Annotated in this window: 38 protein-coding genes and 1 pseudogene; 19 read left to right on the top strand and 20 right to left on the bottom strand. The window is 41.3% G+C overall.

Annotated features, from left to right (window positions below):
* The coding region (locus tag F7734_RS34455) for a VWA domain-containing protein (protein ID WP_207714283.1) at nucleotides 1-844 on the top strand (844 nt) is incomplete at its 5' end.
* 91 nt (nucleotides 845-935) lie between these two features.
* On the opposite strand, the gene F7734_RS34460 is transcribed toward F7734_RS34455, so the two are convergent.
* Complete coding sequence (locus F7734_RS34460) at nucleotides 936-1,928, bottom strand: M48 family metalloprotease (RefSeq protein ID WP_155749019.1); 993 nt, start codon at nucleotides 1,926-1,928, stop codon at nucleotides 936-938.
* 434 nt (nucleotides 1,929-2,362) lie between these two features.
* On the opposite strand from F7734_RS34460, the gene F7734_RS34465 reads away from it, so the two are divergent.
* Nucleotides 2,363-2,683 (top strand): hypothetical protein, encoded by a 321-nt coding sequence (locus tag F7734_RS34465; RefSeq protein WP_155749020.1) that lies wholly within the window; start codon nucleotides 2,363-2,365, stop codon nucleotides 2,681-2,683.
* Between the two features lie 110 nt (nucleotides 2,684-2,793).
* Here the strand turns inward: F7734_RS34465 and F7734_RS34470 are convergent, their stop codons facing one another.
* Both F7734_RS34470 and clpS read right to left on the bottom strand, forming a co-directional pair.
* A complete protein-coding gene (locus F7734_RS34470) occupies nucleotides 2,794-3,087 on the bottom strand; it encodes a DUF2103 domain-containing protein (RefSeq protein ID WP_155749021.1) in 294 nt (97 codons plus the stop codon).
* An 11-nt stretch (nucleotides 3,088-3,098) separates the two neighbouring features.
* The gene (gene clpS / locus F7734_RS34475; RefSeq protein ID WP_155749022.1) at nucleotides 3,099-3,413 is read right to left on the bottom strand and encodes an ATP-dependent Clp protease adapter ClpS; all 315 of its coding nucleotides are present in this window, start codon (nucleotides 3,411-3,413) and stop codon (nucleotides 3,099-3,101) included.
* Between the two features lie 264 nt (nucleotides 3,414-3,677).
* On the opposite strand from clpS, the gene F7734_RS34480 reads away from it, so the two are divergent.
* Nucleotides 3,678-4,421 (top strand): PEP-CTERM sorting domain-containing protein, encoded by a 744-nt coding sequence (locus F7734_RS34480; RefSeq protein WP_155749023.1) that lies wholly within the window; start codon nucleotides 3,678-3,680, stop codon nucleotides 4,419-4,421.
* A gap of 10 nt (nucleotides 4,422-4,431) precedes the next feature.
* On the opposite strand, the gene F7734_RS34485 is transcribed toward F7734_RS34480, so the two are convergent.
* The 5 genes from F7734_RS34485 to F7734_RS34505 all read right to left on the bottom strand — a co-directional run bounded on the left by F7734_RS34485 (nucleotide 4,432) and on the right by F7734_RS34505 (nucleotide 13,368).
* Nucleotides 4,432-5,184, bottom strand: a complete 753-nt coding sequence (locus F7734_RS34485) for an ATPase, T2SS/T4P/T4SS family (RefSeq protein WP_166482332.1) — start codon at nucleotides 5,182-5,184, stop codon at nucleotides 4,432-4,434.
* Nucleotides 5,185-5,201: 17 nt separating this feature from the next.
* Complete coding sequence (locus tag F7734_RS34490; RefSeq protein ID WP_155749025.1) at nucleotides 5,202-5,492, bottom strand: hypothetical protein; 291 nt, start codon at nucleotides 5,490-5,492, stop codon at nucleotides 5,202-5,204.
* Nucleotides 5,493-5,698: 206 nt separating this feature from the next.
* Nucleotides 5,699-8,533 (bottom strand): DUF3962 domain-containing protein, encoded by a 2,835-nt coding sequence (locus F7734_RS34495; RefSeq protein WP_155749026.1) that lies wholly within the window; start codon nucleotides 8,531-8,533, stop codon nucleotides 5,699-5,701.
* On the bottom strand, nucleotides 8,523-12,062 hold the full coding sequence (locus tag F7734_RS34500) for a hypothetical protein (RefSeq protein ID WP_155749027.1): 3,540 nt from the start codon (nucleotides 12,060-12,062) through the stop codon (nucleotides 8,523-8,525). The genes F7734_RS34495 and F7734_RS34500 overlap by 11 nt, the downstream gene beginning before the upstream one ends.
* On the bottom strand, nucleotides 12,055-13,368 hold the full coding sequence (locus F7734_RS34505) for a Fis family transcriptional regulator (RefSeq protein ID WP_155749028.1): 1,314 nt from the start codon (nucleotides 13,366-13,368) through the stop codon (nucleotides 12,055-12,057). Before F7734_RS34505 ends, F7734_RS34500 begins: the two co-directional genes overlap by 8 nt.
* Before the next feature lie 175 nt (nucleotides 13,369-13,543).
* On the opposite strand from F7734_RS34505, the gene F7734_RS34510 reads away from it, so the two are divergent.
* Both F7734_RS34510 and F7734_RS34515 read left to right on the top strand, forming a co-directional pair.
* Entirely contained in the window at nucleotides 13,544-13,879 is a 336-nt protein-coding gene (locus F7734_RS34510) for a type II toxin-antitoxin system RelE/ParE family toxin (RefSeq protein ID WP_155749029.1), read from the top strand.
* On the top strand, nucleotides 13,872-14,987 hold the full coding sequence (locus tag F7734_RS34515) for a HigA family addiction module antitoxin (protein ID WP_155749030.1): 1,116 nt from the start codon (nucleotides 13,872-13,874) through the stop codon (nucleotides 14,985-14,987). Before F7734_RS34510 ends, F7734_RS34515 begins: the two co-directional genes overlap by 8 nt.
* A 527-nt stretch (nucleotides 14,988-15,514) precedes the next feature.
* Here F7734_RS34515 and F7734_RS34520 read toward each other — a convergent pair.
* Complete coding sequence (locus F7734_RS34520; protein ID WP_155749031.1) at nucleotides 15,515-20,035, bottom strand: AAA domain-containing protein; 4,521 nt, start codon at nucleotides 20,033-20,035, stop codon at nucleotides 15,515-15,517.
* A gap of 158 nt (nucleotides 20,036-20,193) precedes the next feature.
* Between F7734_RS34520 and F7734_RS34525 the strand changes: the two genes are divergently transcribed.
* Nucleotides 20,194-20,922 (top strand): HAD family hydrolase, encoded by a 729-nt coding sequence (locus F7734_RS34525; RefSeq protein ID WP_155749032.1) that lies wholly within the window; start codon nucleotides 20,194-20,196, stop codon nucleotides 20,920-20,922.
* Nucleotides 20,923-21,022: 100 nt separating this feature from the next.
* Here F7734_RS34525 and F7734_RS34530 read toward each other — a convergent pair whose 3' ends face one another.
* Entirely contained in the window at nucleotides 21,023-21,472 is a 450-nt protein-coding gene (locus tag F7734_RS34530) for a hypothetical protein (protein WP_155749033.1), read from the bottom strand.
* A gap of 612 nt (nucleotides 21,473-22,084) precedes the next feature.
* Nucleotides 22,085-22,522 carry a hypothetical protein gene (locus F7734_RS34535; protein ID WP_155749034.1) on the bottom strand — a complete coding sequence of 146 codons (438 nt, stop codon included), beginning with the start codon at nucleotides 22,520-22,522 and terminating at the stop codon, nucleotides 22,085-22,087.
* 953 nt (nucleotides 22,523-23,475) lie between these two features.
* On the opposite strand from F7734_RS34535, the gene F7734_RS34540 reads away from it, so the two are divergent.
* The 5 genes from F7734_RS34540 to F7734_RS34560 all read left to right on the top strand — a co-directional run bounded on the left by F7734_RS34540 (nucleotide 23,476) and on the right by F7734_RS34560 (nucleotide 30,685).
* Complete coding sequence (locus F7734_RS34540) at nucleotides 23,476-24,267, top strand: YdcF family protein (protein ID WP_155749035.1); 792 nt, start codon at nucleotides 23,476-23,478, stop codon at nucleotides 24,265-24,267.
* A 227-nt stretch (nucleotides 24,268-24,494) separates the two neighbouring features.
* Complete coding sequence (locus tag F7734_RS34545; RefSeq protein ID WP_155749036.1) at nucleotides 24,495-26,759, top strand: NB-ARC domain-containing protein; 2,265 nt, start codon at nucleotides 24,495-24,497, stop codon at nucleotides 26,757-26,759.
* A 236-nt stretch (nucleotides 26,760-26,995) separates the two neighbouring features.
* Nucleotides 26,996-28,159, top strand: a complete 1,164-nt coding sequence (hemH, locus tag F7734_RS34550) for a ferrochelatase (RefSeq protein ID WP_155749049.1) — start codon at nucleotides 26,996-26,998, stop codon at nucleotides 28,157-28,159.
* Between the two features lie 483 nt (nucleotides 28,160-28,642).
* A complete protein-coding gene (locus F7734_RS34555) occupies nucleotides 28,643-30,235 on the top strand; it encodes a gamma-glutamyltransferase family protein (RefSeq protein WP_155749037.1) in 1,593 nt (530 codons plus the stop codon).
* A gap of 129 nt (nucleotides 30,236-30,364) precedes the next feature.
* Nucleotides 30,365-30,685 (top strand): hypothetical protein, encoded by a 321-nt coding sequence (locus tag F7734_RS34560; RefSeq protein ID WP_155749038.1) that lies wholly within the window; start codon nucleotides 30,365-30,367, stop codon nucleotides 30,683-30,685.
* 35 nt (nucleotides 30,686-30,720) lie between these two features.
* On the opposite strand, the gene F7734_RS34565 is transcribed toward F7734_RS34560, so the two are convergent.
* Both F7734_RS34565 and trmFO read right to left on the bottom strand, forming a co-directional pair.
* Nucleotides 30,721-31,854 (bottom strand): hypothetical protein, encoded by a 1,134-nt coding sequence (locus F7734_RS34565; protein ID WP_155749039.1) that lies wholly within the window; start codon nucleotides 31,852-31,854, stop codon nucleotides 30,721-30,723.
* A gap of 99 nt (nucleotides 31,855-31,953) precedes the next feature.
* Nucleotides 31,954-33,273, bottom strand: coding sequence for an FADH(2)-oxidizing methylenetetrahydrofolate--tRNA-(uracil(54)-C(5))-methyltransferase TrmFO (trmFO, locus tag F7734_RS34570; protein WP_155749050.1), 1,320 nt, complete (start codon nucleotides 33,271-33,273; stop codon nucleotides 31,954-31,956).
* A gap of 219 nt (nucleotides 33,274-33,492) precedes the next feature.
* On the opposite strand from trmFO, the gene F7734_RS65595 reads away from it, so the two are divergent.
* Nucleotides 33,493-33,618: a hypothetical protein gene (locus tag F7734_RS65595; protein WP_279239794.1), complete on the top strand. Its 126-nt coding sequence runs from the start codon at nucleotides 33,493-33,495 to the stop codon at nucleotides 33,616-33,618.
* 8 nt (nucleotides 33,619-33,626) lie between these two features.
* Complete coding sequence (locus tag F7734_RS34575; protein WP_155749040.1) at nucleotides 33,627-33,992, top strand: hypothetical protein; 366 nt, start codon at nucleotides 33,627-33,629, stop codon at nucleotides 33,990-33,992.
* A 120-nt stretch (nucleotides 33,993-34,112) separates the two neighbouring features.
* Here the strand turns inward: F7734_RS34575 and F7734_RS34580 are convergent, their stop codons facing one another.
* From F7734_RS34580 to F7734_RS34595, 4 genes are all read right to left on the bottom strand, one after another.
* Entirely contained in the window at nucleotides 34,113-34,793 is a 681-nt protein-coding gene (locus F7734_RS34580; protein WP_155749041.1) for a glutathione S-transferase family protein, read from the bottom strand.
* Nucleotides 34,794-34,890: 97 nt separating this feature from the next.
* Nucleotides 34,891-35,694, bottom strand: a complete 804-nt coding sequence (gene panB / locus F7734_RS34585) for a 3-methyl-2-oxobutanoate hydroxymethyltransferase (protein ID WP_243147243.1) — start codon at nucleotides 35,692-35,694, stop codon at nucleotides 34,891-34,893.
* Nucleotides 35,695-35,767: 73 nt separating this feature from the next.
* Complete coding sequence (locus F7734_RS34590) at nucleotides 35,768-36,361, bottom strand: TetR/AcrR family transcriptional regulator (RefSeq protein WP_155749043.1); 594 nt, start codon at nucleotides 36,359-36,361, stop codon at nucleotides 35,768-35,770.
* Nucleotides 36,362-36,412: 51 nt separating this feature from the next.
* On the bottom strand, nucleotides 36,413-38,695 hold the full coding sequence (locus F7734_RS34595; protein WP_243147244.1) for an ATP-binding protein: 2,283 nt from the start codon (nucleotides 38,693-38,695) through the stop codon (nucleotides 36,413-36,415).
* A 288-nt stretch (nucleotides 38,696-38,983) separates the two neighbouring features.
* On the opposite strand from F7734_RS34595, the gene F7734_RS34600 reads away from it, so the two are divergent.
* From F7734_RS34600 to F7734_RS34610, 3 genes are all read left to right on the top strand, one after another.
* Nucleotides 38,984-39,217, top strand: a complete 234-nt coding sequence (locus F7734_RS34600; protein WP_155742857.1) for a hypothetical protein — start codon at nucleotides 38,984-38,986, stop codon at nucleotides 39,215-39,217.
* On the top strand, nucleotides 39,205-39,651 hold the full coding sequence (locus tag F7734_RS34605; protein ID WP_155749044.1) for a PIN domain-containing protein: 447 nt from the start codon (nucleotides 39,205-39,207) through the stop codon (nucleotides 39,649-39,651). Before F7734_RS34600 ends, F7734_RS34605 begins: the two co-directional genes overlap by 13 nt.
* Before the next feature lie 129 nt (nucleotides 39,652-39,780).
* Nucleotides 39,781-40,575, top strand: coding sequence for an endonuclease/exonuclease/phosphatase family protein (locus F7734_RS34610; RefSeq protein ID WP_155749045.1), 795 nt, complete (start codon nucleotides 39,781-39,783; stop codon nucleotides 40,573-40,575).
* 54 nt (nucleotides 40,576-40,629) lie between these two features.
* On the opposite strand, the gene F7734_RS34615 is transcribed toward F7734_RS34610, so the two are convergent.
* Entirely contained in the window at nucleotides 40,630-40,920 is a 291-nt protein-coding gene (locus F7734_RS34615; protein ID WP_243147245.1) for a helix-turn-helix domain-containing protein, read from the bottom strand.
* Between the two features lie 200 nt (nucleotides 40,921-41,120).
* Here F7734_RS34615 and F7734_RS66355 point away from each other — a divergent pair, with 200 nt between their 5' ends.
* On the top strand, nucleotides 41,121-42,308 hold the full coding sequence (locus F7734_RS66355; protein WP_155749046.1) for a hypothetical protein: 1,188 nt from the start codon (nucleotides 41,121-41,123) through the stop codon (nucleotides 42,306-42,308).
* A gap of 284 nt (nucleotides 42,309-42,592) precedes the next feature.
* On the opposite strand, the gene F7734_RS34625 is transcribed toward F7734_RS66355, so the two are convergent.
* Nucleotides 42,593-43,498, bottom strand: a complete 906-nt coding sequence (locus F7734_RS34625) for an NAD(P)-dependent oxidoreductase (RefSeq protein ID WP_155749047.1) — start codon at nucleotides 43,496-43,498, stop codon at nucleotides 42,593-42,595.
* Between the two features lie 77 nt (nucleotides 43,499-43,575).
* On the bottom strand, nucleotides 43,576-44,193 hold the full coding sequence (locus F7734_RS34630; protein ID WP_155749053.1) for a Uma2 family endonuclease: 618 nt from the start codon (nucleotides 44,191-44,193) through the stop codon (nucleotides 43,576-43,578).
* A 726-nt stretch (nucleotides 44,194-44,919) separates the two neighbouring features.
* Between F7734_RS34630 and phnD the strand changes: the two genes are divergently transcribed.
* Nucleotides 44,920-45,807 carry a phosphate/phosphite/phosphonate ABC transporter substrate-binding protein gene (gene phnD, locus F7734_RS34635; RefSeq protein ID WP_155749048.1) on the top strand — a complete coding sequence of 296 codons (888 nt, stop codon included), beginning with the start codon at nucleotides 44,920-44,922 and terminating at the stop codon, nucleotides 45,805-45,807.
* Nucleotides 45,808-45,867: 60 nt separating this feature from the next.
* Nucleotides 45,868-46,263: pseudogene (locus F7734_RS34640) on the top strand (histidine kinase); the annotation flags it as partial.

Consider the following 46,263-nt stretch of genomic DNA (forward strand, 5'->3'; position numbering starts at 1 on the left):
CAATTATTATAATCATAGTAGAATTATTTTAAAAACAAGAAGGCTTATTTATAATGATATAAAGAAATGTATTTTTGATTTTTTGAATAATATTATTGCAACAATCAAAGATAGAAAACATAAACAAAATAAGTCACACACTTTATCCAGTGAAAAAAATTTATTAGAAGAATTTAAACAGGAGGTCTCTATGGTAGATTTAACGCTCGATGAACTTCATAATCGAAATGTGTTTTTGCTTATAGATCAATCAGGCTCTATGGCCAAACAGGATGCAGCTAACAGCGATTTGAGCCGTTGGGATAGTCTGAGAGAAATGGTTATGGGTCATGTAAATAGTATATTTAAGAAAAAAATTACTGATTCAATTTCTATTTGTTTGTTCAGTCGTAATAAATTTAATAATGAGATTTTTAAAGTCAGGAATATTAGCCAAGTAGAGAATATTTTTAGAGAACACGAACCCGATCAAGCAACATTTATTGTACCTACATTAAAACATTTTCTTGATATATACTTTGACGAGGAAGATCAACCCAAACCTCAACCAGCGTTTTTTATTATTTACACAGATGGTCAGTTTGACGATCGAGAAGAATTTGAAGAACTTATTAAAGCCACTTGTAAAAAGCTTGACGACCAACGACATATTAAGATTTTCATTATTGGTGTAGGTAGTGAAATAAAAAATAAGATTAATAAAGATTATTTTGAAAAACTAAATAAAAATGCTATTAACAATAAAAATAAACATGGAAAACCCTGCGACATTGTTGGTTTTGATATTGCCGATGAAATGGAGAATATTCTGAAAGTGTTGGAAAATGAGCTTAAACAAAAATGAGAAAACTTAGCTTTCCTAGATATAACCCCCATTGTCCGTACAGCAAGCATGAGTTAGTAGTTCACTACTAACTACTAACCACTAACCACTATCATTTCCCAAACTTTGCATCAATATCATCTGCGACTGAAGCACCATGGCGGGAGTTGATTTTGAGTGACTCTCCATTTTTCGACAAGTCATAGGTTAAAGGTTGTGTTGCAGAAATCCGTGCTTCTCCTTCCTGTGCTAACGTCTGAGGAGGGTTTTTTGTCATGAAATCTTTCAACGACTCTATTCTTATCGATGTCGGTGCGATCGCGGTTTCAAATTCCGGAGTTTTAGCAAGAATATCTAATGCTCGCAAACATCCTTCTGGCTCAAAACCCGCACGGATAGAGGTGAGATAACCCATTTGATCTGCTTCTAATTCTTGCTCTTTGGTTTGTAATGCAAGGCGTTGGTTTAAATCTTCTGTCTTTTGAGCAATAATCTCCTTTATACGTTTCTCTACTTGTTGTGCTCTATTGGTATTTCTTCTTTCTAGAACACCGTTTACTAAGTTACCAAGAAATCCGGGTAAGACATGGTTGGCGATCGCACCTCCAACATAGCTCACTGTTGACTCTGTAGATGAAGTTTTTTTTGTCCCCAAAACTTCCTGCTCGGCTTCCTCTTTAATTTTGGCAAGCAATTCAGCCTTTTGAGTTTCACCAACAACTGTATGGCGCTTCACATGATGACCCATTTCATGACCTACCAGACAAGCCAGGGCTGAGGAATCAGCTACCAATTGGTTAAGAACACTGCTGTGAATTGTTATCAAGTTCTCTTCGCTTGCAAAGCTATAAATGTCATATTTTCGTACAATCTTGACTTGCCAAGGATGACTATCAATTTCATTAGCACGAGCAATGCGATCGACAATACGGTAAATAGCATACAGGTCAGAAGGCAGCTTTTCTTTTGCTTGTTGATAGACACCAGAAGCAGTGGTAGTTGGGGTATTTTCTACAGTCGTTTGTGCCAAAACAGGCACTGTAGTGGGAAAAAATAGCGAACATAAAGAACAGATAGTTAAAAGTTTTGTTTTCCAAGCAAGCATAACAATCAACCTTAGTGTCTCAGCGACATTTTTTGAGATTTCTATAAAAACACTATTGCGTAAATAATATTACATACTTTTTTGGGCATCTACCGAATTATTTCCTAAAATTTTATGGAACCGTGGGGATATTTTGGTTTTTAATAACTTCACAAATTTAAGTATATTCGCGGTAGTGTATAAAAGAATTTAAACACGCCTATCTGGAAAAAAAGTAGGTAGGGCTAAAGCCCACCAATATCGAACGGTGGGCATTGCTTACCCTACTAGGGCTTAGTTTGATTTCATTCCCAAATGAGCAATTTTTATTTATTTATCTTTTTATTTGTTTACAAAAACGGCAGTAATCTATTTCAGTTTGTTACTATTTGCATATCCTAAAAGCCTATTCCTTTAGACTAATCTCCAATAGAATCTTTACGGGATATATACCAATGCAATCATTAAGTTTCATCTGTCACGATTCTGTAGTTGCCGTTTCCTTTGTGGCTTGTATTGTTGGTCTGCTATTACTGTGGGAACGCAAGCAAAATAACGATGAAGCAGAAGAAACAGAGAAAGTTTTGTTTAGAATGAGCTTTTCGTACTGGCTGGTTTACTGCGTTGCTTTTGCGATTGAGAAAGTAGTTTTACCAGATTGGGAAGCTTTACTGATGACTTTGAGGATCACAACAGCACTGTCATATTTCTTAACATTTTCTTGCGTTGTCAGTTTACCGCTACACAAACTGGCAATGCGTCGTGTTCAGGGGTAGTTATTGGTTATTAGTTATTGGTTATTGGTTAGTAGTTAGTGGTTATTTGTTGTCCCACTAACTACTAACAACCAACCACCAACCACTAACAACTAACAACTAACCTATAATCATTTTCTCATTGCAACCGAAATCGTCTCTTCGAGTTGCTCTTTATCTAAGTTCGTTAGAATAAACACTTCTTGCACTGTTTTACCATGACGTGCAATGACTTTAAAGCCACCCCGGATTGGTACAGATACCCGCAACTGTAAATGAGGGCAGTGACCTTTTACTCGCCCGAGCACCCCAGGTGTTACAGTTTGAATGCCATTCTGTTTAATCAGACGTTCTAGGATTGGGATGAGACCGCTGATGTGGGTTGAGTGATTCCAGACAAGCCTGCCCTCAGTGGGTTTAGTCATTGTTTTTATTGTTACGCTGCTTCAAGAGGAGCCATTGTTAATCCAGCTCGACGCAGCTGTTGGTGATAAAGTTCAGCAGGTTCTTGCGGACCAACCCAAACAATGGCTTGCCCTTCATAATGCACCTGGTTAGTCAGTTCCCATGCGCGATCGCTAGTCATACCCGGAATATACTTCACCAAACAGTCGTGAACGTGCTGAAATGTATTAAAGTCATCATTCAAGACTATAACTTTATAATTTGGATATGGCTTGTAAGTAACTTGACTAGACCGTTCAGGAGCTATGGTTGGTACTGTTGCCGCTGTTGAAAGTCTGGTAGCCATAATTACCTTGTCCAAAAGCTTAACAAAACTACATTACGATTAACTAGTTTAATTCATTAAGCGCTTGCTATCGGTTCTTACAAGCAAAAAAATTCTTGGAAGATCGGGCAGGGCTATCGTTTCTCAGTCACTTTATTAATTAATTCCTGCTGTTTGCGTAAATTCCTCAGATTGCTCCGATAAATTGTCAAGTCTAAATTATACCTGTATACTTCTAAGCACTTAGACCTAGAGTGCGAACGTTGCCAACTACCCCAATTAAAAATGACACGAATCACCACAATCCTCGGAGCTACCTTAGCAATTTGTCTGTGTTTTAGTGAAGTTGCACAAGCACGCACCATTACTAGTATCAGTCCGCCCACCGGGCTTGGTCTTGGTGATGTCTTTTGTGCTCAAGTTCAAACTGCTGTGGTTACGCCATACCCAAATAATGACAACAGCATAGCCCCAAGCCCGAATCAAATCACCAAGTTTCCTGGTTTGTCTTGTACTCCCATAACCTTTAAAACGACTGACTCAGTGGATACTCGTGTATTCGTTGAACCATCAGGAGGGATAACAGAGTATTTCTTCACTCAAACAGTTGTCAATAATACAAGCTCTACCTGGGATGGTTTTACCTTTCAGATTGGATTTGGAGTTAATGATAACTTCGGATCGCCTGAGGTAATTCTTGTTCCACCTGGATTTGCAATTCCAAATTTCGACTTTAGCGTTTCGGATGGTGACGAACAGCCCACCTCTTCCAAGTTTGGGAAACTCGATCGCGATGGCTCTTACAGTCTCAAGTGGTCTGGAGGTTCTGTTGCTCCTGGTGAATCTGTTGATTTTACGTTTTCAATTGATATTCCTGACGATTTGAATGGCAAGAATTTATATCAGTCTTTTACAATCCGTCAAGTTCCTATTGCTCGGTCGGTTCCCGAACCCACTTCTCCATCAGCTTTTTTGGGTTTATTAGTTGTTATGGGCGCGGGTTTAGCTTTTAGACACAAACTTTTATGAAAAATTATAATTAAGTTGTTGTAAGGTTTCTGCAAAGATTTCCTGAGTAATGCGATCGGATTGTAACAGCTGAGTGCAATTCAACCTCTAGAGTAGACATACCAAGCTCTTGACCTTGCTGCATAAGTTGTAACAAATCCTGTAGCCTACCCTCTAAAATATGAGTACGAACGACACCAGTTGTTAACAAAAGGTTAAAAATGGCTATACGTTTGTACTCCCCAGTAAGGGTAGGGACTAATCGTTGAGAAAGAATTGCTTTCAAACTATCAGCCAGACGGAAGCGAATAAAATCCTGTTCTTGGGTATTGTAAAGACTGAATAATTCTTGAATTGCTGCGATCGCTCTGCTTGCTTGCACACAAGCTAAGACTAGAGTACCAGAGCGGGCGGCACTTAAGGCAACATCAACAGTAGGGCGATCGCTTAACTCATTGAGCACAATCACATCGGCATCATTTTTTAATGCTGTTAACACTCCTTGAACAATGTTGGGAGTGTGTGTTCCCACCACCCATTGGTTAATTAAGAATTGATGATTTTGATATACATAAGTCACCGCTTCTTCAATAATGAATATTTTTCGGCTCATTTCCCGATTCAAATAATCTACAAGACTAGCCAAAGTTGTCGTTTTACCACTGCCAATTACACCAGTAACCAAAATTAATCCCTGTGACTGCTGACAGATATTTTTTAATGCTACAGGAATTCCTAGCTTCTCAAATGTAGGGATATGAGAAGGTAAAAACCTAATTGCCATCACAGCACTCTGCAAAGTCAAAAACATGATACAGAAACATTAACAAAAGGGTATTGACGAAAAATTTGTATAGGAGAACCAGATTTTATTTGCTTAATTTCATTCACATTAAAAACGGTTTCTGCCCAATTCCAAAATGTCAATTCATTGACTACAGGTTCTGAACTTGCTTCTAATATTCCTTGGATACGAAAATAAGGAACATCACCAATTGCTATATGAACATCGGAAGCTTTTTGTATTTGTGCATTCTTCAGAAATTGCTCTAAAGTCAAAATTTCTAAATCATTAACATTGCCAGTTGCCATATAGCTTTTCTTTTCAAGAACTACATAGCTAATACTTCCCTCGCTTTTCTTATAAATAGCAACTAGAAATTTTTATTTACAGAACGCCATTTAACTAAACAGAGTTACAAGATTTGAAGAAATTCAGTAATTTTCAACACTTTTAACTCTAATGACTGCGAAATGTTCCCTTTTTGTGTAATTTTGTACTGGTTGTGTGTTGGATGTTAAAAACTGGTTTCATTGTCCTCCTCTTCTAAGTCAAGGGATTCTGCTGCATCCAATGCACTAACTGCATACTCTTTGGCTAGAGTAGCAAAAGGAAAAGGTAACGGCAAAGAGACTTCGTTCGCAAAATACGGCCATCGGTCTCTAAGATTATGGACGAAGCGAGCTAACTTGTCACAGTCAATTCCTGGGTGATGAACAACAGCTATTTCTAATGGTTTGGGGTTACCAGCTTGTAGGCTGCCATTATCAAGCCGGGACTGTTTCGGTTTTAATGTGTTTGTACCTTGCTCGGTATTGAGCAGTTTTCTAACACTTAGATAAAGCGCTGTCTCCCCATCATCACAAACATCCTGCCAACAGAATAGTCCACTCGTTCGGCTACCAGGAGAACCCTTAACAACACATACAGGGACTTCATCTCCATGACCAGCAACTCGCAATCGCACAACCCACAAACGACTTATTTCAGATTCTGTCATGTGCCGTTTCAGTGCATCAGGTAAATTGTTGGTAAGTAGTTCTGGGTTTTTTAGCCATGTCAGCATCTTGCGGGCATTTTCTGCTTCCGCCATGAATAGCACGCGGGGAAGTTTTTCCCCTTCAATTGGGGTATCCAAGCACTTGCACAAACAGTCACTAACGAATTTATTGAAAAACTGTTGTTCGCTTTTGATATCGCTAGACTGTTGTTTATCACTCATGTCATCAGTCGTTTCATCAGCATAGGAATTAGGGTCCCATTTTTCATGGAGGAGGTATCCAAGTCCGTCTGGATACGATACCCAGCCTAGCTTGGGAAATAAAGAAGGAGTAGTGATCTGTACGATTCCTGTTACTGGGTTAACTCGTACCACGAGCGCCACACTAGAAGCCATATTATTAGCTGTTGTTTTTCGGGTGCGGCGTAAAACATGAAAACAAGTCAGCCACATATTTGGATCTATTTCATCCTTTGTAATATCGATTAAAGGAACAGGCAAAATTCCAAATTGTCGTAGTAAGTCGCATACAGCTTTTTGCACTCGATTTGGAGCATCTTTGGTTATATACTCAGAGCCATCCTTTTTACGACTGGTTAAACCGTGGATGTGCTGATTGACATAACCTGCCTGCCTTGTTCCAATTCGCAATGCTAACTTTGGATCTGACTCTGCTATAAAAGGTTTGCGCTGAATTTCTATTAATGTACCACTGAGTTTCTCTGGTTTGGGTAAAGATGAAATAACCTGATGAATGCGCTGCTCCAACAAATTCATGCGCCGTTGTTGTCTGTTTTTACCTTCTACTGAAGGATTATCAATATCAAAGATTTGTGTGAGGTCTAAAACGTGCTGAGTTTTGATACGCAAACAACCGTAAGGACTTTCATAAATAGTTTCTTCTCCTGTAACTCCAGTCAGGGTTTCATATGTTTTTGTTTCCCCTTTTGGTGACAATAAAAGTAACTCCCGAATTTCAGCAATTAATGCATCTCGACATTCTTGGGTTTCCCAAAGAATCAGTATCGTGTTGGGAGAATTCTCTGAAGAACGAAATGTTGCGGGTGCTGCGATTTTTGGTCGCTGCATTGGTGTAGATAAATCGTTACGGTTTTCTGGTTCTGGACTACCTTTCTTTTTTGATTTTCTTGTTTCCCAGAAAAATACATCTGTACCCGATTTCCTTACTGTAGGTAATTTCACTGCTTCACCAACTCGGCGAACAAGAACATTTTCTTGGTTTATCTTATGTTGAATAGCACTATCGAGACGGGCTAAATCCAGTGGACTTACACCAGCAAGACAAGGGACATCGCGGCGATGTCGAGAATCGTAGGCGATCGCAGCTTGTATATCATTGGGATCTTCACCAATTGCTGACCAGTTATAAACTGGTTCATTGGCTAAGATGTTAGGGTCCGGGAGTGGAGAGTCGTTCATTTTCAGTAACTCGTTAATAGCCCTAGACCATCTCGGTTCCCTACTGAATTGTGTCATCGTTTGCTTTATCGACAAAGGAATGAAGCAGAATGGTTGGCTTTTGCCATCTAACCACCGACGATTATCCCCAATATAAGCAGTCGCGCCTCGGTACGGTAAACGCTCTAGAGGCTCAGCGATCCAGCGTCGAATCGAAAGTTGATGGTAAATCATCGGCTCATTGCGCCAAGGGACTGTTTGCAAGTTGAAACGGATGACAAACGAAATGTCTGCTGTTCCTAGTTGTTTGTTATTTTTAATGAGTGGAATCTGATTGGGAGGCCATGACATCAGTTCCGCTCCTCCATTAAGGCTGACCACTCGATAAAATGTTAGTTGGTACTGATTATTTACGCCAAAAGTGACTTCTGGGTTTTTCAGAAATTCAACCGCCAGAAAATCTGGTATCGCCTGAAAGAGAATATCAATGCCGTACTGATTTTTTTCCTGAGATCTCAAGGGATAAATTCTTGGCTCGTCCTCCCACTCCCAAGTATCATCATCAAGTTTGTCGAGAATAGTTTCTACCTCATCATCACCCAAGCAATTGCTAAATTCCTCGCGCAGCCAATCTTTGATAAACCCAGGCAAATCAAAAAGATCGGCGCGTTCTGTTGCTAGGAGCCAAGGTACACCAGGACGTTGCCAGCCATTACGTTCTGTTGTGATAATGTTTGGAAAGCTAGCAGCTATGATACGGTCGAGGGAGTAGACGGGGACAGAGGGATAACCTCTACCCAGAAGTTTGACACGTTTTTGAGCGAGAGATTTAGCGACTTGCTGCCATGGAGTAGGCACCAGGAGAGAAAAAAGCTCGTATTGCACATCTTGTGTGAGTTCCCAAGCCCCAGGGAGAATATGTTTAAAGGTCATAACGTAATTCCTTTGTTTTTTTGAGTGCGTTGAAGAAAGCGCCGTAGAGCGATCGCGCTAAAGTTTTTTCCCAAGGTTGTTTTCCTTCAGCCTCGATAGCAAGTTGAAGTTCTTTGATAATCCCTACTAAAAGAGAGGTGGCTTCACTATCGAGTTTGCTTTCAACCGATAGTGGTGCAAACTTGGTATCTAGAAAATGAATAATGCATGGTACACCACCTCGTACCAAACGCCCAATGATTTGCCAAATACTTACCAACTGAGTCCAGCAAAGTATAGAACGTTCATCATTAGTTAGTTGCTTGAAGAACATCGCCCGACAGTTCAAGTCGAGCATTTTCGCTACCGCATACTGGTAAAATTCATTTTCTACATTTGCCAGTGTGAGAGCATTGCTTCGCTTTTGCAGTGGCTCGTACAAGCTGGAATCCCAAGATTTCTCCAGCGCCCAATTGTTGAGTTGTTGGACAGTGGTTTGCCAGTCATCAGGAACTGGCATCGGTCGGCTCAAGAACACGGCTGCTCCAAATGCAGCTATGCGGTTCTCGTTAAGGATGTTGTGACCCCGCTCTAGTGCCATCAAAGGAGCAATAACAATCTGGGTGGGGAGTGCGCTAACATCCCGAATTTTCCCCCGACGAATACCATTTAAGTGAGCCGGAGCATTATCTCGACGCAGGGTGGCAATGCCTTCAAGATGTTCAACGCGGTAGAGGGGTTTTAAAATCAACTCAACCCACTCTGCTTCGTTATAGCTGTTAACAATCAACAGCAAGCGTTGGCGATCGCCCCACCGTTCTGAATCCTTTTGTTCCAGGTTTTTTAACGTCTCGAATAACTGAGCGAGAAAGCTTTTGGCTTGGGCTGTGTTGTTACAGATTGCCTTCACCATATCGTCAGCAGCTTTTCTTCTGTTAGCAGGTGGCAGTCCTGATAGGGAGATATACTTTCCAACTGCGTCGCGCTGCGGGCTGAAGAAAAAGTCACTTTCACCAATGCCAGCGTCACCTGCCGTGTTATTATTGCTAGCGGGTTCTAGCAAAATAGTAGGGTTTTCCCGGATATGATAAGCGGGAGTGCCGGGAGCGTAGCTAGTCCCTGAAATCAGAACCGTATGGGGACTATCCCAACCGTCAACCGCAAAGAGATTGGGGAAATGTAGGAGTAAATAGCGACCTACTCCTACGTAGCGGAAATACTCCAACTTGCCACCAGATTTGTGACTGCGATCGCGTGTATATCTGAAGCCCAGAATGTTCCCCACTGGTGAAGATGGCACAACCGGGAGGTAGTCGCGGGGTGGACGGTACACAAGGGCAAGGCTAGTGTCGTGTAGGTCAAGAACACGCGAGCGAGTGAGTGCGCTCAGGTTATCAACTAGGAAACCCAGCCTGTCGTTGAGTACCGTCACAAGAATAGCTAAATGCAGGTGGCGCGTGGCTTCCTCAAATTTGGTTTGAGATGTGAGAGAAATTTCCATTGATTCCAGCCATTTGCGTAACCAATCCGCAACCTCAGCCAATGCCCTAACGTCACTTTCGGCACTCAGTAGGGTCAAGGCAAGGTCGGAAAGTTCTCCTCCTTTGCGACGATTCAGGGGAGCTTGCAAAAATCCCTCCAGTGTTCGCATGATTTTTTTGCGGCGATCGCGTTCCTCTTCCGGAGGTAAACCAGCCTCAATCCGCTTGCGCCTTTCTTTGCTGCGTTCGGCTCGTGTAAGCTTGGATAACGCTTCGTTGTCTTCTGTTTCCGGTGTTAAGATGTCATGGATAATGTGGGCGAACAGCGAACGACCCGTGAAGGGGTTTTGTCCCAACCATTCCACAAGTTTTGGCTGATTGTGAAGCCGAGGAAGAATCAGGTCAGTGGCAATTTGAGCGTAGTCATTGGCTCTCTTCGCCACTGCAACGAGTTCAGCTGCCATGTTGCGGCGGTCAGAATTGTAAATAGCGGTGGCGAATTTGAGTCCTAACTTATTTAATAAAGAATTTCCTGAAGCATCGACTAAGACTTCATCCGGAGCACAAGCTTCGTCAAACTGCACCTGTACTCTGTCAGCTTCATCAACAAAAAGAAAATCACATTCGCGGTAAACGGCTTCAGCGAAAGTCAGTTTTTCTACAAAAACTTGAGAAGGAACGCGAGTATGAATGAAACTCGCTGGGGTTAACACCCACACCAAAGCTTGAGCAATGTCTCGTTCTAGTTGATGACGCGGACAGTTGTAATACAAGGGACAGGTATATTTATCTTCAGACTCACCCTCCTCCAAATCTTCCAACTCCTCATCGTCTTCTCCATTAGAGTTGCCATTGTTGGTAGCAGTTTGCTTTTGATAAAGGTTGTGACAGGGTTCGTCGCCAAACTCCCACTTATCCTCTGATTGCACAAGAGCTAACAAGGGACAGACGGGACTAAACCAACGCCATGCTGGATGTGTTGCTCCTTTTTCTATATCATCACCCAAAGTAGCCAAAATTGGTTCGTAAACTTTTTCCAGATGTTGAAAACGATTGCTGCTTCCGAGTACGGGAGCCGCAGGAATTTTCAATCCATCTTGAAATAGGGAGGCGAGGCGCACTGCGGCGACAACATCATTAACAAGTAACGCACAGCGATATCCCCGTTTGGCGAAGTGGTAAATAAGAATATCAAGCAATGTAGATTTGCCCACGTTCAATAAACCGACAATGTGGACAAGTTTCTCTAGTTCTAGTTCAGTATCTGGTTGGGAAGGTTGGAAATCATTTGTTGATGAGTCGTATAAGCGAATGGTAATTCCTTTAAGGCGGCTATGATAATTTTCTGGTTTGTACTTGGCTTCAGCCAGTTTTTTATCCATTTCCAAGGCATCTTCCCACAACTTTTCTAAGGTAACGGTACAGCTAGGGTTAATAGCCTTGCGGGTGCGATGAAACGATATCTGAGGCGAGGGAGCAAGATTAGCTACAGCTTCAGGAATATTGATGGGAACCTCCACTGGGCTATAAGCCCGATCGGAAATCTTGGCGTACCAATACCCAGAAGTCGCTAATTGAACTTTTCGTTTTTTATGTGATGGAGTTTTTGAAAGTGTTTGACGATATAGCTCTAAGCGATGGGGGTAAGTGCTAGATGGGGTCAATTGGGGGGCACTACTTGTGTCTGCTAATCTAAATATCTTAATAATCTGAGGTAACTTAATGTATTCACTCAAAGAACGCTCCCATTGCCCACCTTTACGACGCACCAGGTAGAAACGGGCTTTTTGTGCAAGTAGCCAATTTTCTTTACTTTCAAATGCTTTAACTGGGAAACGATATCCCAAAAGCAACGCTGATACGGAAGTTGCTTTTTCTTCTGGGGCTACCTCCATCAGTAAAGTTAACCCCAATTCTACCTCAGCAATCAGTTGGGCTAGACGCGCTATTTCTCGCTGCTGTATATGAGCGTCTGCATCAGGCAAAATCTCTTCCACATAAGCTTTTAAGTCCTGTGATTTGCGAAGAGCTTCACGTAATGGTTTGCTCCATTGAGAAATGTTACGCATGGTTTTTCTTCTCCAGAATTTTTTTAGCCTGGAAGATAATTTCGCTAAAGAGCTTCAAGCGCACACCGCTTAATTCAGGTTCGAGATGTTGGCGTTGCACTCCGATCCGCAATGCTTCTTCTCGTTCATCAGGAAAGACCACAAAAGTTTCATTTGTATCAAAGCGGTACTCCACCTTTCGCAAGCGATCTTCATCCAGGTACGACCAATCCTTAACATCGATCGCCCACCGAACTTTCTTGCTAAACTCCACAAGTAAGTCAAATTCATCGATTTCGGGCCAAAGAGTAACGCGCACCCCCAGTTTTGTGAGGGATTCTGCAAGATGAATTTCCCAAAGTCCCGGTAGTGTCCCGTACCGATGCACGCCAGGGGTAACAGCTTTCCACGTTTCTGCTTCCTGTTTGGGAACTGACGGTAACGGTGGAAGATGGTGTTTGGCGCTGAGTTGTTCGCAAGTCATGTTACGGCAGCTATGAGTCCCATCTCGACGGGAACGCATTATATATTTACAGCGCGGGCAAAAGTGATAATCCCTATCACCTGCTAAATCAACCAAATCCACATAGATTTGCAGCAAAAAATCGCGGAGAGGTCTAAGTTGGGTTGAAGATAGGAGGCGGCGATATTCGGAGTAGGGGAGGACGGGACGCTCAATAATCAGCTTCCGCAAGGTGCGATATTGTTCTTCTAGCTGGTTTACCCGACAGTATTGCAGCACATCGTGCAGGACTTTCTCTTGCACCTGCATTTCTACATCAGAACCTGTAACCTGCCACTGTAGGGCAAAGTCGGAAACCAATCCATCTTCTATGAGGGTGACTTCTGACGAAAGATTTTTAATCTCTGCTGCGGGTTTCCACTCAACGACTGGTTTTTTTGCCCACTTAAAAAATTCTGGGAGATTTGAGGGAGCAAGTTCATCTCCAGAGAGCAAAGACGTTAAGTACATTCTAGACATCCCAACGCGGAGAGCTTTTGGGATGTGCAACTGCTCCAGTGGTTCTCGTTTTTCCCACTCTGCCAAGCCAGTCGCCAGATACCGCAATGTTTCCGTTACGGGTATTTGCGGTTTAGATTCAACTTCCGAATCGGGGGTAAGCAAGCGAAGACTGCGGGCTGCATTATCTTCCCATTCCACGTCGATACCTCGCATTGTCTGCAACCAACGCTGAAGCGTTGCTCTTTGACGGGGTTGCATCCCTAGTTCAGCACACAGCTCTTCTAGGGTAGGTGCCTGTTTGTGGATGCGAAACCATTCTCGCAGTGCCTCTAGGATTTTATCTCGATGTCTGGTGACTTTCATCACTCACCTTCCTACTTGTGCTGAGTTGACTAATTCTGGCACCCCCTCACTCATGGGTCAAGAAGATTTTGCCATGTTTCCATTATGTTTCCAATGTTTCCACTTTTATTTTAAAGAGTTGTTCTAAAAATATGTTAACCTTTGGGGTTAACGCATTTTTAGAAGCTATGGTAATATGGATATACTGTTTAAAAACAAAAAACTTGAAAAAGAGTTCAATGACCAAAGGCTTCTCGAAAAAAACCACGGTACAGATAGAGCAAAACGCATTCGGCGACGGCTTGATGATTTATACGATGCCAATGTACTTGAGGACATGAGAAATCTTCCAGGACGTTGTCACGAATTGCTTCATGACCGCGCAGGTCAGCTATCGTTGGATTTAGATCATCCCTATCGGCTGATATTCGAGCCTGCGAATGAACCAATTCCTACTAAACCAGATGGTGGCATCGACTGGACTGAAGTAACTGCCGTAAGAATACTCGGCGTGGAGGATACACATGAGTAAAAAAATTCAAAATCAGTACACGCCAAACTATGTTTCTGCTCCAGGAGAAACTCTTCAAGAAGTCCTTGAAGAACGTGGTATGTCCCAAGCAGAACTGGCGGAACGAACAGGTAGACCTAAAAAAACGATTAACGAAATCATTAATGGGAAAGCAGCAATTACCCCAGAAACAGCATTGCAATTTGAGCGGGTTTTAGGAATTCCAGCCAGCTTCTGGAACAACCGCGAACGACGATATCGAGAAGCACAAGCTCGAGCTGAAGAACAAGAGCGCTTAGAAAAGCAAGTCGCGTGGCTCGACCAGATCCCCGTTAAAGCCATGATTAAATCTGGGTGGATTCAGTGCTATCAAGACAAAGTTGAGCAACTGCGCGAGGTACTGAATTTTTTCGCCGTCGTCTCCCCTGAACAATGGCAGGGAATATGGTGCAATACTCATATATACTTTCGTAAATCGCAAGCATTCCAAAGTGACTTTGGTGAAGTTGCCGCTTGGCTGCGCCGGGGAGAAATTGAAGCAGCTAAGATTCCTTGTGCTACTTATGATGCCAACAAGTTTAGGGAGGTGTTGCAACAAATCCGCGCTCTGACTGTGGAACCACCACAGATTTTCCAACCGAAAGTGGTGCAGTTGTGTGCTCAAGCAGGCGTAGCAGTCGTTTTTGTGCCACAACTTCCCAAAACACGAACTAGTGGAGCAACTCATTGGTTGAATCCTGACAAGGCGTTGATTCAACTCAGCCTGCGTTACAAAACTAATGACCATTTATGGTTTGCCTTCTTCCACGAGGCTGGTCATATTTTGCTGCACGGTAAGCGCGATTTCTTCCTTGAAGGACAAGGCATTGCATCTGTTGAGGATCGAGATAAGGAGCTCGAAGCAAACAAATTTGCTGAAGACTTACTCATCCCCCCTGCGGAGTTGAAGCAATTTCTGGCATCCAATCAACAACTTAGTAAAGCAGGTATTGAACAGTTTGCTGCTGAAATCGGCATTGCACCGGGAATTGTAGTTGGGAGATTGCAACACGATGAAGTTTTACCCCCCAGTTATTGCAATGATTTGAAACAGCGTTTTGAGTGGGTATTAGATGAGCTGGAAAACTAATTGTCTTCAGAGGGAACAGGGAACTCTTAAATCTCTGTTCCCTGTTCCCTTTTGTAATGTGTATGTTTTACTTTTGTGCTCATCCCAACATCAAGTTTCTTTGGTCGTCCAAGCGGATGCTAAGTAGGGTTTGCTGAAAAAGTCTACAAAGCAAATTTAGAAGCTGCACAGCTTGAAAAATAGTCAGTTCATCGTGCTCGTTTTCAAATTTGCCCAAGGATTTTCGACAAACGTGCAAGGGTTTTCAACCTCGAAATGTTATTATCTTGCACTAGGTTGGAGAAAAAAAGCTGAAAACGCTGATCTGGTCTGGCTTTTACTTTTCTTCAGCAAGCCCTAAGTAAAGATATGCTAAAGCAACACGCACAAGAAGCAATAAATCTAAATTTTAGCGGGAGTGCGAAAAACCAAAGAATAATATTCCTCTTTATCCTTGTGTAACAAGATACAAATTCATCCGCGTACATCAGCGTTCATCTGCGGTTCCCAAACTCTTAAACGTCATAATTCAACCGAGTTACAAAAACCTATGCTTTCAAAGACAAAATATCCGAAACATCAACAAACCCTCCATAACGACGCACCACCTTAGAAACTTCCTGATACATATTTCCCACCTGACCGACTTTCTGAGTAAATAAATCGTGACACCCAACAATCACAAGCAATTCCTGTGCGCGAGAAAAAGCAACATTAACCCGTTCGGGTTCCTTAGCAAATCCAATATCTTTTCTGTTATTATTACAAACTGTACTGACAATAATAACAGGTCTTTCCATACCTTGAAAAATATCAACAGTACCAGTACGGATATTTAAAGACGGAAATTTATTAGTTTCAATTCTATCTTTAATCGCTCTCAACTGAGCGCTGTAGAAAGTAATAATTCCCACTTCTTTTTGAGGTTCACCTTCAGCAACCTTTAAAAACCATGCTTTCTCCATTTGCTCGCACAGCTTTTCAATAATATCAACTTCTCGTACATTAAACCGAGACGTTCCCTCTCTTTGTTCTGCAAAAGCCTGTTCAACTGGTGTTTTCACCCACAGAATATGATGATTTTCTTGAATAATTGAACCTCCTAAATAATGAGCGCGTTTCGTATCCGGTTCTGGGATACCGCAAGTTAATCGATGCTGGTAAAACTGATTGATAGCACCCATAATTTGCGGATGCATGCGATACTGAATTGTCAGCATTTGCTTGATACTTGGATGAGCAGCTTCAAACTGCACTTTGAACAGAGATTCTTTAACAAAACTGAGTTCATCTTTTGTCATCTTCAGTTCTTCTGCGATATCTTCTATCGTCTCTTCATGAAGCAAAGGTGGTAACTGACGGTGATCGCCCACCAAAACTATTTTTTCGCCTTTTAAAGCCGGAATTAATAATTCTGGAGGCGTACATTTACTAACCTCATCAACAATGACAACATCAAAACTGGGAAATTCTTTAGAAAAATCTCCTCTTGCTGCTTGAACGCAAGTGATACCAATCACATTAGCATTATTTATATAAATCTGCTTTAATTCATTGCGATCTTGAGGAGAGGGATTGCGAAGTTTGCCTATCCAATCTTGCACAAAAGTTTGATAGCGTTTGAGGTAACTTTCTTCTTTGTCTAATTCTCTTTGCCATGAGAGAAATTGTGCTTTGACTTGACGTAAAAATTTTAAAGTAAACAAACTTGTAGATGGAACATCGGGTTTGTATTCCTTGGGTAAACTTTGCCATGCGTTCTCCCACCACTGGCGTTCGTGAATTAAATCTTCTGGGATTTGCGATTGGGCTTCCCGATCTAACTCATTCAGTTCTCTTTGCAATTCTTCTATCTGAAGTTTTGCGGTTTCACATCTTGCTTCTAACTTAGTTTGATGCTCATCCAAACAAGTTTTGATAATTTGGAGAACAGCAAAAGGATCTAATCCAGCAATCAACAGCTTTAACTCTTTCGTAGAAGTTTCCCAAGATTCTACTTGTGTTAAAAACTGTTTCGGATTTTCCCAAATAGATGATTGATTGATAAGATACTTCTCTGTAAGAATACGCAAGTTTTCTGGTAGATTTTCGTGATGGGTTAATTTTTGCAAAAGATTTGTGACTTGGTTGAGTTTTAAATCTCCTTCTTGTTGAGCGATTTCTAACTGATGTTGGGCGGCGGATATTTTTTGCTGTTGGGCTGCTATGCTTTCCTGAATTTCCGTTAACTTTTGTTGCCAATGTTGCAGTTGTTGTTCGGTTTCTGTTTTAACTGACAAAACGCACTTACGAGCATTCACAAGAATATTTTCTAAAAGTTCTTTAACAAGAGAGTTGAGAGTCGTCTCGATATTTTTTGCTTCCCAAGACGAGCCATACATCTGTTGCATTTGATTGAGAAAATGCTGTGTATTTTCAATGAGATGAGGACGTTGATTGGAAGCAATATATGCATAGCTTTTATATTTCTTAGCGAGTTCCTGCCACTGTTGGTAATAATTTGCTGACAGAACCATGGGAGTTTGACTTAAGCTTTGGTAAAAGAATTCGCTAAATCGGTACTGCTTACCCCGTCGATCGACAAAACCTCCTTCTACCTCGTAAGACAACGCGTTTTTTAACTGCACCCAATTGGGAAGATGATCGATTTTATTAACCTTATAATTTGGGGGAACAAGAGGTAAATTTAAGGTTCGAGCAATCATCCACAATCCGGCTGGTAGCTGAATCAGTTCATCAGTCAACAGCGCACCGGTTTGACGGCAATTTTTTAGGAGTTGATACAACCTAGTATTTGCTGTAGATTTCCATTCTTTGACTGCATTGACGACAAATTCTAATTCACTTTTTCGACTTGTTAAATTTTTAATTTTTATCTCGATATTCTGCAGCTTTGTCAAACTTTGCTGGTAATCCCTTTGTAACTGTTGAAAAGCCTCAGAATTCTTCTGAAAACCTTGCACTGACTCAGAGACTTCTAACATACATTGTGCTGCATTTCGAGCATCACTGGCAACTTCCTCAAATTCCGCGATCGCTGTTGCAACAGTTTCTTGCAACCAAACTGCCAATCCAAAAGCACCACGGGCTGGACGAGTCAAACCTAATTCAGCTACTTTAGTTAAGGCTGTGCGTACATTAGCAACAAAGCTTTCAACGGATTTGTTTCTATTGGTATAGGGTTTCAGCAGTGGCAAAAAATTCACTACTTCTGGGCTATCCCAATCGATATTAGGTGCAGTTTGGAGGAGATTGCCTAACCTTGTTTTGAAAGATTGAACTTCAGTTATGATGTCTGAGCATTGTTTATAAATTGTTTCGGTTTTTTGAATATTTTCCTCTAAGGCTGTCTTTTCTGCTTGTAATTGTTTTTGTGTTTCCTGAAATTCTTCTTCAATTTTAAAATATGTCGCAAATCTTGATGAATCTATCAAAAATTTCTGAAAAATTTGTACATTTTCTTGACGTTTTGAGATATTTTTTTCACAGTCATCAGCCGTATTTTGCAGCCATGTTCCAATTACATTATCTTCTAAAAAAGGCTGTCCCTCTTCCTGCACTTTTTCGGCTTTTCCCTTCCGCAAAGCACGGATAACAGGGTTGTGAACTAAGCGACTGAGGGCATTATCTACTGCTAAATTAGCTTGAGAGGTGATAAGTGTCTTTCCTCCGCGCAAGGCAACTTGATAGCAAATTTCGGCAATAACTGTAGTTTTACCCGTACCGGGGGGACCTTGAATCAAAACTATATCGGGGGCAGAAAGTACGGCTTCAACTGCAGCTATTTGATCGGGATTGGCATCTCGCTTTAATAAGTCTTGATGTTGTAGTTTAATAATTTTTGATGGACGTTTGGCTTTGGTAACATCGAAGAAGAAATTACCTAACAAAAGATTTTGCGATCGCCCTTGTCGCAAGTTATCTAAAGCCTTTTTCTTTTGATTGATTTGGTGTATGTCACCCGCAGCTTCAAAATACAAAAATCCTTTACGAGGGAGATTGTAGCGTCCCCGATTTAAACGTTCCACAAGATCGGAATCTAACCGAATACGGATTTTACTTTCTTCAAAGTCAACATCTGCGATTATCCCCAACTTTTCTCCGTCTCGTTTGTTGCTATATTGAGGAGAAGAGTCAAACAACATCACTTCTTCATTACGTGCTTTTTTAGCGCGTTGCCAAAAGTCATTTTCATCCAACTTATTTGCAGAAGCACCATCAAGAGTTGCTGCTTCCGCATCAATTGTAAAAGTTACCCGTCTGGTATCTCCACCATAGTTATGATTGTGAAAAGGTACACAAAATTGGCGGGATTGAGCTATACGTTCTTCTATCTCTAAAAATGTATTCCAAACTTGTAACTGTTTTGTTGTTGGTACGAACTGTTCCCGAACAGCGTCTTCTGAATTGTTGTTCCTTGTATATAGAGCTTTTACCTTGGTTGGCTGATTTGCTCTAATAAAAGCAGAAATCCGAACACTCCGGTTACCATCTACAGCTTCAATAGACACAGAAGCTGAGAGAATTGTCCCAGTAGGAACGCCTTGCGAATCCAGTATTAAGTGCAAATCCCGCACACCAGGAGACAAGTGAGAATCTTGCACTCTCAACCAAGTGACATCCGATGAAATTTTACATGCTGTTCCTAATTGTACTGTCCAAGAACGTTCAACTTGGCGATCGCTTTCGACTTCTCCAAAATCCAAAACAGAGGGAATATCCCAATTAGCATTTTCCCAGATCGCATGAGGAGCTATCCCTGTTAATCCGATCGATTGACAAATGGGGGCTGTTTCTTGTGTTGCCCAAAGAACTATCTCTCCCTTGTCGCCGCCAACAGTTCGGGCGATCGCTAAATTTTCCAACCGCACCCCAGGAACTCTCACAACCAATGCTGGCTCATCAACTGCAAAAATCACCGTCTCCGCACCTGTACCGCGAATAGTCAGCGATTTTTCGATAGTGAAAGGTCCCTTATATTCCCCAGATTTCAAGCTGATTTCCGCACCATCACGGACAATTTGCAGCAATTCAAGAAAATTCTCTGGTTCAGCTTGAAATGATGGCATCGTTCCTATCTTTCATAATTCTTACTTCCATATAGCAATCCTAAATCATTCGTGAAAAGTTAGATCCCCGACTTCGCATAAGTTGTCGGGGATCTGGACACTTTTCAGGATGGCAGTAATAAAATAATCATAGTCATGCGATCGCTGGGGGATTCACTTTGGTAACAATACAATGCAAAAACACCACCTTTTCCAATATCCAAGCGATTCTGTTTGACAAAAACGGGACTCTAGAAGATTCAGATGCTTATTTACGCGCCCTTGCACAGAAAGGAGCAAGGATAATAGACGCACAAGTACCCGGTATTGGAGAACCATTGTTAATGGCATTTGGTGTCAGTGGAGATACCTTAGATCCAGCAGGTTTAATGGCGGTAGCCAGTCGTCGCGAAACAGAAACTGCGGCTGCGGCTTACATTGCAGAAACTGGGCGTGGATGGTTTGAGTCATTGGCAATAGCGCGTAAAGCTTTGGATGAAGCCGAAAAGTACGTTAGCCAAACACCTTCACCTCTGTTTGCAGGGACTTTGGAAGTACTTCAGTCTTTATCCCAAGCAGGATTGAAACTTGGTATTCTTTCAGCAGCAACAACTCATGAAGTCCATAGTTTTGTACAATACCATCAATTAAGCGATTTCATCCAAGTGGAAATGGGAGTTGATGAAGGACCAAGTAAACCAGATCCCATTTTATTTGTGCAGGCGTGTCAAGCTTTAGGAGTCGAACCCAGAGCCACACTTATGGTAGGAGATTCTGTAGGTGATATGCAAATGGCACGTAATGCTAAAGCCGCAGGTTGCATTGGCATTACGTGGATTGGGAAATCGGAAAATGTCAGAGGTGCAGATGTGGTGATAAATCGACTTGAGCAAATTTTAGTTGTATGAGCGACTTTTCACCCCCCTTATCTTCTTTTTCTTCCCTTCGTGCTCTTAGCGACTTCGCGGTTCCATCAAAAAGGAGTTTCTAAGCCGAACTCAGTATAACTTATCCTAGAAAAAATTCTAATAAAAACGGGTAAAACTGAGTAGCCAATAACTCAAACTTCTCACCAATGCCATCAGGTGAAGTAATTTTATAGCCCATGCCATTTAACCAATTGTAATTACTTCCCGGAATATAAATTAAGTGAGCCGTTCCATGTGAATAGTACCCAGATAAAATCAAAGTATTGATTTTTGGAAAAAACATCACTCTAAAGTTCTCAGAGAAATGCTTACCTTTAAAAGTCAGCGATAAATTCTCACTTCCAATTTTTGGACATAACAACTCAAATTGAGTTTTTGGAAATACCAAAGCGGCACAATCTCTTCCGATTGGTTGCGAGAAGATCTGAAACAGAGTTTTTGGAAAAGCCAAAGCAGCAATATTAGCAGCCTCTGTTTGGATGTCTGATTGTACGGTGTGGAAAAGATCTCCTGCGCCTGTGGTAAACATATTTTTTCCTTCAGTGATAGATTTAAAAGTGGTTTTGTTACGGCTCTACTAAGATGCGATAGCTAAAATTTTCGCACAGTTAAATTTTCTACAATAAAAGTTCAATTAAGTATATTTGCTACTAGTTTGCCGTATTTATCTACTTATAATGTAGGGAGAAAAAATGAAGATTTTGTGAAGATTCATAAATTGCGATCGCTGTCGTCAATCTCTTAAAACCATTGCAGTTCCAATCTTTAGAGATACTTTATAAAGTAAACATTAAGGAGATCTGCACAATATATCTGGCGATTTAAGATTTACTTTATAAATGATTTGTTATTAAATATTTTGACTTATAAAAACCTTGCACCTGTGTGGAGGACTCTACATCAGATGTAGAGATTTTTCGGCATTGCTGAGGAGAAGGGTTGGGGATGAGAGTAATCTCTTGGGTACAAAAAAATCCCCACTTTAACTTCCTGTTGGTTCGTTAGAGAGTGAGGATGTAGAGTTAGAGTCAATGTTGGGTTTCGTTCCTCAACCCAACCTACGTGTTTTCCTATTTTTAGACTTAACCGACAAGTATTGAGAGCGAGTCATCCAATGCTATAAATTTATAAAAAGCAGTACTTAGTTCTTAGTGTAGTTATCAATTACCTTAGCTAATCCCGGTACTGCTTCCTCCACGTGCTTCTTAGCTGAGTTGCGGAGTTTGCTATATACACCTCTCACAGTTGTGTTGTTGCTTTTTTCGATTCTTTCATCTGTAACGCTGAGCAACGCGTCTGCGGTACGAGAGCGATTTTGAACTAAGTGTGCGACTGGATCTCCTGTTTGTACTCCCTCATTCCAAATAGGATCGAGTGCTGTCAGAGATTGAGGTAGGAGCCTTTCAATAGCATCTGTGCAATAGCTGGGCGCAATTCCTTTAACAGCAGCGTAGCCAGCTTTCAAAGCCAGCCCAGAAATACCTCCCATTGAGGCGACTTGTTCATCTAACAACTGTGTACAGTCAGCGACAACCCGCTCCTTTTTATTTGGGTTTGACAAACCATCACAAAGTCCCATTTCAATTCTCCTTAAATAGCAAACTAACTAATTTTTATCGATTTTCTACTTACTAGAAAGTAAGGAATGACAAAAGTGAAAGTGGAAAGCTAGAAAGTTATCTCAACTTTCTCATATAACTTGAATGGAAAAATCTCAGTAAAAGCAAGCTAGAATAATGACTGAAAAAGCTATTTATGTTTGAAAAGCAGGGCTACATATGGTTTCCTTCGCGTATTTCTGCTAATCTCTCTAGCCTTTTTCATCTTTATCCTCTGGAATTAGGTTAATTTTCATTCACTGTTATAACCATAATTGCTTTCTATGTCAACTGAGAACAAACAAAACATACAACTCATAACAATACTGCTCCGATAAGAATATTAGTAGGTTGGGTTAAACGATAGTGAAACCCAACAAAGCTGATAAAATGTTGGGTTTCGTTCCTCAATCCAACCTACACATTTTTATTTTTTTAGCAAAACCTAACCAGTGTTGCAACCCATAATACTTATACTTTATGAAGTAGGACAAAAAAGTAAGTTCATCAAGTCTTTAATTAATAAGTGGGAAAAGTAAGGATTTAGGGAAATCTTGACGATTCGGTTTTCAGGACGTAATCTAATTATCCTGAAAGCTTCATTTCAGCGAATTATCGTTTTACAAAAAAAATGAACGGGGAATAGAAAGTTCCAGTTCTTTGTTACCTCTAAATCAAAATTTTATGCGTCGCCTTGACAGGGCTAGGTAGGCAATGCGTTCCGGTGGTTCTACCACAGAATGCCTTACCGGAGGCGGAGCCTCCTGTATCGCTCGGCGGAGCCGAGCAAACTGCATTCCCACCCTTAGGCTGGGAACGAGGTGGTGTGAAGTTTTAAAATCTAGAGTTGCTTGTAAATAACGCATCAAAACTTAAGTTTTCGCTAACATAACAAAAAGTTAAGAGTGTATTGACAGTCTAATGGGTTAACTGCATGTTCAACTTAGCTATGTGCGATGCCTCTGTAAGTCAGTGGCTCAATCTGAAGGCAACGCTTTCCCAATGGCTGACAAAGCCTGTTGTCATTGTATTGCCACTCTTGTTTCTCGTTTTATTGCCTTGGATCTTTCCCCGGCTGCGCTGGAAACGTATCTTCAGTACTGTGGGAGTTTTGCTACTGGTTATATACTTAAGCGCTACTTTTCCACTGACGATCGCAGTTGCAAAACAAGGATTAGTTGCTTTTATTCCCCCTGATTCTGGTACGACTGCAGATGCAATTGTTGTACTGGGGCGGGGGAAACCTTTTAGAAAGTCGCGAGTGGAAGTTGCTGCTGAACTTTGGAAAGCTCGTCGCGCACCTTTGATTTTTGCTAGCGGTGCAGGTGATGGTTCTGAAATCGTCCAGCAACTTAAAGAAAAAGGTATTCCCAATTCCGTATTAAGCGAAGAGCATTGTTCTGAAACGACTAGAGAAAACGCGCTCCTCACCGCATCAGAGTTACAAGCACGAGGAGTCACGAAAATTTTGTTGGTCACCGATCCCCCTCATATGTTGCGATCGCTACTTACTTTTCAGAGTATGGGCTTTGAAGTCACTCCACATACTAGCCCCGTACCAAGTGGGTTATCTTCCACTAAAACAGCAGTACTTTTGTTTTCCGAGTATGTGGGCTTAGTTAGCTACGGCTTGCAAGGGCGGTTTTTACCTCAAAATGAAGCTGCTAAAGAGATTGCTCCGCCAGTTGCAAAGGTCAAAAATCTACAAACTCTGGGGAATTTGTAATCAGTAAAATTTGAAAAATTCCTCGTTTCATCTCTTAGGGTGGGCAAAGATGCTCGCCCTGTAACTTTGGATGTTGGCGCGTTGGTTTTGTTCGTGAAAATTTTTATAGTAAGTATAGATACTTACGGCTTGGCAAATTACGAAAAATTTGTAAAACTCGTATGGGTGACGGCAGCATTTTCGCGTAAATAGGGAAAAGAGCTTAAATAAAGCTGGAAGAAAACCTTATGCCTCAAAAAAGTATCATAGCAAACTTTCAGGGGGAAACGATTGGTCAACTAGCTGTTGGCAATTACGTTATCAAGATTGGTTCGAGCCACGGTGCTATAGCAAATATAGCAACCGATGAAGAACGACCCAGAAAGCTCTCGCGTCCCACACCAGTATTGGTACAAAAAGGTTCTGTCGATAACCTCTTGGGTTGTCAAGAATTGGTAACAGAAGCGATCGCAGCCCTCGGAGTTGGTCAATCAGTAGAATTGTACGGTTCTGCTGGTTTTGGTAAAACGGCTCTTTTGAGTTGCTTAGCACATGATATACAATCTATGTCTCTTTTTCCGGATGGTGTGATTCACTTATCTCTTACTCACATATATGTAAGCGATTTGCTACAATCTATTTGGGAAGCATATTATCAAAGCCATATTGCTTACAAACCAACTCATCACGAAATTAAAGAGCAAATTCAGGACAAACAAGCTCTAATAGTTTTAGATGACGATGATGAACTCATACAAGCAGAATTAGAGGAGTTAATAAATTTTAAGAGCAAGCTGACTTTCCTTATAGCTTCATCAAGAAAACGTTTCCCGAAAAAAGGGCGTTCTCTACCCCTTTCTACTCTGTCAGTTGTTGATTCTATTTCTTTAGTAGAAAAAGAACTGGGGCGTTCTCTAACAAGGGAAGAACTTCCGGCAGCAAAATCACTTTGTACTCTCCTAAACGGACATCCCGTACATATACAGGTGGCAGTTGCAAATATAGCAGAGGAAGGGCAATCCCTAGCTGAAATAGTGAGCCAACTGCCATCCACCGAGCCTGTTCCTTATTTAATTCAGCAAATTGTCGCATCACTATCAAAACCACACAAGACCATTCTAGAATTATTGCTAGTGATGGGAAAAATTGGGCTGAAGAAAGAGCAAGTTTTAGCGATCGCGCAAATCCATAATGCCGAGCAACTACTAGAAACACTCCAGCGTAGAAATCTAGTACAGTTGCAGAATTCGAGATACAAAATAACTCAGGCAATAGTCGAAGTTTTACCGCTAGAGTGGAGGTTAACAGCAACATTAGAAAATGCCATAGTATATTTTGTTAAGTTCGCAGAAAAATATCAGAAGCAACCTAATTATTTGTTAGAAGAAATTGATGCAACTGTACAGATTTTAAAAGTGGCTGTAAGAAACAGTCGGTGGAAAGATATACTACGCTTGGTGAGGGCAATAGAAAGTTCACTAGCTTTAAGTAGGCGATGGGGCTTGTGGGAGCAAGTACTGCAAAGGGGACTACAAGCATCTCAAGCCGAACAATCTCGCGCCGATGAGGCTTGGGCTTTGCACCAATTAGGAATTCGTGCTCTTTGTTTGGAAGAAAATAGTACGGCTAAAAAGTATTTAACAAAAGCAGTACAATTACGGGAATTGTTAGGTGATACGACAGGAGTGACAGCCACTTCCCACAATTTAAATTTGCTAAAAAACTTTACATTCCCATCATCTCCAGAGGAAACCCAACATAGAAATTTGCAAGATGAAGTACAAACCAGTGACCAAACCAAGCTGCAATTACCCTCACAGCATTTAGTTACGCGACTGAATCTTGTTTCCGACAATTCTTCCAACTCAAATAAATTTTTATACCCAAAGACTTCTTTGCTTTCGCCAACTCGGTTAGTTACGGTAGGAGTTTTAGCTTCAGTAGGATTTTTCACTTGGTCGAATTGGCATCGTTTTACACCCAAAGTTCCGCAAAATACTGAACCGACAACAACAAAGACTCCATCAGATACACCCAAATCTCAACCCAGGACCACGAAAACTCCTTTACCACAAACTATCGATTCAGTACCCAGAACTAACAGGCAATTAACCTTTCCCGAACATAAACCCATAATAAATCCGCCACTAACACCAACCTTTGACCAGGAAAAACCAGCATCGATCAAACGACAGAAACCACAAATTGAGATACCACCTGCACCAAGACCAACATTCGTACCTGAGCCAGAAGTTTCAGCAACCCAACAACCAGAACCAAGTCCAACCCCAACGCCAACAGAAGAACCGACACCTACATTTTCGCCGTCACCAGCAGTTGAATCTAACCCTCCAACAGTTGAATCTAACCCTCCAACAGAAGAACCAACACCAACACCAACTGTCTCTCCGATACTGACACCTGATGTAGCACCGACAACATCATCAGTAGAAGTAGTGCCTTCTCCTGCTGTAACAGTGACACCCCTTGAAAACTCATTGAACAGTAATTAGAGATGACTCCCGCATCTCTCGTTCCTGGGCTGCCGCCTGGGAACGCAGTATGCGAGGCTCCCCCTCTCATAAAGCAATGCATTCCAAGCCAAGGCTTGTGAAGGAGAGCAATAGGTAAGGGAATTCTTAAAATTCTTGCCACAGGCATCATTATTGTCGTTCATATCATAATATGTAATCGAGATATATTGTTAACATTAGTAAAAAAGCTGAAAAAATTGGGGATAGTAACTGCTATGGGTCGTGTGGGCGTCTTGCTTCTTAATCTTGGTGGTCCAGATAAATTAGAGGATGTTGGACCGTTTCTTTATAACCTGTTTTCAGATCCAGAAATTATTCGCCTGCCATTCTCCTGGTTGCAAAAACCTTTAGCCTGGTTCATTGCCTCACGACGCACTCAAAAATCTCAAGAGAACTACAAGCAAATTGGAGGCGGTTCACCATTGAGGCGCATTACTGAAGCGCAAGGGGACGCCTTAAAAGAACAATTGTCCGCTCAAGGACAAGAAGCAGATATATATGTCGGTATGCGTTACTGGCATCCATATACGGAAGAAGCGATCGCCAAAATTACTCAAGACAAGGTAGAACATCTTGTTATCCTACCTCTGTATCCCCAGTTTTCCATTAGTACAAGTGGTTCGAGTTTCCGACTTCTAGAAAAACTTTGGCAAGAAGATCCAAAGCTGCAACAGATCGATTACACCGTTATTCCCTCTTGGTACAAACAACCAGGTTATCTTCAAGCCATGGCAGATCTGATAGCCCAAGAACTAGATCAACTGCCCAATCCTGATGAAGTTCATATCTTTTTTAGCGCTCACGGCGTTCCCAAAAGCTACGTTGAAGAAGCAGGCGATCCCTATCAACAAGAAATTGAAGAATGCACGCGCCTGATTATGCAAACCCTCAACCGACCAAATCCCCATATTTTGGCTTACCAAAGTCGCGTAGGTCCGGTAGAATGGCTCCAACCCTATACGGAAGACGCCATACAGGAACTAGGAGCAAAAGGCGTAAAAGATTTAGTCGTTGTACCAATCAGTTTTGTTTCAGAACACATTGAAACACTGCAAGAAATTGATATCGAATATCGAGAGCTAGCAGAAGAAGTAGGGATTCACAACTTCCGACGCGTACCCGCGCTTAACACGCATCCCGTTTTTGTGAAAGCACTAGCCGATTTAGTGATGGATGCATTAAAAGCACCCAGCTTTAAACTTTCACAAGCCGCCCAAATGAAGAAGAAGGTGAGAATTTACCCACCAGAACGTTGGGAATGGGGAATGACCACCAGTGCAGAAGTTTGGAATGGTCGTATTGCTATGCTGGGCTTTATAGCGTTAATTATTGAGTTAATTACAGGTCACGGTCTGTTACACATGGTTGGGTTGTTGTAGTGGTTATTTGTCATTTGTCCGTTGTCTTTACTAATGACCAATGACCAATGACCAATGATAAAAAAGCGCCCCATTCCTGGGGCGTTTGTTAGTCATCGCATTTTGTTAAGCACTCATAACAGCAGATAAAAAACTAAATCTTGATAAGCGTATACTAATTGGAAAACAGAATGAGACAGATAGTTTTGTGAAACTAAACCTAAGCAAGACTTTCTCAATCCAAAATCCAAAATCTAAAATCCAAAATCGTATCAGTAACATACTCTTACGCTCGTAGTAGCGCTGTCTTCGCATGCATCACAACTAATCGAAAACACGTAGGTTGGGTTGAGGAACGAAACCCAACATTTACCAGCATTTGTTGGGTTTCGCGCTTCGCTCAACCCAACCTACAATTTCCTTATCCGAGCAGTATTGATAGTGGTTGTGATAGTTTTTCTTTAGTAAAGAAATCCAAAGAGTATTTCAAAGAGGGCGTTCAGTATGCAGTTCGATCTCAATCATTATCCTTATCCTTCCCAACATCGAGTTATTTTAGGCAAACAATATGCGGTTGCTACCAGTCAACATTTAGCAACCCTAGCCGGAATAGAAATATTTTTAGCCGGAGGAAATGCAGTTGATGCTGCGGTTGCTACTGCAATTGCTTTAACTGTTGTTGAACCGACATCAAATGGAATTGGTTCAGATGCTTTTGCGATTGTTTGGGATGGGAAATTACATGGTCTTAATGCTTCAGGAAAAAGTCCTCAAAATCTTGATTTAAAATCCTACTTAGAAATCAACGAAATCTCTCGAGTGGGATGGTTATCGGTAACTGTTCCTGGAGCGGTTTCTGCTTGGTATCAATTATGGAAACGGTGGGGGAAATTACCGTTTGAACAGTTATTTAATCCAGCAATTCGTTATGCAGAAAAAGGATTCCCTGTATCTCCCATAACCGCACAAGCTTGGCAAAGTCAAGAACAAATTTATCTGCCTTTAATTTCCCCAGAGTCACAACCGTTGAAACAAGTATTTTTTCCTAATAATCGTGCTCCTAGAACAGGAGAAATCTGGGGAAGCTCATGGTTCGCAGAAACGTTAAGAGAAATTGCTAACACTGGAGGAGAAAGTTTTTATCGAGGAAAATTAGCAGCAGCGATCGCTAATTTTTCTGCTGATACAGGAGGATGTTTAACGAAAGATGATTTAGCCAATCACCAACCAATTTGGATTGACCTAATATCAACTCAATACAAACAATTACAAGTGTGGGAAATTCCTCCCAATTGTCAAGGAATTGCTGCATTAATTGCACTCAATATTTTAGAAGATTTGAAACTGGAAAGTTATTCTCGTGATTCAGTTGAAAGTTTTCACTATCAAATTGAAGCGATGAAACTTGCTTTTGCTGATGTTTATTCTCATGTCTGCGACCCAGATTTTATGAAAGTCTCTGTTCATCAGTTCCTGGATAAAAATTATGCTAAACAGCGTCAATCCTTAATCGAAGACACAGCACTTTCTCTTGTCAATACAGGAATACCTCAAGGAGGGACTGTTTATTTATGTACTGCCGACCCAGACTTAATGGTATCGTTTATTCAATCTAATTATGAAGGATTTGGTAGCGGTATTCTCATTCCTGAAACCGGAATTTCTTTACAATGTCGAGCATCAGGATTTAATTTAGAAGAGGGACATCCCAATCAAATAGCACCAGGAAAGCGTCCATTTCATACCATAATACCTGGTTTTCTAACTAAAGACAATCAACCCTTAGGTCCTTTCGGGGTTATGGGTGCGCCAATGCAACCGCAAGGGCATTTACAAATGGTGGTTAATTTATCTGACTATCAAATGAATCCTCAAGCTGCTTTAGATGCACCTAGATGGCGATTTTTAGCAGGAAATAAGATTCTCTTGGAAAGGGGCGTCACTTCTGAAATTGTTGCAGGCTTAAGAAAGCGAGGTCATGATGCGGAAATTGCTCCGGAAACCATGTTTGGTAAAGGTCAAATGATTTTAAGACATAATGGAGTGTTAGTTGCTGCTTCTGAATCTCGTTCTGATGGGTTAGCATTAGCGTATTGACACATATTAAGGGACTTCCAAATTAAACAGCATCTCACAAACCCATCATTTCCAATTTGTTCGCCAGATACTATCACAAAAAGCCACTCATGTCAGCATTGAGTCAGAAATGTCGCCTGATGAGGTTTTATGAGCTTAGGCAGAGCAATTCTCTTAATTACTCTGGTGATTCCAGGTGTGTTGGTATCAGGTTCATCGCTTTACTCCTTCAACCTTGATTATATAGCCATGCAAAGAACCGAAAGGTATGTAGAAAGGTTGGTTAGGGAAGAAAGAAACAATGAAAGACAGTTGGATCTTGCCTATCATCGCAATATAGTTCACCGCATAAACGCACTATCTAATGGAAGTTGGGGATTTATCGGTGCAGCGATCGCAGCGATAGGCATTCATGGAATTGCCACGACTAAAGAGGAGACAATCCAAGACCAAAAGAAAGCATCAAAATAATTCGTAATTCGTAATTCGTAATTCGTAATTACGAATTACAATAAATCTTTCCGTTTTAACAGACTAAATGCACCACAAGTAGCAAGCATCAGTATCTCGAATGCGTAATTTGGTTCGGGAACGGGTGTTGTTTGAGAAACAGGCACGAGCAGGTAGGAACTTTCTTGACCGTTGATTGTACCGCTACCTACAATCTGCCCGTTATTATTAATAGCTGTTGCCGTTGTTAGCTCCCAACCAGAATCTGCGGGTATTAAATCATTAAGGTCATAGAGAACACCGTTTTCCCAAAGATAAGCGTGGAACCCCCTGGGAGTACTTACTCCACCAACCACTTGACCTAATTCATTAATATCATTAGCTCCACCACTACCACCAAGCGTGCCGAGGTCAGTTATCGCTCCCTCAGTCCAAATGACACCTGCACTGCTGACTCCAGGTAAAGGCGACCCGGCTATCTGACCTCGGTTGTTAATTGCTGAAGCACCGCCAATATTAAGCTCAATTATTGTGTTATTTTCCCATAAAAAGGTAATACCCTGACCTACACTTATATAACCCAGTACCTGACCTTGGTTGTTAATATCTGTAGCACCACTGAAACCGTTGCGATCGCTGAGGGTGCCAAGGTCATCGGTTGCTGGATTAATTGGGCTGTTGGGAGATGTGCGAAAGGCACGTCCCTGTCCGTTACTCGTGTTGGCAGAACCAACGACCTGCCCTAAATCATTAATGCCGTTGGCTAAACTTGATTGACCCCCAAGAGTTCCAAGGTCAATCATACCGTTGTTTGCACTCCAGAGGAAAGCACGAACATTCCACCCACGCCGACTGGGTAGCGCGTCATATGAAACACCAACGACTTGCCCTAAATCGTTCAGGCTACGGGCTTCGCTGCTGGCTGCGTAATCGGGAAGTGTACCGAGGTCGGTCATCGTACCGTTTTCCCAGATAAAGGCGCGGAACGGATTGAAAGCATTGGTAAATGCCCTACCAACCACTTGACCTTTATGATTGATATCAGAAGCGCTGCTGCTTTGGTAGCCAGGGAGGGTACCGAGGTCAGTGACAGAATACATAGAAGCTGCCATCGCAGGTGGAGGGGTTAAGAAGGCGATGACAAGGGCTGCTTTGGTAAGGCAGAACTGAGCCAAGGTGCTGCGCCACATAGGTTGAATCCAGGGAAATCTGGAGGCTTCACATGAATACTCATCATCCCTGGCATCTCACGAACGACCTACCCCCTAAAGTTAGAATTTGCGACTGCTCTATGACAAATGACCAACTAGACATTTTTGCAGATCGCCTAAGGCGCGATCGCGATAACGCCCGTAACGCTCCTGTTTATTTTTTATTTTCTCTCCCAAATCTGGCAATATACCAAAGTTAGGTGGCATTGGCTGGAAATGCTTGGGTGAAGCCGAACTAATAAATTCAAACAGCGACCCCATCATTGTTGTGTTGGGTAAAGTTAAAGGTTCTTTACCCAAAGCAACGCGTGCTGCATTGGTTCCCGCCAACCAGCCGCCCGCTGCTGCTGCTGTGTAACCTTCAGTTCCAATCAGCTGTCCCGCAGCAAACAAAGTCGGGCGCTGTTTAAATTGTAAATTAGGAAGCATCAACTGAGGAGCATTAATAAAAGTGTTGCGATGCATCACTCCCAGCCTTACAAACTCTGCATCTTCCAAACTTGGAATCAACCGAAAAACACGCTTTTGCTCGCCCCAACGTAAATTAGTTTGGAATCCTACCATATTCCAAAGTTGTCCGGCTTTGTCTTCTTGCCGCAACTGTACCACAGCATAGGGACGTTCTCCAGTGCGACTGTCCGACAATCCCACAGGTTTCAAGGGACCATAGCGCATGGTATCTTCTCCCCGTCTTGCCAATTCTTCGATAGGCAAACAACCTTCAAAAAACTTTGCTGTTTCCCTTTCAAAATCTTTTAATTCCACTTGTTCGGCTGCACAAAGTTCTTGCCAAAACCGCAAGTACTGCTCTTTATTCATCGGACAGTTGAGATATGCAGCTTCACCCTTGTCATAACGAGAGGCAAGAAAAGCAATATCGCGGTTAATCGATTCTCCCACAATAATCGGGCTCGCAGCATCAAAAAAGCTGAGGTATTCCATCCCAGTGAAGCGGCGCAAATCTTCTGCTAAGTTGGGGCTGGTTAAAGGACCTGTTGCTAAAACTACAATTCCTTCCGGGATAGCACGCAATTCTTCCCGACGCAGTTCAATCAAAGGATGGCGAGCGAGGGTTTCTGTTAAATCAAAGCTAAATTGTCCCCTATCTACAGCAAGCGCTCCGCCTGCAGGGACTGCGTGTTCATCAGCTTTTGATATCACGATAGAACCAAGTCGGCGCAGCTCTTCATGCAACAGACCTGCAGCGCGATCGCTCGCCATTGCCCCAAATGAATTGCTACATACCAATTCTGCTAAATGTTCCGTGTGATGAGCACCACTCATGTGTTTTGGACGCATTTCCCACAGAATGACAGGTATCCCAGCTTGGGCTATTTGCCATGCTGCTTCTGTCCCGGCTAGTCCACCTCCAATCACTTGAATCGGTTGTTTTTCCATACTCATTAAACGACAACAATTGGCGGAAATTTATCACACCTATACCAAGTATACATGGCACAATTGGCGGAAATTTATTTATCACACCTACATCAAATATAGTTGGTAAACTTAGGTAACGGTCGTAGCATCTTGGGTACTAGATTGACTCAACTTATGCTTGTGTAGTGTGTCAATTGAGACACTTATTAAAAGTTTTACTTAATATTTAAGCAACTTATGACCCTCGAACAACAACTCGAAAAACTTGCCGAACTTGGTTTAACGCTGAATGAAGGAGTTACGATTGATGACCTTTTGTACTCATTTGACCGGGAGGATTATGAAAAAAACCTTTTCATTTAATTTTATCTATGCTCGGCTGGACATTTGACACTGAGTGCATTTGCCAAACAGGTGATTATGTCAGGATAGTTAAGAAACTATGCTCGCTTGCAAATAAACCAAATTTAATCAACGGTCTCAAAGATTTTGTAGATATTGAAGAGCGGGAAGCGTGGCTTAAATACAGAATTAACGGTAAACATTATATCTGGACTATTGAGGTTAATGATGATTGGGCTGACACATTAACTCTTTCATACGTTATGGATAATATTGAAAGTGATGGTTTTCACTTTTACTTCAAAGATAGTGGGCAAGCAATGATTTTATTTTACCTGCATGAAACAGATGCTTTTCAAATTAATCATTGTCAGGCAATGTACTTCAACGAATGACCTCAGAATGACAACAAAATAGGGCGCAATGCCTCACGCCCCTACAAATGCTATAAAATGATTCTGAAAAAGAACACCTGTCTGACCCAAAGTTCGGCATATACTGAGAAAAAAGGCAACTTATACAACAGAAGTAACAACCTTGGAGCTAGCTTGGCTTAACTTGCGAGCGCGTAATATTTTGAGAACCCGTTTAAATTGTTCAAACTCCTCCTGGCTTAATTCTGTTTGTCTCCATGCTTCTCGTTGCATTAAGCGCTCAAACCAGTCATTCAACTTGGGATAATGTTTAAGACTTATACCTGACTTGACAAATAAAGATATGGCTCCTCCGACAACGATATCTCCTAAAGTCAAGCGATCGCTCCCAAAATAAGAATTTTCTCCTAAGATTTCTGTCAAAAATTTGAAAACTTTATTTACGTGTTCCTTCGCCTGAATAAATTTGGGTGAGCTTGCGTCTTCGTACATCATTGTGATTATCTGAGGCAAAAGCTCATTATTGGTTACCATTTGTACTGCTCTGACTGTAGCCAATGCTTGGGCTTCTTTTGGCAACATTGCCGGGGTTGGATATTTAGCTTCTAAATAATCCATAATTGCTAAAGATTCTATGACTCGAAACCCATCATCAATGATGACGGGAACGTGATGAAAAGGGTTAATTGCTAAAAACTCTGGTTGCATTTGGTCGCCATTTAAGTTTAGCAAAATAGGCTCAAAAGGAATTTCTTTTTCTAGTAAGGTTACCCACACACGACGAGCCATTGGTGAACGGGGATTGTAGTAGAACTGGAGCATGGAACATTCCTCCTAAATGTTACGTTTTTTATCAGACCGCTTGGTCTGTTATTTGATATACGAATATATCTCGTTTTATTAACTTGTAGATTTGAAATTAGCGAAGATGTTTTAACTCTTCCTCTGCCATGTGCCAAATATTTTCTTCTGAAGGAAATAAATTTTGTTCAACATCTTCCTTATACTTTTGTATTGCTTGGGCAGTCAAAGTTTGATAATCCTGATATTTTTTTGCCAGTTTTAGCTTGCGAGGTGTTATTCCTAATATGTCGTTCACGATAAGAACTTGGCCATCAGTAAACCTACCCGAACCAATTCCAATGGTAGGGATACTGAGTTTTTCAGTTACGATCTGACCGAGTTCTTCAGGAATCAGTTCCAAAACAAGCATTGATATACCAAGTTTTTCCAGTGCGATCGCACCTTCAATAATTACATTTGCTTGTTCAAAACTTTTTCCTTGTACCCTTTTCTGCTGCTGTGTTTGTGGCATCAAACCAAGATGACCGCATACTTTTATATCATGTTTAATGAGATGCTTGATAACTTCTTCTCGAACACCTTCTAATTTAACAATATCTGCTCCATGTGCTAAAAGTTTTTTGGCATTATAGAGTGCTTGTTCGGGGGTTTCGTAGGAATTATAGGGCAGATCGCCAAGAATATACGCTTGGGATACTCCTCTGCGAACAGCTTTCAGATGATGGGCAATATCATCTACCGTAACTTCTTGTTCGCTATCATATCCGAGTATATTTGTGCCTACGCTGTCACCAACAAAAATGACATCAACCCCAGCCCTATCTTCCAACAGCGCTGTGGGATAATCATACGCTGTCAGGGCTACAATTTTTTGATGATTCCGCTTTTTCGCCAGCAAGTAAGATGAGTCTTTTTTCATGAGAGACTTGACCATTTTCCGACCAGTTGGTCGGTTTTCCAAGAAGAGTAAATCTTAATACATTTTAATTGCTTTAGATCTGCACGTGGCTCTTGATATACTCGTTTAAATGCTGAGTGACTCTTTCTAGATAAATCAGATCTCCGTATAGCTTGCTCATCATAACAGCACCTTCGAGTGAAGAAATCATGATGGTAGCTATTTCATCAATGTTAACCGTAGGGCGAATTTCACCCCTTTCGATACCCTTTTGGATAATTTGAGAGACCATTTCCCGCCAAGAGTCCATTGCTTGTTTGGCACGTTCTCGCAAAGCAGGATGGGTGTCGTCGCTCTCAATTGCTGTGTTCAGTATGGGACACCCTCCCTTGATAATTGGGTTATCTATATTGCTGCGAAAGACATCTACGATCGCTTGCAATCTATCTACAGCATGATACTTGCTACGCAATATAGTTCTGTAACGCTGTTTAATTTGGGCGATCGCAAAATCAAATGCTTGTAATGCGAGATCGTCTTTGCTTTGAAAATGATTATATATCCCTCCTTTCTGCAATCCCGTGACACGCATAATATCCGCAATAGATGCACCAGCATAACCGTGTTGATTAAACAGTTCAGCTGCTTGTTGGAGAATTTTTTCTTTAGTTTCTTCGCCTTTAGACATTTTAGTATTTCCGACCACTTGGTCTTTTTTTATTTAAACCGATAAGTTATTCTAAGTCAAGCAATGGTTATGACCAACCTGATGAATTGGAATTTCGATGACAAACTCAGTTCCCTGCTTGAGTGTAGAATGACAGTACAGCTTGCCCCTGTGATTACCCACCACAATTTGATAACTAATGGATAAGCCCAAGCCAGTTCCTTTCCCGACTGGTTTTGTGGTAAAGAAGGGGTCAAATAACTTCGCCTGCACTGTTTCATCCATCCCCGAACCGTTATCACTAATATGAATTGAGATGGCATTGTCTGCCAAGACTTGTGTAACAATACAAATTGTGGGATTGATTTTTTGTTGTAAGTTGCGATCGATAAAAAGTTGTTGGTTAAAAGCAGACGCTTCTAAGGCATCGATCGCATTTGACAAAAGATTCATGAAAACCTGATTCAGTTGACCAGGGTAACACTCAACCAGAGGTAACTGACCGTAATTTTTAATGACTTCGATTTCAGAAAAGTTTGGTTGTGCCTTGAGGCGGTTTTGCAGGATAAGCAGGGTACTTTCGATGCCTTCATGCAGATCTACTGCTTTAAACTCAGCTTCATCCAAACGCGAGAAGTTGCGTAGAGATTGCACGATTCTCTGGATGCGTTCTGTTCCTACTTTCATGGAACTCAGCAGTTTGGGAAAGTCTTGTTTGAGAAATTCGAGGTCAATTTCTTCCACTGCAGTTTGAATTGTTGTTGTCGAACAGGGGTATTGTTGTTGGTAAAGGTTGATTAATTGCAGCAAATCTAGAGTGTAGCTGTTAACATGAGTCAGATTGCCGTAGATAAAGTTGACTGGATTATTAATTTCGTGAGCAATACCTGCAACCAGCTGTCCCAAACTTGACATTTTTTCAGTTTGAATTAATTGAGACTGAGTTTGTTGCAAATCCTTAAGAACCTGAGATAATTCGGCTGTGCGATGTTGAACTCGAACTTCCAGTTCTTCATTGTTTTTCTCCAATAGCAGAAAAGACTCATGCAGTTGATTGGCCATGCTGGTAAAAGAAGTTGCCAAGTGACCCAATTCGTTAGGTAGCTTAGTATTGAGATCGATATCAAAATTCCCGTCTGAAACCCGGTCGGTAGCAATAAGTAATTTATTTAAGGGAATTGTAACTTGCTTGTACAGGACAGAAAACAACAGCAGGATTTCCAGTAGCAAGGCAATTAATCCGACATTGAGAACAAAACGGGCGTTATTAGCTGCAATTTCTGATAACAGCGATTTAGGGTAAACGGTCACAAAATACCAATCTGGGCCATTCAGTCTGGTGACAGCCAGATATTCATTGTCCTTGGAATTATCAATCACCAGCGTTTGCGATCGCGAGGTTTTGACGGCATGATAAACCCGCAGCAAATTTGCATCACCTGACTCCAGGATGTTGAACTGTCCCAGCTTTTTCTGAATCTGAGGCATATAATCGGGATGAACAATCAAACGCCCATCGCTGCGAAAAATCAGGTTATACGTTCCATGTAAATGGTCGTTGACAGTGCGTTCCATCAACTCATTAAGAATGATGTCATGCCCGATGGTGGCAATATGATTGCCAAGGCGATCGTCCACTGGTGTTTCGACAGAAACCATCCAAAGTTTTGGCACAGTATCAAAATAAAGACCTGTCCATACGGTTTCTCTAGCTGGATTGTGTTTTTTGTCAGAAACGTAAAAATACTCCTCTTTGGGCATGAATAAATCCGCCTGTGCCTCTATTCCCCAAGGCACAGTCGGCCAGTAATTAGCGACAAAGTTTTCGGGTCCCATAATATAGGTATCGACAAAACGATTCTTCCAGGCAGGTCCGTAACTTTTCGTTAATTCATAAAAGACTAGCATCCGGCGACGAATATCCGCCGTGTTCGGGACTTGTTTTCCTATAAAGACTGAGGGATACTGCTCGCTATCGAACTGTTTGACAGGCTGGTTCTCCAGAAAGTTACGCCATGTACCATCAGACCATAAGTAGAATAACTGGTTAAATCCCTCGCGTGGGTCTTGATTTCCCAACTGCTCCAATCGTTTCAATAATGCTTGTTTCAGTATTTTATGATTATCTTCTGCAAGTGTAAACAGGCTTTCTTCTCTCTTACCTCGTTCCAAAACATACTTTTGTAGTTGTTCGCGGGTTTGGGATTCCAGTGTTGACATCAAATGGAAGTAGCTGATGCCAGCCGAGACAATCGTGACAGCTAAAATTCTCAGCGCCATACTGAGGAGTATGTCACGAGTCAGCGAGCGGCAGAATAGCTCTTTGAGCAATTTACTTTTAAACCTTGCCATCATCCGTAACCCAACCTGTTAATGTTTAGAGTTCCCAAATATCAAAGAATATGCCCAAGGTTGGCAAGATCCAAGCTGTCGAGCAACGACAAGACAGGTTTTTGGTGCAGGTAGTCAGCATAACTACTTAAAACCTTATACTAGTCAGTAAGTCAAAGCCAATTTCCAATCATAATAAATGGTGTGTAGTATGCCCTACGAGGCGCTGAGGTTGGTTTGTTGTCAGAAATTGCTCATCTAGGATAGGGTAGAAAGAGCGTTTTCACCAATAGTTATTAACGAGGAAAAGCCGTGCTTAGTGAAATCAGGCAAAAGGCAATTGTCAAGCCCGGAGGTGTAGTAGAAATCTCGTCGCCAGAACTGCCATTAGGCGCAACTGTGGAAGTTATTGTACTTTTAGAATCACCTCCAAAGAAACCAGAACAATCTTTGACTAGCTTTATTGGAACTGCTAGAGGTAACTTTGCTACACCACAAGAAGTCGATCGGTTTATTCGCAACGAACGGGATACATGGGAATCATAGATGCTATTCAAGGTAACAAAGTTTATCTTGATACAAATATCTGGATTTATGCTTTAGAAGGATATCCAGCATATCTTCAAGATTTGACTCAACTATTCCAAAAAATTACTCAAGGCGATTTGATTGCTGTCACAAGTGAACTGTCACTGGCTGAGGCATTGGTAAAACCTTTTCAGAATCAGAACCTAACACAACAGCAGATATACAAACAATTTATCAGTAACTCCCAGAATTTATCGGTGATTCCTGTTTCTCGTGATATTTTAATTGAAGCCGCACAACTCCGTGCCAATGTCAACATCAAATTACCTGATGCCATTCATGCAGCAACAGCAATGTTAACTCAGTGTTCGACCTTCATAACCAATGACCAACGCTTTCAAAGTCTCCCTGGCATATCAGTAGTTTTGCTCTCCCAAATTTCTTCTCCTTAAAGCCAAATTAATATAGTAGCGGGCGTTGAGGAATGCGACCAAAAGCACAGTGCAGTGCTCTATAGGGGCGAAACGCTTTTGCTTGTACTAAGGGTGCCATCGGATCGCGCTTAAATCTGGAACTACAATATGGTTAAATTAGTCACAATTAATATTTTGTACGATCTAGAAGAGTGGGAGCAGCGAAAGACTCTGTTAGTCGATGGACTGGCAAGAGAGCAAGCTGACCTGATTGCTTTACAAGAAGTTAAGCTGCCAGAAAATACAGCGAGTGAGCTTGCACAGCAGCTTGGTATGCCTTACGTGCAGTTAGTGCAAGCGCAAAAATTAGGTTCACTCGAAAGGACTCACACAATTGCAATTCTGAGTCGCCATCCATTTGTCTTGCAAGAAGTACTCGATTTACAAACTCAAGGACGTGTTGCTCAGTACGTTCAGGTTGTCATAAACGGTCAGCCATTAGTATTCTGCAATGGACACTATTATTGGTACCCAGGTTCGCATCCAGAGCGGGATAAGCAAGTACAGTTGCTGCTTGAGTGGTTAAGTCATCTGCCAGAAGGGATGCCGATTGTAGCAGTCGGTGATTTTAACGGTACACCCAAAACGAGTGCCATTGCGCTGATGCGATCGCACTTCTCCTCAGCTTATGCTGCACATCACGGTCATGAACCAGAGTACACTTGTCCTACACCACTGGCTCGCCGCACATGGAAAAAAGCACTGCGCCTAATGATAAGGGATTGGATATCCAACCGTACCTTAAGTCCTTGGCGAGGCACACTAGATTACATCTTTGTTAACCAGCATATCCGCGTGCAAGATGCATATATTATTCTTAATCAACCTGAACCCCATAGCCGTACTTTATATCCCTCTGACCACTTTGGCATTGCTGCTGTTGTAGAAATATCAGGCAGTTAGCTGTTTGCTATCGCAAGATTGACGGCGAGTGGATGGTAGCGCACAGTGACAATTTCATACTTCTGCTTCTTGCTGAGTATCTTTTGGCTCGGGTAAATAAACCAATAAATCTCCTGGTTGACAATTGAGAGCTTTACAGTATTTTTCAAGCGTTTCTCTCTCCAGTCTTTCTGGCATAACTCGCAGGTTTTTATGTTTGCTAACGGTGACGTGATGCATACCCGTCATTTGAGCAAGTTCTCTGTAGTCAACTTCTCTGTCAGCCATTAATACAGCTAAACGCCACTTGATTGGCATGAGTTCATTCTTCAGTCTCGGCATATCTAACTTACAGCTCCTTTGCATTCTTTATTAACTCCTGTGACTATCATATAAAGCAGCGTCGCAAACTCATTAGTCATTAGCTTGACTGCTTTAACTGTATCGACTAATATAGTAAGTGTAAAGACAAATGTGAAAAGCGCAAAAAACAGAAGGCAATTGCGCTTTCTTACCAAGATTGCCGCGATCGCCTTCTACAAAGAATCAAATATAAGGTAACTACTATGATGACACAACTTGCCCTTGACGAGCAGACCATTGCCCAAAGAGAACTAGAGCAGTACATTGAAGCTCAAGCTAACGCTATACCAGACGTACCGCCTGGTTCTGCATTCGAGCCAATAGCTCAAGCCACCGAAAATATCCTGGCTCATGCCATGTGGCTTGCTCAACAGAAGGAGAATTTATCCAAAAAAGAGTACAGAAAACTCTTACGACAACAGGGCTGGAAAACAGAAGACACCAAATACCTCAAAGTTGCTGCCGCATTCAAATTGTTTGCACATCGAGATTTATCAAAAATTGAGCCGTCCACAATCTTCCGCTTGGCAAACAATCCCAAGAAGTACCAAAGCGCGATCGACCAGCTCTTGGACTTACCAGAAATCACTCAAGCAACAGTCCGCGACCTCATTACCCAACAGCGATCGCCCAAGGAACCAAAACAGAAATTACCAAGCATCTGGCGGCAGACAAAGAACGGTGGTAGGTATTGTCAGATTCCACCCATCCATGAGGAGAGCGAGCAGACTGGCACAACTTTACAACAAATGATGGATGATGAGGGATTAAGTGCCCAGCGCATTGTTGCCGAAGCCATAGCCCTACGACAGGCTTATCTTGAGGGGCGGTTGGTTTTGGTACAACCTCAACAAGAGACTTCAACCAATTCCGAACAAGACGCGACAATTGCAGTGCAACAGCCAGATGTATCCCAAGAAATCGATTCGGAAGCAGTTGCCCAAGAAACAACTTTACAGGTGATAGCGATTGCAGAAGATGTTGATTTTGAAGACCAGAGCGACTATAACGAACCAGTAGTAGGAGCGTGGACTTTTGAGCCAGAGCCAGAAAAAGACGACTGTGAAGATGATACGGCAAACGTATCACCTGTTCTGTTGCTGATTGAGACCCTGCAAAAAGCCTCTTCTTGGCAAGAAATTTCTCTTGCTTTGAAGAATTATGGCGAGTACAAGCAGCTTGCATGGGATGCATTAACACCTCTAGAGAAAAAACGCCTCGCGTCACTAACTCCGACAGAAGTCAGGAAGCTAAGTGCGGCAAAGAAAGCTGGTAAAATTATCGATTTTAAAGAAGTACAAGAAGATGTGTATCAAGTACAACACCACGGCTGTGTGTTCTGGGAAGTTGTGAGTGCATCAAGGTTGGATAGTTTTTTGGCTCAATTATGAGTTGTATTTAATCATCCGGGAATTGCCAACAGCAAATGGATTCAACATCCTTGCTACTACACTTGGTACAAACAACCTCAACTGAAGAATCTACCCATTCGTAACCACATCTACGACAGTGGCAGAAAATGTTGTTACGGTTAGCCATTCTAATACCTGTGTACCACTCGTATAATTGGGATTTGTTTTGAAAAGGAAAAGTATTTGACATTTGGTGCCAAGTTAAAAACAGCAGTTAATATTATATTTTTCCAAACGGTTGTCAATAAACACCAAGCGTGAATTCATTGAGAATTTTTTTGAAAAGCTCCAGTTAGAGTAACCATCTCTGCGAGAGTATCCTGCCACCTGTAGATGGGGTTAAAGTTTAAGTGTTGTTGTAATCTTTCACCACTGTATTTCCAGCATTGCGCGAAAAAACTACTTCCAGAGTTACTATGCCTAATAGCACTGCGGCTTCCAGTAATATGAATTAATTCAGTACACAAGTCATGCCAAGTAAAATGGTCGTTGATAACATTAGCCGCCAGTCCCAGTGGCTTCTTCAAACATTCAACTGATACCCAAGCTAATTCTCGCGCATCTACCCAAGCATCACCAAACTGTGACCATTCCTCCTGAGTTTCCCCAGGTAAGATGATATCTTCACCCCTATATACTTTTTCGTAAATATTCGTTGTCCATAAACCTTTTTTTGTAAGACAACGCGGATTGGGACCCCAAATATGTGGTGGTCGAAGAATACTAAAGTCACTGCGCTTTCTCTTTCGGGCTGCTTCCTCCAATAACGTTTCGCAGGACACTTTGCCATAGCTGTAAGATGAATAAGTCTTATTTAATGGATGATTCTCAGCGATCGGAATCCATTGAGCGTAACCATACACATCTACACTACTTATAAATACAAACGCTCCTCGATCCCAACATTTGAGTAACGTTTCCATTGCAGCAATATCTACTTCAGGATGTGTGAATGTACAAGCTATATGAATAATGCCTGTTACTTGATGTGCGGCACGGCAAAGACTATCAGTGTTAGCAAGATCGCCAAGAACTACGTCAACATTTGTCTTTTGTATTGTAGGTTCTGAGTTCGTTCGAGCCAGTATGCGAATTGGCTGTCCGCGTTGTTGTAATTCTCGTACAACAAAACTTCCCAACAGACCTGTTGCGCCGGTGACTAAAATCATCCAACCCCCCTCCGATAAAACTCAGCTTTCTTTAGCAGAATTTTTAAGATCTACTCCGCCCTTCGACTATATTCACATCAATCAGCATTGGCTGCATCAAAAACTTGCTGCGCGGTCATATTAAGTTCGGTGAAGTTTGGGGAAACGATACGGTCATTGCCTTGAAATCGCCTAACCTGATACTCGTCATCTATCAACTGATAAACTGAGAAAGTAGGTTGTTTTGGATTCCCTGTAAACTTTTTGGCACCCAATCCCAGATAGTCAGCAATCCAGTATTCAGGAATTCCCATAGTTTCATACTTTCCCTGCTTCATGTAGTAATCATCATCCCAGTTAGTTGATACAACTTCTACAATCAACGGAATTGATGCACCATACATTACAGTTGATGTTTTTCCCCAAAGCGGCTCATTGACAAGATTTTTTTCGTTTATTACTAACACATCTGGCTCATAACCTGATTCATTTTCAGATGGCTTTACCAATACTTTTCTTGGAATAAAATACGGAAGATCTAATTTATCAAACGCCACAGTTATCTTACGAGCTAAAAATCCTGTAACTTTTTCATGTCCCCCTAACGGTTGTGCCATTTCAACAATGACCCCATTATGTAGTTCATAACGTCCGTTTTCTGGACGCCAAGCGGCAAATTCTTCAAAGGTTACTTGTTTACCTTGAGCTTGGAACATAGATTCAACGTTTTCGATTGCCACTATTATTTAAAATAATAATATAAAAATACTAATTTTTAGAGGTTCTAGTACTATAGGGTAGACAACGCTAGCCCCGCCTAGATCCATAAAAACTTCAGAAAATCAATTGCTCACTCATCTCTTCCCTCTGCGTACTCTGCGCCTGTTGCGGTTAAATAAATTACTTTTTTTTGCCAAAATGTCCCAAGGCTCGCCTGTAAAGGGAACAGCAGCGCAGAAGTCCGGAGGCAGAGGGCAGCTATGCGCGAAAGTTTTGAATATAGGCTTTTTGTTTGTTGCTAATGGTTACCTTATTTACGCCGTTGCGTACTAGATTTATTTGAAGAATCAGTTGAACTAGAAAAAATTCCTTATAATTTTGGGTACGAGTTTATTGATGCTTCTGGAGATAAGCATAAATACTCAATTAGTGATTGGGAAATTATGCAATTGTACAGAAATTGTCGTAATAACTCCAAGCAAAGTACATTACAAGCCAGGGAAAAGGCATTGCGCCCCTACAATATTTGTACCTCCTCCGCGTTACAATCTGCTGTAGATTAAATTTTGGTTAAATAAGTTATTTTTAAGAACTTTTTGGGAACTCTAACAGTAAGTAAACCAAAAAGCCTATTTTTAAATGTTTGTAGTTTGTACTAATCTAGAAACAAGTTTGAAAACAATACAACAGTTATAGTTAGGCAAAATTAAATATAGCAAACAATGAACATAAAACGGCGTAACTTTCTTTGGTATTCGTTATTATTTACCGTGAGTTGTGTAAAAACAGCTAATCCGAATCCAACTCAATCTGTAACTACACTATCTAGAAAACTAAAATTTGCAGTTACAGATATAAATAATATTGAAAAATTGCAGCAAGATTTTGGAGCATTTCGCAAGGCTTTAGCAGAAGTAGTAGGTGTGGAAATTGAACTTTTTAACGTTGAAAACTATACATCTGCTGCATCCTCTATGTTATCAGGAGAATTAGATCTAGTATTTGCAGGTCCATCAGAGTATTTGGTTTTAAGTTCAAGAGCAAAAGCTATTCCTATTGTGGCAATAAGACGTCCGAATTATCACTCTATATTTGTTGTTAACGCCAAGAGTAAAATTACGTCATTAAGACAACTAAAAGGCAAAACTATTGCTATGAGACAAGTCGGTTCAACCTCTGGTCATATTTTTCCTATAAAAATGCTCATGGATGCTGGATTAGATCCTAAAAAAGATGTCAAAATCGTTATGCTACATGACAAAGGAATTCACGCCTTAAAAAAAGGAGAAGTTGATGCTTGGGTAATTGCTTCCGACAGATACAAAAATGTTTTGAAAAAAGAAGGGGTTTCAAATGATAAAGAATTTTCCATAATAGCTGAAGGAAAGTTGCTCCCTAGTGATGTTTTTATGCTCAATAACCAATTAGCAAGTTTTGTAGAAGATATACGATCGCGTATGCTCAACAATCAAGATAAACTGATAAAAAGCTTGTTAATTTCTCAATCAAATCAGAGATATAACAAGAGTCAGTTATTAGTAGCTAAAGATGCTGATTATGATGTCATACGAAAAGTTTATCAAGAACTTGGAGAGGGAAATTTTCTATAAACTAATAGTTAGTTATTAAACTTTGAATAACTTTTCAATACCTTAAGAGCAGTCAAAAAAATGATATTTTATCCAGGGAAAAAGTTAAAAACTGCTTTTGTCAGAATTTTAAGTATAATTTATCATTGGAGTATTGCTCAAAAAATTAGTTATGGATATGCTACGGCTATTGGTATTGCTATTATAGGAACTCTTAATGGTTTAGCGATCGCATCTTATTACGAACAAGTATCGCAAGAACAAGTTAGTTTATCTTCTCAACAACAAAATTTTTTAAAGAATTTAGAACTAGAAGTCATCTCATTGCGAATACATCCGCAGAAATTAATCTCTGTATTAGAAAATACTATTTGGTTAGAGTTTGAGCAAAACCAATTTTTAAATGAAATTGATAGTATTAATAAAAACTTGAGTAAATTTCAAATTTTTATTAATAATCATCCCTCATCTTTGGCA

It is taken from the genome of Scytonema sp. UIC 10036 (assembly GCF_009725235.1).

What these genes read in the sequence shown, in the direction of transcription:
- F7734_RS34460 (WP_155749019.1), bottom strand. Translation starts at nt 1,928, where the DNA reads ATGCTTGCTTGGAAAACAAAACTTTTAACTATCTGTTCTTTATGTTCG.
- F7734_RS34465 (WP_155749020.1), top strand. Translation starts at nt 2,363, where the DNA reads ATGCAATCATTAAGTTTCATCTGTCACGATTCTGTAGTTGCCGTTTCC.
- F7734_RS34470 (WP_155749021.1), bottom strand. Translation starts at nt 3,087, where the DNA reads ATGACTAAACCCACTGAGGGCAGGCTTGTCTGGAATCACTCAACCCAC.
- clpS (WP_155749022.1), bottom strand. Translation starts at nt 3,413, where the DNA reads ATGGCTACCAGACTTTCAACAGCGGCAACAGTACCAACCATAGCTCCT.
- F7734_RS34480 (WP_155749023.1), top strand. Translation starts at nt 3,678, where the DNA reads ATGACACGAATCACCACAATCCTCGGAGCTACCTTAGCAATTTGTCTG.
- F7734_RS34485 (WP_166482332.1), bottom strand. Translation starts at nt 5,184, where the DNA reads ATGGCAATTAGGTTTTTACCTTCTCATATCCCTACATTTGAGAAGCTA.
- F7734_RS34490 (WP_155749025.1), bottom strand. Translation starts at nt 5,492, where the DNA reads ATGGCAACTGGCAATGTTAATGATTTAGAAATTTTGACTTTAGAGCAA.
- F7734_RS34495 (WP_155749026.1), bottom strand. Translation starts at nt 8,533, where the DNA reads ATGACCTTTAAACATATTCTCCCTGGGGCTTGGGAACTCACACAAGAT.
- F7734_RS34500 (WP_155749027.1), bottom strand. Translation starts at nt 12,062, where the DNA reads ATGCGTAACATTTCTCAATGGAGCAAACCATTACGTGAAGCTCTTCGC.
- F7734_RS34505 (WP_155749028.1), bottom strand. Translation starts at nt 13,368, where the DNA reads ATGAAAGTCACCAGACATCGAGATAAAATCCTAGAGGCACTGCGAGAA.
- F7734_RS34510 (WP_155749029.1), top strand. Translation starts at nt 13,544, where the DNA reads ATGGATATACTGTTTAAAAACAAAAAACTTGAAAAAGAGTTCAATGAC.
- F7734_RS34515 (WP_155749030.1), top strand. Translation starts at nt 13,872, where the DNA reads ATGAGTAAAAAAATTCAAAATCAGTACACGCCAAACTATGTTTCTGCT.
- F7734_RS34520 (WP_155749031.1), bottom strand. Translation starts at nt 20,035, where the DNA reads ATGCCATCATTTCAAGCTGAACCAGAGAATTTTCTTGAATTGCTGCAA.
- F7734_RS34530 (WP_155749033.1), bottom strand. Translation starts at nt 21,472, where the DNA reads ATGTTTACCACAGGCGCAGGAGATCTTTTCCACACCGTACAATCAGAC.
- F7734_RS34535 (WP_155749034.1), bottom strand. Translation starts at nt 22,522, where the DNA reads ATGGGACTTTGTGATGGTTTGTCAAACCCAAATAAAAAGGAGCGGGTT.
- F7734_RS34540 (WP_155749035.1), top strand. Translation starts at nt 23,476, where the DNA reads ATGTTCAACTTAGCTATGTGCGATGCCTCTGTAAGTCAGTGGCTCAAT.
- F7734_RS34545 (WP_155749036.1), top strand. Translation starts at nt 24,495, where the DNA reads ATGCCTCAAAAAAGTATCATAGCAAACTTTCAGGGGGAAACGATTGGT.
- hemH (WP_155749049.1), top strand. Translation starts at nt 26,996, where the DNA reads ATGGGTCGTGTGGGCGTCTTGCTTCTTAATCTTGGTGGTCCAGATAAA.
- F7734_RS34555 (WP_155749037.1), top strand. Translation starts at nt 28,643, where the DNA reads ATGCAGTTCGATCTCAATCATTATCCTTATCCTTCCCAACATCGAGTT.
- F7734_RS34560 (WP_155749038.1), top strand. Translation starts at nt 30,365, where the DNA reads ATGAGCTTAGGCAGAGCAATTCTCTTAATTACTCTGGTGATTCCAGGT.
- F7734_RS34565 (WP_155749039.1), bottom strand. Translation starts at nt 31,854, where the DNA reads ATGTGGCGCAGCACCTTGGCTCAGTTCTGCCTTACCAAAGCAGCCCTT.
- trmFO (WP_155749050.1), bottom strand. Translation starts at nt 33,273, where the DNA reads ATGGAAAAACAACCGATTCAAGTGATTGGAGGTGGACTAGCCGGGACA.
- F7734_RS65595 (WP_279239794.1), top strand. Translation starts at nt 33,493, where the DNA reads ATGACCCTCGAACAACAACTCGAAAAACTTGCCGAACTTGGTTTAACG.
- F7734_RS34575 (WP_155749040.1), top strand. Translation starts at nt 33,627, where the DNA reads ATGCTCGGCTGGACATTTGACACTGAGTGCATTTGCCAAACAGGTGAT.
- F7734_RS34580 (WP_155749041.1), bottom strand. Translation starts at nt 34,793, where the DNA reads ATGCTCCAGTTCTACTACAATCCCCGTTCACCAATGGCTCGTCGTGTG.
- panB (WP_243147243.1), bottom strand. Translation starts at nt 35,694, where the DNA reads ATGAAAAAAGACTCATCTTACTTGCTGGCGAAAAAGCGGAATCATCAA.
- F7734_RS34590 (WP_155749043.1), bottom strand. Translation starts at nt 36,361, where the DNA reads ATGTCTAAAGGCGAAGAAACTAAAGAAAAAATTCTCCAACAAGCAGCT.
- F7734_RS34595 (WP_243147244.1), bottom strand. Translation starts at nt 38,695, where the DNA reads ATGATGGCAAGGTTTAAAAGTAAATTGCTCAAAGAGCTATTCTGCCGC.
- F7734_RS34605 (WP_155749044.1), top strand. Translation starts at nt 39,205, where the DNA reads ATGGGAATCATAGATGCTATTCAAGGTAACAAAGTTTATCTTGATACA.
- F7734_RS34610 (WP_155749045.1), top strand. Translation starts at nt 39,781, where the DNA reads ATGGTTAAATTAGTCACAATTAATATTTTGTACGATCTAGAAGAGTGG.
- F7734_RS34615 (WP_243147245.1), bottom strand. Translation starts at nt 40,920, where the DNA reads ATGCAAAGGAGCTGTAAGTTAGATATGCCGAGACTGAAGAATGAACTC.
- F7734_RS66355 (WP_155749046.1), top strand. Translation starts at nt 41,121, where the DNA reads ATGATGACACAACTTGCCCTTGACGAGCAGACCATTGCCCAAAGAGAA.
- F7734_RS34625 (WP_155749047.1), bottom strand. Translation starts at nt 43,498, where the DNA reads ATGATTTTAGTCACCGGCGCAACAGGTCTGTTGGGAAGTTTTGTTGTA.
- F7734_RS34630 (WP_155749053.1), bottom strand. Translation starts at nt 44,193, where the DNA reads ATGTTCCAAGCTCAAGGTAAACAAGTAACCTTTGAAGAATTTGCCGCT.
- phnD (WP_155749048.1), top strand. Translation starts at nt 44,920, where the DNA reads ATGAACATAAAACGGCGTAACTTTCTTTGGTATTCGTTATTATTTACC.